The 57,671-nt window shown below is 36.0% G+C and carries 55 protein-coding genes, 2 pseudogenes, 2 riboswitches and 1 other annotated feature (1 of these 60 running past the window's edge); of the genes and pseudogenes, 44 read left to right on the top strand and 13 right to left on the bottom strand.

Going from position 1 to position 57,671, the window contains the following annotated elements; translation table 11 throughout:
* The first annotated feature begins 608 nt into the window (after window positions 1-608).
* The 12 genes from metK (at window position 609) to bioF (ending at window position 11,976) form a co-directional block, all read left to right on the top strand.
* The gene (gene metK / locus ACFCYJ_RS02045) at window positions 609-1,784 is read left to right on the top strand and encodes a methionine adenosyltransferase (RefSeq protein WP_376070025.1); all 1,176 of its coding nucleotides are present in this window, start codon (window positions 609-611) and stop codon (window positions 1,782-1,784) included.
* A complete protein-coding gene (locus ACFCYJ_RS02050) occupies window positions 1,784-3,280 on the top strand; it encodes an aminotransferase class I/II-fold pyridoxal phosphate-dependent enzyme (RefSeq protein ID WP_376070027.1) in 1,497 nt (498 codons plus the stop codon). Before metK ends, ACFCYJ_RS02050 begins: the two co-directional genes overlap by 1 nt.
* Window positions 3,277-3,711: an adenosylmethionine decarboxylase gene (gene speD, locus ACFCYJ_RS02055; RefSeq protein ID WP_082172725.1), complete on the top strand. Its 435-nt coding sequence runs from the start codon at window positions 3,277-3,279 to the stop codon at window positions 3,709-3,711. Before ACFCYJ_RS02050 ends, speD begins: the two co-directional genes overlap by 4 nt.
* Complete coding sequence (gene speE, locus ACFCYJ_RS02060) at window positions 3,711-4,565, top strand: polyamine aminopropyltransferase (protein WP_376070030.1); 855 nt, start codon at window positions 3,711-3,713, stop codon at window positions 4,563-4,565. The genes speD and speE overlap by 1 nt, the downstream gene beginning before the upstream one ends.
* A 227-nt stretch (window positions 4,566-4,792) precedes the next feature.
* A riboswitch (PreQ1 riboswitch) is annotated at window positions 4,793-4,839 on the top strand.
* Window positions 4,840-5,190: 351 nt separating this feature from the next.
* Window positions 5,191-5,850, top strand: coding sequence for a 7-cyano-7-deazaguanine synthase QueC (gene queC / locus ACFCYJ_RS02065; RefSeq protein ID WP_376070032.1), 660 nt, complete (start codon window positions 5,191-5,193; stop codon window positions 5,848-5,850).
* Between the two features lie 3 nt (window positions 5,851-5,853).
* Complete coding sequence (gene queD / locus ACFCYJ_RS02070) at window positions 5,854-6,327, top strand: 6-carboxytetrahydropterin synthase QueD (protein WP_376070035.1); 474 nt, start codon at window positions 5,854-5,856, stop codon at window positions 6,325-6,327.
* On the top strand, window positions 6,320-7,048 hold the full coding sequence (queE, locus tag ACFCYJ_RS02075) for a 7-carboxy-7-deazaguanine synthase QueE (RefSeq protein WP_376070038.1): 729 nt from the start codon (window positions 6,320-6,322) through the stop codon (window positions 7,046-7,048). The genes queD and queE overlap by 8 nt, the downstream gene beginning before the upstream one ends.
* Window positions 7,049-7,573: 525 nt before the next feature.
* The gene (locus ACFCYJ_RS02080; RefSeq protein ID WP_376070041.1) at window positions 7,574-8,362 is read left to right on the top strand and encodes a helix-turn-helix domain-containing protein; all 789 of its coding nucleotides are present in this window, start codon (window positions 7,574-7,576) and stop codon (window positions 8,360-8,362) included.
* Window positions 8,355-9,389, top strand: coding sequence for a C45 family autoproteolytic acyltransferase/hydrolase (locus ACFCYJ_RS02085; RefSeq protein WP_376070044.1), 1,035 nt, complete (start codon window positions 8,355-8,357; stop codon window positions 9,387-9,389). Before ACFCYJ_RS02080 ends, ACFCYJ_RS02085 begins: the two co-directional genes overlap by 8 nt.
* A 198-nt stretch (window positions 9,390-9,587) precedes the next feature.
* On the top strand, window positions 9,588-10,091 hold the full coding sequence (locus ACFCYJ_RS02090; RefSeq protein WP_376070047.1) for a hypothetical protein: 504 nt from the start codon (window positions 9,588-9,590) through the stop codon (window positions 10,089-10,091).
* Entirely contained in the window at window positions 10,072-10,803 is a 732-nt protein-coding gene (gene bioW, locus ACFCYJ_RS02095; protein WP_376070050.1) for a 6-carboxyhexanoate--CoA ligase, read from the top strand. The genes ACFCYJ_RS02090 and bioW overlap by 20 nt, the downstream gene beginning before the upstream one ends.
* 3 nt (window positions 10,804-10,806) lie before the next feature.
* Entirely contained in the window at window positions 10,807-11,976 is a 1,170-nt protein-coding gene (gene bioF / locus ACFCYJ_RS02100; protein ID WP_376070052.1) for an 8-amino-7-oxononanoate synthase, read from the top strand.
* 165 nt (window positions 11,977-12,141) lie between these two features.
* Here the strand turns inward: bioF and ACFCYJ_RS02105 are convergent, their stop codons facing one another.
* The 3 genes from ACFCYJ_RS02105 to ACFCYJ_RS02115 form a co-directional block, all read right to left on the bottom strand.
* Window positions 12,142-12,996 carry a transglutaminase family protein gene (locus tag ACFCYJ_RS02105; protein WP_376070055.1) on the bottom strand — a complete coding sequence of 285 codons (855 nt, stop codon included), beginning with the start codon at window positions 12,994-12,996 and terminating at the stop codon, window positions 12,142-12,144.
* A 61-nt stretch (window positions 12,997-13,057) separates the two neighbouring features.
* Window positions 13,058-14,023 (bottom strand): alpha-E domain-containing protein, encoded by a 966-nt coding sequence (locus tag ACFCYJ_RS02110; protein WP_376070058.1) that lies wholly within the window; start codon window positions 14,021-14,023, stop codon window positions 13,058-13,060.
* Window positions 13,977-15,467 (bottom strand): circularly permuted type 2 ATP-grasp protein, encoded by a 1,491-nt coding sequence (locus tag ACFCYJ_RS02115; protein ID WP_376070061.1) that lies wholly within the window; start codon window positions 15,465-15,467, stop codon window positions 13,977-13,979. Before ACFCYJ_RS02115 ends, ACFCYJ_RS02110 begins: the two co-directional genes overlap by 47 nt.
* 76 nt (window positions 15,468-15,543) lie before the next feature.
* On the opposite strand from ACFCYJ_RS02115, the gene ACFCYJ_RS02120 reads away from it, so the two are divergent.
* The 3 genes from ACFCYJ_RS02120 to ACFCYJ_RS02130 all read left to right on the top strand — a co-directional run bounded on the left by ACFCYJ_RS02120 (window position 15,544) and on the right by ACFCYJ_RS02130 (window position 17,937).
* Window positions 15,544-15,957, top strand: coding sequence for a hypothetical protein (locus ACFCYJ_RS02120; RefSeq protein ID WP_376070064.1), 414 nt, complete (start codon window positions 15,544-15,546; stop codon window positions 15,955-15,957).
* A 399-nt stretch (window positions 15,958-16,356) separates the two neighbouring features.
* A complete protein-coding gene (locus tag ACFCYJ_RS02125; protein ID WP_376070066.1) occupies window positions 16,357-17,319 on the top strand; it encodes a tyrosine recombinase XerC in 963 nt (320 codons plus the stop codon).
* Window positions 17,320-17,424: 105 nt separating this feature from the next.
* Entirely contained in the window at window positions 17,425-17,937 is a 513-nt protein-coding gene (locus ACFCYJ_RS02130; protein WP_376070069.1) for a DinB family protein, read from the top strand.
* 407 nt (window positions 17,938-18,344) lie between these two features.
* Here the strand turns inward: ACFCYJ_RS02130 and ACFCYJ_RS02135 are convergent, their stop codons facing one another.
* Complete coding sequence (locus ACFCYJ_RS02135) at window positions 18,345-18,608, bottom strand: hypothetical protein (RefSeq protein WP_376070072.1); 264 nt, start codon at window positions 18,606-18,608, stop codon at window positions 18,345-18,347.
* Window positions 18,609-19,090: 482 nt separating this feature from the next.
* On the opposite strand from ACFCYJ_RS02135, the gene ACFCYJ_RS02140 reads away from it, so the two are divergent.
* From ACFCYJ_RS02140 to ACFCYJ_RS02150, 3 genes are all read left to right on the top strand, one after another.
* A complete protein-coding gene (locus ACFCYJ_RS02140; protein WP_036126419.1) occupies window positions 19,091-19,240 on the top strand; it encodes a hypothetical protein in 150 nt (49 codons plus the stop codon).
* 287 nt (window positions 19,241-19,527) lie between these two features.
* On the top strand, window positions 19,528-19,698 hold the full coding sequence (locus ACFCYJ_RS02145) for a transcriptional regulator (RefSeq protein ID WP_376070075.1): 171 nt from the start codon (window positions 19,528-19,530) through the stop codon (window positions 19,696-19,698).
* Between the two features lie 385 nt (window positions 19,699-20,083).
* Window positions 20,084-21,787 carry a putative bifunctional diguanylate cyclase/phosphodiesterase gene (locus tag ACFCYJ_RS02150; RefSeq protein ID WP_376070078.1) on the top strand — a complete coding sequence of 568 codons (1,704 nt, stop codon included), beginning with the start codon at window positions 20,084-20,086 and terminating at the stop codon, window positions 21,785-21,787.
* A 141-nt stretch (window positions 21,788-21,928) separates the two neighbouring features.
* Here ACFCYJ_RS02150 and ACFCYJ_RS02155 read toward each other — a convergent pair whose 3' ends face one another.
* Complete coding sequence (locus tag ACFCYJ_RS02155) at window positions 21,929-22,354, bottom strand: DUF3997 domain-containing protein (RefSeq protein WP_376070081.1); 426 nt, start codon at window positions 22,352-22,354, stop codon at window positions 21,929-21,931.
* Window positions 22,355-22,557: 203 nt separating this feature from the next.
* Window positions 22,558-22,781, top strand: a binding site (T-box leader).
* A gap of 73 nt (window positions 22,782-22,854) precedes the next feature.
* Between ACFCYJ_RS02155 and proS the strand changes: the two genes are divergently transcribed.
* Entirely contained in the window at window positions 22,855-24,291 is a 1,437-nt protein-coding gene (gene proS / locus ACFCYJ_RS02160) for a proline--tRNA ligase (protein WP_376070084.1), read from the top strand.
* A 90-nt stretch (window positions 24,292-24,381) separates the two neighbouring features.
* Here proS and ACFCYJ_RS02165 read toward each other — a convergent pair whose 3' ends face one another.
* Window positions 24,382-24,681 (bottom strand): recombinase zinc ribbon domain-containing protein, encoded by a 300-nt coding sequence (locus ACFCYJ_RS02165; RefSeq protein WP_376070087.1) that lies wholly within the window; start codon window positions 24,679-24,681, stop codon window positions 24,382-24,384.
* A 124-nt stretch (window positions 24,682-24,805) separates the two neighbouring features.
* On the opposite strand from ACFCYJ_RS02165, the gene ACFCYJ_RS02170 reads away from it, so the two are divergent.
* From ACFCYJ_RS02170 to ACFCYJ_RS02220, 11 genes are all read left to right on the top strand, one after another.
* Window positions 24,806-25,189 (top strand): hypothetical protein, encoded by a 384-nt coding sequence (locus ACFCYJ_RS02170; protein ID WP_376070090.1) that lies wholly within the window; start codon window positions 24,806-24,808, stop codon window positions 25,187-25,189.
* Window positions 25,190-25,223: 34 nt separating this feature from the next.
* A complete protein-coding gene (locus ACFCYJ_RS02175) occupies window positions 25,224-26,060 on the top strand; it encodes a CbrC family protein (protein WP_376070093.1) in 837 nt (278 codons plus the stop codon).
* A gap of 483 nt (window positions 26,061-26,543) precedes the next feature.
* Entirely contained in the window at window positions 26,544-27,038 is a 495-nt protein-coding gene (locus ACFCYJ_RS02180; protein ID WP_376070096.1) for a DUF4303 domain-containing protein, read from the top strand.
* 364 nt (window positions 27,039-27,402) lie between these two features.
* Window positions 27,403-28,248 (top strand): YwqG family protein, encoded by an 846-nt coding sequence (locus ACFCYJ_RS02185; RefSeq protein WP_376070098.1) that lies wholly within the window; start codon window positions 27,403-27,405, stop codon window positions 28,246-28,248.
* A gap of 19 nt (window positions 28,249-28,267) precedes the next feature.
* A complete protein-coding gene (locus ACFCYJ_RS02190) occupies window positions 28,268-28,393 on the top strand; it encodes a hypothetical protein (RefSeq protein WP_376070101.1) in 126 nt (41 codons plus the stop codon).
* 14 nt (window positions 28,394-28,407) lie between these two features.
* Window positions 28,408-29,424, top strand: coding sequence for a DUF6138 family protein (locus ACFCYJ_RS02195; RefSeq protein WP_376070104.1), 1,017 nt, complete (start codon window positions 28,408-28,410; stop codon window positions 29,422-29,424).
* Between the two features lie 12 nt (window positions 29,425-29,436).
* Complete coding sequence (locus ACFCYJ_RS02200) at window positions 29,437-29,646, top strand: hypothetical protein (protein ID WP_376070107.1); 210 nt, start codon at window positions 29,437-29,439, stop codon at window positions 29,644-29,646.
* Between the two features lie 348 nt (window positions 29,647-29,994).
* Window positions 29,995-31,677: a DUF6138 family protein gene (locus ACFCYJ_RS02205; protein ID WP_376070110.1), complete on the top strand. Its 1,683-nt coding sequence runs from the start codon at window positions 29,995-29,997 to the stop codon at window positions 31,675-31,677.
* 363 nt (window positions 31,678-32,040) lie between these two features.
* A complete protein-coding gene (locus ACFCYJ_RS02210) occupies window positions 32,041-32,355 on the top strand; it encodes a DUF5713 family protein (protein WP_376070113.1) in 315 nt (104 codons plus the stop codon).
* Between the two features lie 111 nt (window positions 32,356-32,466).
* Window positions 32,467-32,877: a hypothetical protein gene (locus ACFCYJ_RS02215; protein WP_376070115.1), complete on the top strand. Its 411-nt coding sequence runs from the start codon at window positions 32,467-32,469 to the stop codon at window positions 32,875-32,877.
* A gap of 82 nt (window positions 32,878-32,959) precedes the next feature.
* The gene (locus tag ACFCYJ_RS02220) at window positions 32,960-33,133 is read left to right on the top strand and encodes a hypothetical protein (protein WP_376070117.1); all 174 of its coding nucleotides are present in this window, start codon (window positions 32,960-32,962) and stop codon (window positions 33,131-33,133) included.
* A gap of 260 nt (window positions 33,134-33,393) precedes the next feature.
* On the opposite strand, the pseudogene ACFCYJ_RS02225 reads toward ACFCYJ_RS02220, so the two are convergent.
* Window positions 33,394-33,729 (bottom strand): annotated as a pseudogene (locus tag ACFCYJ_RS02225) (SDR family NAD(P)-dependent oxidoreductase); the annotation flags it as partial.
* Between the two features lie 174 nt (window positions 33,730-33,903).
* Here ACFCYJ_RS02225 and ACFCYJ_RS02230 point away from each other — a divergent pair.
* From ACFCYJ_RS02230 to ACFCYJ_RS02240, 3 genes are read left to right on the top strand one after another with little or no spacing between them, the layout of a single operon-like run.
* The gene (locus tag ACFCYJ_RS02230; RefSeq protein ID WP_376070120.1) at window positions 33,904-35,331 is read left to right on the top strand and encodes an ABC transporter permease; all 1,428 of its coding nucleotides are present in this window, start codon (window positions 33,904-33,906) and stop codon (window positions 35,329-35,331) included.
* A 10-nt stretch (window positions 35,332-35,341) separates the two neighbouring features.
* Window positions 35,342-36,034, top strand: a complete 693-nt coding sequence (locus ACFCYJ_RS02235) for an ABC transporter ATP-binding protein (protein ID WP_376070123.1) — start codon at window positions 35,342-35,344, stop codon at window positions 36,032-36,034.
* A gap of 48 nt (window positions 36,035-36,082) precedes the next feature.
* Window positions 36,083-36,397 (top strand): hypothetical protein, encoded by a 315-nt coding sequence (locus ACFCYJ_RS02240; RefSeq protein ID WP_376070126.1) that lies wholly within the window; start codon window positions 36,083-36,085, stop codon window positions 36,395-36,397.
* Window positions 36,398-36,830: 433 nt separating this feature from the next.
* Here ACFCYJ_RS02240 and ACFCYJ_RS02245 read toward each other — a convergent pair whose 3' ends face one another.
* From ACFCYJ_RS02245 to ACFCYJ_RS02255, 3 genes are all read right to left on the bottom strand, one after another.
* On the bottom strand, window positions 36,831-37,463 hold the full coding sequence (locus ACFCYJ_RS02245; RefSeq protein WP_376070129.1) for a type 1 glutamine amidotransferase family protein: 633 nt from the start codon (window positions 37,461-37,463) through the stop codon (window positions 36,831-36,833).
* A gap of 74 nt (window positions 37,464-37,537) precedes the next feature.
* On the bottom strand, window positions 37,538-38,500 hold the full coding sequence (locus ACFCYJ_RS02250) for a helix-turn-helix transcriptional regulator (RefSeq protein ID WP_376070131.1): 963 nt from the start codon (window positions 38,498-38,500) through the stop codon (window positions 37,538-37,540).
* Between the two features lie 63 nt (window positions 38,501-38,563).
* Window positions 38,564-39,139 (bottom strand): recombinase family protein, encoded by a 576-nt coding sequence (locus tag ACFCYJ_RS02255; RefSeq protein WP_033728358.1) that lies wholly within the window; start codon window positions 39,137-39,139, stop codon window positions 38,564-38,566.
* An 83-nt stretch (window positions 39,140-39,222) separates the two neighbouring features.
* Here ACFCYJ_RS02255 and ACFCYJ_RS02260 point away from each other — a divergent pair.
* From ACFCYJ_RS02260 to ACFCYJ_RS02290, 7 genes and pseudogenes are all read left to right on the top strand, one after another.
* A pseudogene (locus ACFCYJ_RS02260) lies at window positions 39,223-40,669 on the top strand (Tn3 family transposase); the annotation flags it as partial.
* A gap of 734 nt (window positions 40,670-41,403) precedes the next feature.
* Entirely contained in the window at window positions 41,404-42,090 is a 687-nt protein-coding gene (locus tag ACFCYJ_RS02265) for a response regulator transcription factor (protein ID WP_376070134.1), read from the top strand.
* Window positions 42,083-43,537 (top strand): sensor histidine kinase, encoded by a 1,455-nt coding sequence (locus ACFCYJ_RS02270; RefSeq protein ID WP_376070598.1) that lies wholly within the window; start codon window positions 42,083-42,085, stop codon window positions 43,535-43,537. Before ACFCYJ_RS02265 ends, ACFCYJ_RS02270 begins: the two co-directional genes overlap by 8 nt.
* A 227-nt stretch (window positions 43,538-43,764) precedes the next feature.
* Window positions 43,765-44,091, top strand: coding sequence for an ArsR/SmtB family transcription factor (locus tag ACFCYJ_RS02275; RefSeq protein WP_376070137.1), 327 nt, complete (start codon window positions 43,765-43,767; stop codon window positions 44,089-44,091).
* Window positions 44,088-44,504 (top strand): SRPBCC family protein, encoded by a 417-nt coding sequence (locus ACFCYJ_RS02280; RefSeq protein ID WP_376070140.1) that lies wholly within the window; start codon window positions 44,088-44,090, stop codon window positions 44,502-44,504. The genes ACFCYJ_RS02275 and ACFCYJ_RS02280 overlap by 4 nt, the downstream gene beginning before the upstream one ends.
* A 319-nt stretch (window positions 44,505-44,823) precedes the next feature.
* Window positions 44,824-47,997, top strand: coding sequence for an ATP-binding cassette domain-containing protein (locus ACFCYJ_RS02285; RefSeq protein ID WP_376070142.1), 3,174 nt, complete (start codon window positions 44,824-44,826; stop codon window positions 47,995-47,997).
* Between the two features lie 110 nt (window positions 47,998-48,107).
* Window positions 48,108-48,818 carry a Dph6-related ATP pyrophosphatase gene (locus ACFCYJ_RS02290; protein WP_376070145.1) on the top strand — a complete coding sequence of 237 codons (711 nt, stop codon included), beginning with the start codon at window positions 48,108-48,110 and terminating at the stop codon, window positions 48,816-48,818.
* A gap of 347 nt (window positions 48,819-49,165) precedes the next feature.
* Here the strand turns inward: ACFCYJ_RS02290 and ACFCYJ_RS02295 are convergent, their stop codons facing one another.
* Window positions 49,166-49,270: a YjcZ family sporulation protein gene (locus ACFCYJ_RS02295; protein ID WP_376070147.1), complete on the bottom strand. Its 105-nt coding sequence runs from the start codon at window positions 49,268-49,270 to the stop codon at window positions 49,166-49,168.
* A 227-nt stretch (window positions 49,271-49,497) separates the two neighbouring features.
* Here ACFCYJ_RS02295 and ACFCYJ_RS02300 point away from each other — a divergent pair, with 227 nt between their 5' ends.
* Entirely contained in the window at window positions 49,498-49,797 is a 300-nt protein-coding gene (locus ACFCYJ_RS02300; RefSeq protein ID WP_376070150.1) for a hypothetical protein, read from the top strand.
* 111 nt (window positions 49,798-49,908) lie between these two features.
* Window positions 49,909-50,087: riboswitch (cobalamin riboswitch) on the top strand.
* Window positions 50,088-50,262: 175 nt separating this feature from the next.
* The gene (gene metE, locus ACFCYJ_RS02305; RefSeq protein WP_376070153.1) at window positions 50,263-52,560 is read left to right on the top strand and encodes a 5-methyltetrahydropteroyltriglutamate--homocysteine S-methyltransferase; all 2,298 of its coding nucleotides are present in this window, start codon (window positions 50,263-50,265) and stop codon (window positions 52,558-52,560) included.
* A 1,171-nt stretch (window positions 52,561-53,731) separates the two neighbouring features.
* Here the strand turns inward: metE and ACFCYJ_RS02310 are convergent.
* Window positions 53,732-54,637, bottom strand: a complete 906-nt coding sequence (locus tag ACFCYJ_RS02310; protein ID WP_376070156.1) for a C40 family peptidase — start codon at window positions 54,635-54,637, stop codon at window positions 53,732-53,734.
* Between the two features lie 605 nt (window positions 54,638-55,242).
* On the opposite strand from ACFCYJ_RS02310, the gene ACFCYJ_RS02315 reads away from it, so the two are divergent.
* Window positions 55,243-55,878 (top strand): HD domain-containing protein, encoded by a 636-nt coding sequence (locus tag ACFCYJ_RS02315; RefSeq protein WP_376070159.1) that lies wholly within the window; start codon window positions 55,243-55,245, stop codon window positions 55,876-55,878.
* A gap of 32 nt (window positions 55,879-55,910) precedes the next feature.
* Window positions 55,911-57,416 carry a succinyl-CoA:acetate CoA-transferase ScpC gene (scpC, locus tag ACFCYJ_RS02320; RefSeq protein WP_376070161.1) on the top strand — a complete coding sequence of 502 codons (1,506 nt, stop codon included), beginning with the start codon at window positions 55,911-55,913 and terminating at the stop codon, window positions 57,414-57,416.
* 93 nt (window positions 57,417-57,509) lie between these two features.
* Here scpC and ACFCYJ_RS02325 read toward each other — a convergent pair whose 3' ends face one another.
* Window positions 57,510-57,671: the final stretch of a LysR family transcriptional regulator gene (locus ACFCYJ_RS02325; protein WP_376070164.1), read on the bottom strand. It continues 789 nt past the right edge of the window; 162 of the gene's 951 nt are visible here — the last part of the coding sequence; its start codon lies beyond the right edge, outside the window; the stop codon is at window positions 57,510-57,512.

Raw genomic sequence — 57,671 nt, forward strand, 5'->3', positions numbered from 1 at the left:
TCATAAGAATGGATAAACTCCATAGAACTCTATAATTGACCGAAAATAATATTCTGAATTATAGAAATTTAAATAATTTCTATAGATAAAAGACTCTAAAAATTCCTATATCTTCTTTGCTAATCTATAATTTTTTATGCTTACAATATGTTATTGTGACGCATCTATTAACAAATTTAATAGGAGTTCATTCTATTATTAATATTAAAAACCTTTGGATGCATTATTATTCATTTTTTATAATAAATATTGATTGATTATAAATTGTTACACTTAGTATTTTTGTGTGCAAAAGGGTAAATGAATTATTTTTCATAGCGATTAATCATAAAAAAATAAATTGACACTCAAATGTTTATGACTTAATATGAGTCTCAGCATAATAATATAGCTCTTATTAATAACCGTTGAGACGAGGGGTCGAAGATACGGTGGCCAAACAATTTAGTTCATCATGAATTAAATCCAGTGGGCCGAACCTGAGCACAAAATTTACTTTTGTGAACAATAAGAGGAACAGCAGCTGATAGTATTCGAAGCTTTCCTTAAAATTGGGTGAGCTTTTTTTTATGCCCTAAAATCTATAATTTTGTTAGGAGCAGTGAAAATTGTCAGAAAAAGTATTATTCACATCGGAGTCTGTTTCGGAAGGACATCCAGATAAAATTGCAGACCAAATTTCAGATGCAGTATTAGACGCAGCATTATCACAAGATCCGCTATCACGTGTGGCATGTGAAGTATTCACAACTACAAACACAGTAATTGTTGGTGGAGAGATCACAACAAAAGCAGAACTAGATATCGAAAAAATTGCCCGTGATACCCTAATCGGCATTGGTTACACAGATGATCAGTTCGGTATTGATGGTCATAACTGCAATGTACAAGTATTAGTACACACGCAATCTCCTGATATCGCAATGGGTGTTGATTCTTCAAGCGATACAAAAGAAGTTGGTGCAGGTGACCAAGGTATTATGTTCGGTTTTGCGACGAATGAAACTGAGAACTATATGCCTCTAGCAATTGAAATGGCGCATATGCTTGTAAAACGTGCAACTGAGCAACGTAAAAATGGTCAATTCAAATGGGCTCGCCCAGATATGAAATCACAAGTAACTATTGATTATACAGATAGTAAGCAACCTAAAATTGATACTGTTTTAATGTCAATACAACATGATGATGATTTTGACCAAGTAGCATTCATTGATTACGTTACAGAAAACGTAATTAAAGCTGTTGCGAAGCAATTTGGTATGAATGAAGACTTCCGCATTTTAATTAATCCTACTGGTCGTTTCGTAGTAGGCGGACCACACGGAGATGCAGGTTTAACAGGACGTAAGATTATTGTTGATACTTATGGCGGCGCAGCTCGTCATGGTGGTGGCGCATTCTCTGGTAAAGACTGTACAAAAGTTGACCGTTCAGCGGCATACGCAGCGCGTTACGTTGCGAAAAATATTGTTGCAGCAGGCTTGGCAGATAAATGTGAAATCCAATTATCATATGCAATTGGTGTAAGTGAACCAATTAGTATCGCTTTAGAAACATTTGGTACAGAAAAAGTAGCGAAAGAAGACATTTTAATAGCGATTCGTCAATTATTCGACTTAACGCCAACTGGCATTATTAACATGCTAAATCTACGTAAACCACAATATCAACAAGTTGCAGCTTATGGTCACTTTGGACGTAGTGATGTAAACGTAACTTGGGAAAATACAGACAAAGTTTCGGAATTACAGCAACTCTTAACAGTTGCTATGGGACAATAATGCAAAGCGTGCAAGATCGAGTGGCTACAGAGGAGTTTTTAGTCACTCAAGACCGCATGCCATTATTTGAAGCTTTGGTCAATTACGCTAAACAAGAAGTTACGCCGTTTGATGTACCTGGACATAAAATGGGGCTACATGAAAACCCATTAAAATGGACGCTTGGAGAAATGACATTAAGAATGGACGTAAACTCGATGAAAGAGCTTGATTTATTAAGTCATCCGGAATCGGTTATTAAAGAAGCTCAGCAATTAGCTGCACAAGCATTTAATGTAGACTACGCTTACTTTTTAGTAAATGGAACTACTGTAGGCATTCTGGCGATGATTTTAGCGACATGTAAACAAGGAGATACATTGATCGTTCCTCGTAACTGCCATAAATCAGTTATGAACGGCATTATATTAAGTGGAGCAAAACCAGTATTTATTCAACCTGAAGTGGATCAACATTTTGGTATTGCACACGGAATTTCAGTTGAAAATGTAAAATCGGCGCTTGCAGAAAATCCACAAGCGAAAACTTTACTTGTGACATATCCAACCTATTTTGGTTCGATGAATCAACTGCAAGAAATTTGTAAACTCGCACATGAACAAAATGTAACAGTTATTGTTGATAGTGCACACGGAGCGCATTTAACATTTTTACCTAATGCAAACGATGCGATTAGTGCTGGTGCAGATGCAGTAACGATGAGTATGCATAAAACTGGGGGTTCATTAACGCAAAGTTCGCTTCTTTTACTACAAGAAAAACGAATCGATTCGAAGCACTTGCAAAAAGTATTAAATATGCTTCAAACGACGAGTGCAAATTATTTATTAATGAGTTCGTTAGATGTAGCACGAAGGGAATTAGCGGTGTATGGACAGCAACGTTATAGCCATTTAAAGTCAATTGTTGATGCGGCAATTGAAGAAATAGAAAATAATTCACGCTATGAAGTACTAGTAGCTGAATACGTACAACAAAATTTCAATCAATCCTATGATTGGACGAAACTTGTTATTCGTGTGAACGATATCGGTTTAACTGGTTTCGAAGTTTACACAATATTGAAACAACAGTATGGAATTCAACTAGAACTTGCCGAAGGATATGTCATAATGGCAGTCATTAGTCATGTTGATACGAAAGAAACAATCGGTAAATTAGTACATGCGTTAAAAGATATAGAACTTAATCACGCTAAAAAAGATGCGATTCGGTCAGCTTATGTGACAGCGAATCAAATAAATAGATTAGCAATGACACCGCAACAGGCGTGTAATGCAGAAACAGAAACAATTTTAATTTATGATGCGGTAGGTCGAATTAGTGCAGATTCATTAATGATTTATCCACCGGGAATACCACTAGTGATCCCAGGAGAAGTTATTTCAGAGGAAGTAGTAGAATTATATAACTTCTATTTTCTTAATTTTGGGAATGTTCTAATTGAAACTAAAGAAGAAAATTATATAACAGTCGTAAGGGAGATAGATAAATGAGCATTGAATTATCAACATTAGGTAGACACGTATTAATCGAATTTTATGGTTGCCCAAGTGAAATTATTGAGCAAAACGCTTTAATCGAGCAGTTTATGAATGAAGCCGCAGACTATTCTGGGGCAACAATTGTAGAATCTTGCTTCCATCATTTCAACCCATATGGTGTTTCGGGTGCAGTCATTATTGCTGAATCACATTTAACGATTCATACTTGGCCAGAATACGGATTTGCTTCTGTTGATGTTTACACTTGTGGCGACTCAGTAAGTCCTTGGAAAGCAGCAGAATATTTAGAGCAAAAACTGCAAGCGAAAAAGACAGAATCATTTGAAGTACCTCGTGGAATGGCAGATAAAATTCGCCAATTCGCAGAACAAGAAATTGATACAATTCTAGTGAAACAAGAAGTATTAGAGGACGTGATTTAATGAAATGGTATACAGAACAATGGAGCAATCACTGTAAATTTTCAATCGGTTACAATGAAGAAATTCATAGTGAGCAATCTCCGTTCCAAAAAATCGATTTTTATAAAAGTGAAGAGTTTGGTACTTTCTTCACTTTAGATGGATTGATGATGGTCAATGAAAAAGATGAGTTCGTTTATCACGATATGATTACGCACCCAGCATTCGCTACTAACCCAGATATAAAAAAGGTATTAATTATTGGTGGTGGTGATGGTGGTACGGCTCGTGAAGTACTACGTTACAAATCAGTAGAAAAAGTAGTAATGGTTGAAATCGATGAGTTAGTATTCCGTTTAAGCCAGAAATACCTTCCAATTACAGCTGCTGGTGTCGAAGAGGATCCACGTATGGAAATGATTTTCGATGATGGCTTAGCTTACGTTCAAAACGCAGTTGATCAATCATTCGATTTAATATTAGTAGATTCTACTGATCCAATTTCAGTCGGTGAAGGTTTATTTACAACAGCTTTCTATAAAGAATGTTACCGTGTATTAAACGAAAAAGGGATTTTAATTAACCAACACGAATCACCATACTTCGTGGAGTATGCAGAAAACATGCGTAAAGCACATAAAAAAATTAAAGGTATTTTCCCAATCGCAAGCGTATATCAATTCCATATGCCAACATATCCATCGGGACACTGGCTATTCGGATTTGCTTCAAAAGTATTACATCCAATTAAAGATATTCAAGTAGATGCTTGGGACAAATTTGCTCTAAAAACGAACTATTACAATACAGATTTACACGTTGGTGCATTCGCACTTCCTACATTTGTGAAAGAGGCACTTGATCGTGATGAATAAACCAATAAATGTTGGTTATTAAAGTTGACTTTGCGTTATTCCTTTCGACGGAACAACTAGTTTTCGACCAAGAACTCGCTTTGCAATGCAAGTAATTCGTCCGGATTGGGCAGTATAACAGTGGTTTTTCCAGAGAAGCATTTATGGGAAGATTTTATAAAAAAAATCAATTTGACGTTTTGTACTATTTTTTGTATTATATTGAAGAAAAGAGTGCCCGGACTAGAACGGGAGAGGTTCATAGCTGATACCCTCTATAAAAAACTATGGAAACATGACAATATGCCATGTCCATATCGGACGTGGCTTTTTTTTATGTTTTTACTTATGTTTTAATAGAACGATTGGTGATGCCTCTCTTGAAAAGTGTTGGGAAACATTTTACAAGGAGGTTTTTTTATGTCTTGCCGAAGCCATGAAGAAGGACTGACGCATTAAAGTACACAATATTCATATGTCGTTTAATGAACCACGATCTTAATCCAGAAAAAATTGATTATCGATCAATGAGGAATTGAATAGTTCAATCAAGAAAGAGGTATTTAGCTACCCTCTAAAAAAAACTAAGAAGAAGCAGCACTTTTTCTTAGAGTGCTGTTTTTTCGATAAAAGGGAGTTTTTATAGATGAAGCAGGGAAAAGCAATTGTTGTATTTAGTGGAGGTCAGGACAGTACAACCTGTTTGTTCTGGGCAAAAGAACGTTTTAAAGAAGTTGAGGCAGTAACTTTTGATTATGGTCAAAGGCATCGTTTTGAAATTGAATGTGCGAAGATGATAGCAGAGGAGCTCGGTGTCAAGCATCACATTCTTGATATGTCACTCCTGAATCAGCTTGCTCCGAATGCATTGACACGACAAGACATAAAGGTAGAAGACGGAGAAAATGGTGAGCTTCCATCGACTTTTGTACCTGGCCGAAATCTTCTCTTTCTTTCATTTGCGGGCGTTTTAGCGAGCCAAGTAGGAGCTAAGCATATTGTAACTGGCGTTTGTGAAACAGATTTTAGCGGATATCCGGATTGCCGAGATGTTTTTATTAAATCCTTAAATGTAACGTTAAATTTATCGATGGATGATTCCTTTGTGATTGATACACCGTTGATGTGGCTGAATAAGGCACAGACATGGGAGCTTGCTGATCAGTTTGGGGCACTTGAATTTATTCGAGAAAGAACGCTGACTTGCTATAACGGTGTAATAGCAGATGGCTGTGGTGAATGCCCGGCATGTCATCTTCGAAAAAAAGGGCTTGATGAGTATTTGAGTTACAGGAAGGAGTCTTAAGGCATGTCAGATTTTAGAATCGTCGATAAGCTCCAAAAAATAGATGTAGATATTCAAAGAAATCAATTGAACTATCATGCAAAACGTGTTCTCGTAAGCAAAGAATTTACCTTCGATGCTGCTCATCATTTACATAATTATGAGGGGAAATGTAAAAACTTGCATGGTCATACGTATCGCGTAGTTTTAGCATTAAGTGGATACACAGATGAACGCGGTTTGATGATTGATTTTGGCGATATAAAAGGAATTTGGAAAGAAAAAATAGAGATTCATTTGGATCACCGTTATTTAAATGAAACGCTCCCACCCATGAATACGACGGCAGAGAACATTGTTGTTTGGATTTACGAAAAGATGGCTGCGGCCTTGCTTGATGAACAAAGATATAACGGTGCGCGTGTAGAGTTTATCCGGCTATATGAAACTCCGACAAGCTATGCAGAAGCGAGACGGGAGTGGATAGAAGTTGAGTAAGATACCTGTTATCGAGATTTTTGGACCGACGATTCAAGGTGAGGGAATGGTAGTTGGCCAAAAGACCATGTTTGTGAGAACTGCTGGCTGTGATTATTCCTGTTCTTGGTGTGATTCATCGTTTACGTGGGATGGCAGCGGAAAGCATCTTATTGTCCAAATGACAGCGGAAGAGATTTGGTCGGAGTTGAAACGTCTTGGAGGCAGTGGCTTTTCATTTGTCACGATTTCAGGTGGCAATCCTGCACTTATCCGAAATTTGGAGGAGTTCATTGCAATTTTAAAAGAAAATGACATAAAGGTCGGGGTGGAAACACAAGGAAGTAGGTGGCAAAAATGGATGTATGAGATAGATGAACTGACAATCTCACCAAAGCCACCTAGCTCTGGTATGACAACAGACTATTCGGTGCTCTCTGATATCTTCGAAAAACTTAAAAATCGAAACAGTAATCACCATATATCCCTCAAAATAGTCGTTTTTAATCAAGCGGATTACGAGTATGCTAAACAAATTCACCATCGGTATCCAAAGATTCCTTTTTATCTCCAAGTCGGTAATGATGATCTTACGACGATTGACAATTCACGTTTAATACTACATTTATTAGATAAATATCATGCGCTGATTGATAAAGTGATGAAGGATGAGGAATTCAGAGATGTCAAAGTACTGCCACAGGTGCATGCTCTTGTTTGGGGGAATAAAAGAGGTGTATAGTGTGCCATTACAGGAAAAATTGTATGGTTTTATCATTATTTATTAGGCTTCCATCAGATATGTGCTGTAAAACCTTCAAATCGAAAGGGAAAAGTTCTTAACTTAGGAAGGTGTGAAAGTATAGGCTAATTTGGCCTATACTTTTTTGATGCGCGCAGCATGAATGTAATCTATAGAATATATAGCTGAACCGCGAAGATAGAAGTAGTGACTAGCCAAGTGCAAGGGTGCTCGTAGCGATGCGGAATCTGCAAACAACTGAGTGACCAACATCGTGTTGTTGCCGCTACCGCTTCGCTTTCACGCAGATAAAACCCTTTTGCTGACGCTTCGCTTTCGCACAAAAAACATCTGCTACTGCCGCTTCGCTTTCGTGCAAAAGACATTTGTTAGCCTAAAGTTTCCGGCGGATGTCATAAATTTGAGATGAGGCTTGTATGAATAGCAAGCTAATTATTTTTGAATTTCCCTCTTGACCTTAAAGTAACTTTAAGATGTATCATTGAATTAAAGGAGGCGTAATGGTTGAGTAAGTTGATGACAATACAGGATTTCGCCGAAAGAACTGGTATTTCCAAAAGCGCATTAAGATATTATGAGTCACAAAATTTACTTCGTTCAGTCAGTAGAGACATTAGTGGGTATCGAGTTTATTCTGAAGATCAAGTTGAAGTAGCTAAATTAATCTCAAGTTTACGTTTGGCAGATATACCAATAAAAAATATTCAAGCGTATTTAGAGGAAAGCGATGAAATAACAAGACAAAAGATGATGGATAATTGGATTCAGATGATAAAGGGAAGGCTAGATATTTTAAATGTAAGTTTACGCTACTTAGAAAGTGAAAATACTAGCAAAAATATCTATCTATTAGAGAAAAGCGCAGAAAAAATTATTTGGTTTTTTGCTGAATCCGAAATTGGTGAATTCAGAGAAATTGTTAATAAGAAAGCTAAAGAACTTGAGCAATTAAATATTCAAATAAAAAATTGCTATTTAAAATATATATCTGGAAAAGACGTGATTAAAGTCCAATTTGGCTTCGGAATACCTTTAGACATACACCCAAACAAGCAAATTGAAACAGATTTTTTAGAACATATGCCAGCTTGTATATACATTGCTATGTCCTTTAATGATTCAATCACAAAAATTCAAGATGGTTATTGCAAATTAATAAACTATGCAAATGAAAATAACTGGGTTCCTACAGGTTCCATACTAGAATGGTATCGAGGGAATGATTTTACTAATCTCGACTTATTATTGCCGGTCACACAATTTGGGAAGAGGGGGGAAATGAAAAATGTATAAAAATGATGAAGAGTTAGTTGTAAGAATAGTAGAATTGAAAGGAAATTATTATCAATTTGGCTTGGAGCAAGGTAGAGAATTAAGGTCATTACCGATCTTTGAACAATTGGAACAGCTAGGGAAATTGAATGTTAACTCAAATGTACAAAAGGCGAAGGAAATAGTAAAAAATGTTTCACCGAATCTTTTTCAAGAATTAATCGGCTTGGCAGAAGGATTAGATATGGAAATAGATAATACTATTAAACTTTTTAGTGGATATGATGTAGCATTTCCACAAATGGGGTGTACTACATTAGTAAATGATGGCTATTATGTACGCAATTATGATTTTAGTCCGGAAATGTACGATGCAAGGCTTGTATGGATGAATCCTACAGATGGCTATGTTAGCGTAGGCTTTAGTCAGCAAATAATTGGAAGACTTGATGGAATGAATGAAAAGGGGCTCGTTGTAGGGTTACATTTTGTGAATAACGAATACAAGGAAGAGGGATTTATAGCAACGACTATTGTTAGAATGCTATTAGAACAATGTGCAAATATTGAAGAGGCACTAAATTTCATCACAAATATACCTCATGGTTATTGCTACAATTACTCCATTACAGATCAAAGTGGAACAAGTGTAATAGTAGAAGCTTCCCCGCAACAACAGATCATCAATTTCACGAATCCTCTTATTTGTACCAATCACTTTGAGTCAGAAATATTGAGAGAGAAAAACAGAATAGGAATACAAGGATCAATAAAAAGTAAGGACTATGTGAGTTCCTTATTATCGGAAAGTTTATCACCCATGTCTACATACCATCACTTTAATGATGAAAGTTCCCCGATATTTTTTAAACACTATAAAGAGTACTTTGGTACGTTGCATACAGTTGTCTATTGCCCAAAAGATTTAAGCATCATAATTGGAGTTGGTGGGAATTGTGAACCAATGATGTTTTCTCTAAAAGAATATATGGAGGGGACATTCATTCTACCTGAATATATGAAAGGGACAATTAATCAATCTAAATAAAAAGGACCTGTGGTTGCAATATCACCGATTTAGTGATAAGTAACAAAATCGTATTTTCACAAATAATAAAAAATCCTACCATTTTATCTACTTTCCAATCTACATTTGTGTTAACTTATTATTAATTGAGGTTAACTCAAATTAAGGAGAATAGGAGAAAACAACAACAAGTATTTAAGAGTAAGATGGAGGAATAAAATGATCCGAAAGTTTTCTACTTATGATCTTGCCCAGATTTCATTGCTAGCTTGTCTTATTATCGTTTCAGGCATATTTAAAATTCCAACAGGTATTCCTGGGTCAGAATTTCAATTATCAGCACCTATTGCAGTTGCGATTGCAGCGGTGTTTGGATTTAAGCGATATTTTCTAGCGGGGATCATTGCAAGTTTAATCTTATTTTTACTAGGTATACACTCGATCTTAAATGTGGAGATCGCATTCATTTTTCGATTGACTGTAGGCCTACTCATTGTTTTATTTGGGCCTTCAATTCCGGTACTTGTTTTGGCAGGCCCAATTGGAACAACGATTGCTAGATTTGGTTTAGCTTTTACGTTAGGGACTCCATTTTTACCGATATTAGTTTTGGCTATTCCAGGTATGGTAATCACAGCTGTTAGTGTTTATCCTATAACGAAAATGTTACATACAATTAATAGGAAAGTAGCAGGTAATAATCATGTTAAAAGCGTGTTATAGCATTCGAATGCGTGCGGCTGAAAGAAGTCTTGAACTAGGGGAAAAGCATATATCTGGTGGTGAACGGATAGGTAGTAAATCTCAGATAGAGCCAATCGTAAAACAGTTATTGAGCAAAGCAAGTAATCATTCACGTGGAGATGCTGACTTTATTCAAATTACCGTTGAAAAAATTGCACATGATCAGATACAGTATATGCCACCTTTAGAAATTACGACAGTTGAGGCTGCTTCAATCGAAAAGGCCCATAATGAAGCAAGAAAGATACTAACCTCCTTAGGTGTTTCGGAACATGCACTGAATGTTGCTTTTCATCAACTTAGTAGTAATCAAAATCTCCGAGGGGCAATCATCCTAAATAGTAAAACCGGCTTACGGCTTGACGATCGGGGGCAAAAGGGTGTTCGTGTATCACGAATCGATTGGCAAGACGCTAATGGGGACCTTAATGAACGTGTACGTGAAGCGTTGGCTCTGGCGTCGAAAGTGGCAAATTCTCCATTTACAATTGCAGAATTATGTTGGTCTGATGATCCAGATTACGTGACTGGATATGTAAGTAATCGTGCCATTGGTTATGTCAGAATTACACCGTTAAAAAGGGTAGGCTGTGAGAGCGGAGGGCGTATTTTTTTTGTGTCAGATGAAGTTGAACTAGAATCTTATATAGACTATTTAGAAAACGTACCGGTTCTCATTAGGAGGGATTAAAAAATGGATCATTGGTTTCAACGGGAATTACAATTAATAGAAGAGAATGGATTGACAAGGAAGTTACGCTCGTTTTCAAATGGAAATGAGAGCGAGGTAATCATGAATGATAAGAGATTCTTGCTTTTTTCATCTAATAACTATTTAGGTCTTGCAACAGATTTTCGGTTGAGAAAGAAAGCATCTGAAGGTATTAGTAAATACGGTACAGGAGCTGGCGGTTCGAGATTAACAACTGGAAATTTCGTTATTCATGAACAGCTTGAATCAGAAATTGCGGATTTGAAAAAAACGGAAGCAGCCATTGTTTTCAGCAGTGGTTATTTAGCGAACATTGGCGTGATTTCGAGTGTGATGAAGGCAGGGGATATTATATTTTCTGATGCCTGGAATCATGCGAGTATTATAGATGGTTGTCGCCTTAGTCAAGCAAAAACAATTGTGTATGAACATGCGGATATGGTGGATTTAGAGCATAAATTGAGACAATCACATGGAGATGGAAAGAAGTTAATTGTAACGGATGGCGTCTTTAGTATGGATGGTGATATTGCTCCACTTCCTGAAATAGTTGCGCTAGCAAAGGAATACAATGCTTACATAATGATTGATGATGCGCATGTGACAGGTATTTTAGGAAGTGATGGTTGTGGTACTGCTGATTATTTTGGGTTGAAAGATGAGATTGATTTTACAGTGGGCACGTTGAGTAAAGCGATTGGTGCAGAGGGTGGTTTTGTGGCGACATCGTCAATTGCAAAGAACTATTTACTAAATAACGCTAGATCATTTATTTTCCAAACAGGTTTATCTCCAAGTGCGATTGAAGCAGCGCGAGAAGGAATATCCATTATTCAAAATGAGCCCGAACGAAGGGAACAATTGCTGAATAATGCTAAGTATTTACGTTTAAAATTGGAGGAATCCGGTTTTGTAGTTAGGGAAGGGGAAACTCCCATTATATCTCTTCTTATTGGTGATTCCCGTGAAGCTATGCAATTTTCTGAGAAACTTATGGATGAAGGTGTCTTTATTCCAGCGATTCGACCACCAACTGTGCCAAAAGGGTCAAGCCGGTTGCGGATTACAGTGATGGCTACACATACAATGGATCAGCTCAATACAGTCATCAATAAAATTAAGAAAATAGGAAAAGAAATGGGTCTTGTATAAAAAGTCTTATAGAACTTAATAATATTGAAAAGATGTTTAATGACTAAATCGTTGTTGAACAGCGAGAGCTTTAGTTTAAGATTGCATAATCCTAATAAAACCCCTGATACTTCTGCTTAGCGTAGAAAAATCAGGGGTTTTCATTTAAACCATTGCACATTTTTGTTACAAATGATTCAATGCTTTGACACTCACTTTTACTGTTAAATCATGCTTTCCACCTGAATAAACACCTTCAACAGGGCTTATATCGGAATAATCACGGCCAATGCATAAAATAATGTGATTTTCTAATACTTCTACATTATTAGTTGGATCGAGACCAATCCAGCCAATTCCCGGTATCATGACTTCTACCCAAGCATGGGTTGCACTATCACCGATCAAGGCGGAGTTTTCGTCGACATATAAATAACCGCTCACATAGCGCGCTGGAATTCCTTTAGCTCTTAGCACCGCAAGCATGACATGTGTAAAATCCTGACAAACACCTCGCTTAAGGGCGAAAGCTTCACTTGCCGTCGTCGTCACATCGGTTGCACCCGGATCATATTCAAAAGTCGAGTATAAATATTGCATTAAATTTAATGAAAATAGCACAGGATTTTCAGCATGACCAATGGCATGATAAACTTCCTCTAACTGATTTTCTGTCATATACGTAAATTGTGTAAATTTTAAATAGGGTAAATAATGCTCATAAAATAATTGCGAGTGAAAAATGGTCTGCATTTCTGGTGAATATTGAATACGATGAATAAATGGTGCGCGTTGAATGCTGACAATAGAGGTCGTTTGGATTTCTAGTTCTTGATGCTGCTCTGGTATATAAAAAGTGCCAACCGTATTGCCCCATATATCTGTATGCTCACGCGTTAAAGATGAAGGTGTAATGGCAATTCGATAGGATAATAAGCGCTGACGCTCATCGCCTCTTGGCTTTAAGCGGATTGTATTTAAGCTTTGATCGACTTCAGACTCATATTGAAAAATATTAGTATGTTGAATTTCAAATTTCATTGTGTCCGCTTCCTTTGAATTACTGACTTGCTTGTTGATAGGGAGCTGTCGTTGATTCCTTTCAAGGTTGTACGCTGGGCTCATATAGATGATAAATTGTGGAAAATGTATTGCCAAAATCAATACATTGACACAATCTTTCCTCCATTAATAAAATCGTTTCTTCTAAGGTACTATTCCATAAATCTACATTCAATATAGCAAATAATAAACTTTTTAATGGGGCATGAAGCTCTATAAAACTTGCTGAAAGAGGATCGTTTTCTAAACAAATAAATGTTTCTTCTAACTTTTGTAAGCAAAACATCACTGAACGCGGGAAATGCTTATCCTGTAATAAATATTGAAGTACACACAGTAAATTGGTTTGGCGATGCTTTTGTAAATAAGACTCCGTCGCCTCTGATAAATCGAGTAAAAACGAACCGTCCGCTTCTAGTAACGAGAAGGTTATTTCCTTATGTTGCTCCAGTATAATTAAAGTCATACGAATCGTTTTTTCTGTACGCTCTAACCATTTCCCAACTTGCATGAAATAAAAGGGTACATCTCGATCCATCGAGCCTTCGATAAGCCCGGTAACCGTCAAAGAAGTTTTACGAACATTTTGTAAAAAAGAGTTAAGAACGATAAGTGGAATGGGTCTTTCACGTTCCAATATTTCTTGCTGTAAGGATAAATAAAAGGCATTTTGCAATTCCCAAAGTTCAATGGGGATGCTATCTCGAGTTACGCGCGCATTTTCTCTAACTGCACGTAAAGTAGCATGAAGAGCGTTACAGTTATTATTTGAAAAGAGTAGATATTCGATAAGTGGATTGACTCGAATCGACTCATATAAGCTCAAGTACTCTTCCTTCGAGGCACAAATATTCAACACCGCTTCCCAATGATCGATGTATTCATTTTCTTTGCCAGATTGCTCCAACATATTCAACAGCTGTACTTGTAATATATGTGCATTTGATTGTGATCGTTCACTATATCGTGCCATCCAGTATAGTGCATCGGCTACTCGACTTAGCATACTGCAATTCCTCCTTTAATATCCAAGTATCTTTTGCTCCTCCACCTTGTGAAGAATTCACGACTAAAGATCCTTCTTTTAATGCTACACGGGATAACCCGCCAGGAAGCACATAAATATCCTTACCCTTCATCACATAAACACGCAAATCGACATGACAAGGATAAAATCGCCCATCCTGGAAAGCTGGTGCTCTTGACAGACTAATCGTTGGTTGTGCAATGTATTGATGCGGGTTTTCCATAATTTTTTCTTTATAAATAGCGATTTCTTCATCAGTCGCATGCGGACCAATCAGCATATCATAGCCACCAGAGGCACTAACATTTTTTATGACAAGCTCTCTCATATGCTCAAGAACCCAATCTAGCTGACGATCATCAGCTAGATGATAAGTCTTCACATTACGTAAAATAGGTTCCTCTTTCAAATAGTAGCGAATCATATCCGGTACATAGGCATACATCGCTTTATCATCAGCCACACCGTTACCAACTGCATTTAAAATGGCAATATTTCCAGCTTTATAAGCAGCCATAATATGAGGAACTCCGAGTAAAGAATCTTCACGAAAAACAGCAGGGTCTAAGAAATCATCATCAATTCGACGATAAATAATATCAATTTGCTCAAGACCGTAGATGGTCTTCATATATACCTTATTGTCTTGGACAACTAAATCATGCCCTTCGACAAGTTGAATATTGAGCTGCTGTGCTAAAAAAACATGATCGTAATAGGCTGAATTATACATGCCAGCTGTTAAGAGGACAGCTTTAGGTTCTCTATCTGGCTCCATGCAAGGTGGCCGATGAGCAAGGAGTGCCGTCTTCATAAAGGCCATTTGTTTGTCGAGTGACTGAATCGAATGTTTAGAGAAAAATTCAGGATACACTTCCTTCATCACAGATCGATTTTGGAAAACATAGGAAATACCAGAAGGATTGCGTAAATTATCTTCTAACACGTAGTAAACACCATTCTCATCACGAATTAAATCGATACCAGCTAAAAAAATATGATTATCGATAGGTACTTTAACACCAAGCATTTCTTTATAATAATAAGGATTGTTTTCAATGAGCTGTTTTGGAATAAGCCCATCCTCAAAAATAGATTGTTCATGGTAGACATCATATAGAAAGCAATTTAAGGCTTTCATACGTTGCTTCATCCCAGCTTCAATTTCTTTCCACTGTTCATGTGGAATAATAATAGGTATAAAATCAAAGGGCATTGTCCGCTCTGTTCCACCTTGTGCTCCATATACGGTAAATGTAATGCCTTGTTTAAGGAATCTAGATTGTGCTTGCTGATATTTTTCCTCTAATTGGTCCTTTGTGAAAGCATTGAGCTTATGGTGGAAAGACCGATAATGAGGCTTCGGTTGATTGCCATCTAACATTTCATCAAAAAACAAACCAGATTCATAGAAATTCATCATATGGATCGCCCTCCGAATTTAAGTAGTAGAGAAAACGTGTTACACTAAAAATGAATACATAGAAGGAGCTAATAAAATGACAATCATTAATTTAATGCAAGCCTATGAGCTAGACAAGCTTTCAAAATTAGATTTTACTAATGAGGAAATTGTGCGCACATTGCAAACAGGGGATTTATCAGTTTGGCAGGAAAAAGTACCAAACTATGAATTTTCCGAAACAATGGCACTTTATCAAGAAGGGAAACAATTATTCTTAGACGCTCTGCATGGTAACTACCGTATCAAATATGTAACTTTGCCAGGCATTCAACGTTTACTGTATCTTCGTTTCCAATTAGAAGAAGGTAAGGATTATCAATTATTAGAAACAGGAATCCAGCATCTAACTTGTAATGAGGAAACTATCGAAAAGCTTCAACTTATGCTATCAACTAACTGGTCTGTAGCTAAACAAGTAGATGGGACGTATAGTATTTTTGTAAAGTAACAGGTTTCGTACAGAAAACATTTATTGCAGTCGCTTCGCTTTTGCATCGGTAAATAATGCGTCTGAAATCGACAAAAACCAAATAATCCCATGCGTGTTGTGAGAAGAATCGACATATACAGTTACCCATCTTTTCATTTTTCGATTCGTCTCATAGCATTTATCTCACTAGATTTAAATATTCATTTTTTTCGCGTTTTATACCTAAATAGTGAAATTTCCAAAAAAAACTTTAAAAAAGGTGATTTTCTTTCTAAAAGAGAATCATCTTTTTTGTTACCTAAAAGGGAACGTACGTTCAGTTAAGTGGAAAAAGTTCATTTATTTCACCATAAAGTTCCCAAATTTATATTTGGGAACGTTTTTTCGTGGTAAAATAGAGCAAATAGAGGTGATTTTATGGAAAAGCCGAAGCTACCAAAAATAATGAGAGATTTCCTTGTTTATTTAACGACGATTAAAGGGAAGTCTCACCGCACACGAAAAGAATACGAATATGATTTGACATTATTCTTCCGTTTTTACATAGCCATTCAGAATGATCAAGATAGTTCAGAATTAACGAAAATAGATATTTCTACTATTTCAATAGAAGATATTCGTGAAATGACACTAGAAGATCTTTATTTATTTATGGAATATTGCGAGGTGCAGCGTGGCAATTCTGCATCTGCGAGAGCACGTAAAGTAGCAACGTTAAAATCATTTTTTAAATACTTGAAAGGGAAACGTCGTCTTATTGAGGAAAATCCTGCAGATGAACTAGAGACCCCTAAAATAGGACGGAAAAGACCTATCTATATGAATATCGAGGAAGCGACACAATTTATCGATGGCATCCAGCCAAATCGCGCTTCACCGAGAAATTATTGTATGATGATGTTTTTCTTGAATTTAGGGATTCGTGTGACGGAGCTTTGTCAGTTAAATAGGTCGTCTATACAAGGACGCTACTTAACGGTTGTTGGTAAAGGGAATAAAGAACGGACCGTTTATTTGAACGATAGCTGTATACAGGCACTTGCAGACTATGAAAATAACGGAAAGACAACATATAAAGGTGAGGGAGACGAGCCCCTTTTCATCTCACAAAAGGGAACACGCTTTACCCGTCAAACCGTTGCAAAAATCGTTAAACAAATTAATCAGCAATCTGGACTCCAAAAAGAACGACTGACGCCACATAAGTTACGTCATACATCCGCAACAATGATGTATAAATCAGGGGCAGATATTCGAAGTCTCCAGCATATATTGGGCCATTCAAGTGTGGCAACAACGCAAATCTATACCCATATTGAAAATGAAGAGCTGCAACATGTACTCGAAAATAATCCATTTAATATTGTTCGGGCAAGATAATTTCCAAAATTTCAAAGGGAATTTACTTAATCTAAAGAATACTTTATATTGTATAGAACATATACAGAATAGGAATCAAAAATCGTTTGGTAAGGGGAGTAGCTTATGAATCAATTAATTAACGATCATCTATGTGAAACAAGAAATAACTTAGTTGAGGAGATTAAAGTATTAAGTAATACTCAGTTTAATGCTAAGCCTGATGCAAACAATTGGAGTATAGCGCAGATTTGCCATCACTTAATCTTAGTGGAGGAGTCTACAGTAAAGGTGATTGCATGGGGAATAAAACAAGTAGATAATAAGCAAACGGAACGAAAAAATTTTGACATTATCGTAGACAGAACAAAGAAATTTACAGCACCCAAAATTGTTGAACCAGCTGAAGACTTCTTTACAGTACAGCAAATCATTGAGTTGCTGGAGGATTCGAGAAAAAAATTAACAACTTACCTTGATACTATTGAAGACAAATCATTATTAGCAGAGAAATCCGTGAAGCATCCTGTTCTTGGAGAATTACCCCTCGATCAATGGGTGGAACAAATTTATTTTCATGAACAACGACATATTGGACAAATCAAAGAAATCAAAGCATTCATCAAAGTTGAACACTAATGAACTTCCTGGAGACATAGTACAAAGAATGAAAAAAAAGAAAAGACCGACATTATGTTAAAGAAATTATCATAGACATTAAAAATTCAATCGCATTAGAAATAATCTGGAACATTTTAATATTTATCCCTAAAATGATCTTCCGATTATTGAAAAATTTATGAAGAGTCTAATTTCTCGCAAACAGCATAAAGAGGTCGAGAAATAGACACACAGTAAGAAGGAAAGGACAATGAGCCTCTCCTTCTTTTTTTGCGCTTTGTGGTATGATTATCATTATTTACTATTTTTAGTTAGGAGAAGTAATGAGAAATTATAAGTTAACTATTATATGCACTTCTATTATACTCTTATCGGGGTGTAATACATTTTCATCTAAAACAGAAGTAACCTCTAAAAATGCAGCGTCAGAGGCTGTAAAAAATGAGCCTGTTGTTTTGGAGAGCACTCATATAAGGAAGTAACTCGACCTTTACCTTTAGATTTATATCTACTGGATGCTTTTCGTCTTGTACACGGTAAGTTATGACATAAGCTCCTTTGGGAAATCCTTTAAATAACTTTTCAAAACTTTCGTTACCGTTTAAAATACCATTTGCAATTTTTGCTTCTTTATCTACATGTTGAATTTTGTAATAAAATTCTTTTGTTCCAGTATTTGTTATGGACACTTTAAATGGAAAATCTCCCTCATAAGTAAAATATGATTTACTTTCACCTATAGGAGACGATATCTCTTCATTAATCTCAATAGGATGAGAACTTCCTATTGATTCATCGCCTTTCTCCGTATTTTCAAACTCAATGAATACGAAGGGCTCTTATGGAACCTGCAATTATTAGATGTGTTGAAAAAGAGGTGAAGGAATATTCTTTAAAAATGCGGCAAAATCTAGGAATCGTCATTAGCCTCCTAAATAGTCTGCGCTTAGGTAAAGGTAGAATTGCTTTCCTGAAGTATTATGTTCTATTCGAAATTTTCTAGAGCCATTGTTTTGATCAATCTTTTTCAAAACAATGGTTTTTGTTATGTCGTGGAATTAAGTTTTCAAGGTTATTTTATTGTAAAGCTTGACTAAATAAATCATCTGTTATATATTAAATAGAAATAAAAACAACTGTTATAAAACAGTTTGTTCTAGGAGGAATTCTTATGACAAAGTATCGTGATGGCTATGAGTTTTATTGTGAGATGTGTGAGCGTTATGGTTTAGAGCCAATTTCATTCCGCTATTATGTGTTACAGTTATCACAGCAGCAACTTTCAGCTTATAATATGCAAGCAAAACAATTAGGCATTTAAAAGGTTTAAGATTAAAGGATGTGGTTATAACGGACGCCGACGTGAATATTTTATGAAAAGCCCAGCCATACTAATTAAAATGGACTGGGCTTTCGACTGTTTGAAAGAAATATCAGAAAATTCATTGACATAGCTGCCTAGCTGTTATATATTATTAAAAAATAATAAAACTGTTATATAACAACGAAAGGAGAATACCACCAATTTCTATTATTATGACAATCAATTATCACAAGAACAATTGGACTATTTTAACAAAGTTGCAAAAACGAAAGGAAGTTATTAGTATGACAGAATATCGAGAAGGTTATGATTTTTATCGACACGTATGCGAGAAACATGGTTTAGAGCCCATAAATTTTCACTATTATATGTTGAACTTATCTCAGGAGCAACTAGATGCCTACAATGAACGAGCCAAAACATTCGGAGGTCCAATAGAATATGAAGTCTCTTAGCTTTTAAAATACCTTACTGCCTAGTTCTGACAGTGAGGTATTTTTGCTTTATATCATAAATGAAGAAAGTATTCAAGTATTTATAAATAAAAGACAATTCATACATTCCAGAGATAAATAGGCTAAATATAACACATTAATAGTCTAAGGTAATTAAAGTATTCCAAATCAAGCGTTATAAGTAAGTTAAAAGACCTTGTTTCCGAGGATCTGTTCTATGAAAAATCATCAAATATAGACTTGAATGTTTTAATATTTGGGTTGAATTAACTGCTTTTCTAATACTATAATGTAATTACATAATAAAGGGCGATATCCCATAACTTTATACCTCACTTTTTTTAAAGCAAAAGTACCAAACCCTTCTAATGAACGGAGAATGTATATGATGAATATCACGCCTAGTAGTATTAATCAAGTTAACTATAGCTTGAAAGAATTACAAGATATTTTTTCAGCAATGAATAGTTCAATCATTGTAGCAATTACAGACCGAACTGGGAAAATTACGTTTGTTAATGATCATTTTTGCAAAATTTCTAAATATACTCGTGAAGAATTAGTAGGGCAAGATCACCGTTTACTGAATTCAGGTTACCATCCAAGGTCTTTCTTTAGAGAGATGTGGAAAACGATAGGTAAGGGTGACATGTGGAATGGCGAGGTGTGTAATCGCGCGAAGGATGGTAGTCTTTACTGGGTGAAGACGACGATTATTCCTTTTCTTGATGACAATGGTAAACCGTATCAATATATTGCTATACGAGTTGATATTACCGCACAAAAAGATATAAAAAAGATTACCCATATTGCTTATCACGATGAATTAACAGGGCTACCAAATCGTCGTAAGTTAGAGCAACGTTTAGAAAACGAATTCCATCAATCTCGACGTACAGGTGAGAAGTTTGCGTTATTTTTCATTGATGTCAATCGTTTCAAAAACATTAATGATGGTCTTGGCCATATCATCGGGGATATGTTCTTAGTGGAAATGGCGCATCGTCTACGCAACGTTGATTACACATCGAATTCTATCTACCGCCACAATAGTGATGAATTTGTGATTATATTAAACGATGTTGACCGTGTTGAGGAGAAGGCTGAGGAAATAATCGGCGTCTTTAATGAGAGTTTTATTGTGAATACGTATGAATTTTACGCAAGTATTAGCATTGGAATCAGTATATTCCCAGATCATGCAAACTCTGCGGAGGAATTATTGAAAAATGCAGATATCGCTATGTATGCTGCGAAATCTTCACGTGGTAATCAATATCGCTTATATCGTCCAAATATGGAGGAAGTCAATGATAAATGGCTATTACTTGAAACAAAATTACATCAAGCGTTAAAAAAAGATATTTTAGAATTACATTATCAACCAAAAATTGATTTAAAAACGAATACAGTGATTGGCATGGAGGCATTACTTCGCTGGCATGATCCTGTACTTGGTTATATACCACCGGATCACTTTATTCCATTTGCTGAGGAATGTGGGCTTATTAATGATATAGGGGTATGGGTGTTAAGAAAAGCATCTGCCCAGGCACGCGCTTGGAACGAGGTACATAATTTAAACTTACGTGTTGCCGTAAACATTTCTCCGATTCATATTAGTACGACAGGCTTTGTCGAAATGGTACGCGACATTATTACAGAAACAAAAATTGATCCGCACTCATTAGAAATAGAAATTACAGAGATGAGTATGTTGGATTATACGGAAGACTTGATCGATACTATTAACCAATTAAGAGCACTTGGTATTACGATTTCCTTAGATGATTTCGGAACGGGTTACTCGTCGCTCAATTACTTAAAAACATTCCCCGTAGATGTTTTAAAAATAGATCGCGCATTCGTCCGTGATATTGTGCCCGAAAAATCAGGCATTGCCATGATTTCAGCCATGATCTCTCTAGCGCATGCCCTCAATCTTCAAGTAGTAGCTGAAGGCGTCGAGGAAGAAGCAGAATTACAAGTGCTGCGCGAGCATGGCTGCGAGTACGTACAGGGCTATTACTTCAGTAAGCCACTATCGGTAGATGACTTTACGCGGCTGATAGTAGATAGTAATATGTAGACAATATAGAGGATCTTGACCTTAATTTAGGCCAAGATCCTCTAAGTGTTTATGGGGTTATTTTAGTACGAAATGCGATTTTACAACGAATAAAGAAAGAACAAAGGAGTAGCGAATTTCGCTCTTTTTTTAAGGGATTATTTAAAAGAATTTAGATACTTTTTTTAACTCAAGTTCCAAAAATAATTCCTCTTTTTTCTTAAAGAAATCTTTTTTATTCATCGGTCCATATAGTTGATTTGTTTTAACATCTATAATCCAGTATTCACTTTTTTTATCTTCAGATACATGTAACTCATCTGTTGTACAAGCTATAATATATTTCTTATCATAATTAAATTCTTCTATAGTTGGTTTTAAAACAAAATTCGATGCTTCTGTACTAGTTAGATTATAGGAATGAGCACTGGTTCTATTCAATAAATATGTATCATTTATTTCCACCTCACCATCCGTAGAAGCATGTGTTCCTAAATTGTGTACTACAGTGTCCCATAACACATAAAAACCAACGATAAACCCAATTATTACAACTATAAAAAGAGCCATTTTATACTTCTGTACCATTTAACTTAAACCTCTTTCTGTAACTAATAACGGTTTAATAATAGCAAAAAAAGGAAGATTATTCATTAGGAATAGAAATATTAATACATTGGCTAGTTAGAAGCATCTGGTCTATAAGAAACAAAGTCAATTTTCTGATATTTCCCGAAAAATAATTGTTAATATTTGAAATTATTTAACTGTTTTGCTAAAGTTATATAAAATATTAATTGATGATGTGGTTAAGTAAGATAGAATTGTGAAACAGAGAATATAGCAACTGTTGAGAGCTATATCACCGCTTCTTATCTGAAACCTACCACGGAGATGTTATGCAAACATAACCGAGTCGTTTTTCGTTACAAAACGTTAGAGGGTTTTAAGAAGATGTTCTTAAAACTAAATTCAAGGTGGTACCACGTTTATTCAGCACAAAGACGTCCTTATTGTAGGGACAGCTTTGTGCTTTTTTATTTTTATTCAACGGGTGGCAAACACCTTATAGAAATGGAGGAAAGAACATGACAACACAACAAAATGATTTTTCAAAATGGTACATTGAGACAATCCAAAAGGCAGACTTAATGGATTATACACCGGTTCGCGGCTGTATCGCATTTAAACCAGACGGCTATGAAATTTGGGAACATATTCAAGAGGAAATGGACCGTCGTTTTAAAGAGACAGGTCATCGAAACGCTTATTTCCCTATGTTAATCCCTGAATCCTTCTTCCAAAAAGAAAAAGATCATATCGAAGGTTTCTCACCAGAACTTCCTTGGGTAACAGAGGCAGCGGGCGAAAAATTAGAAGAACGTTTAGCACTTCGTCCAACCTCAGAAACGATGATTGGCCATCTCTATTCTAATTGGATTAAAAGTTATCGTGATTTGCCGGTCTTGATTAATCAATGGGCAAATGTTTTTCGTTGGGAGAAGAAAACACTTCCGTTCATTCGAACATCTGAATTTTTGTGGCAGGAGGGCCATACAGCACATATTGATGAAGAAGATGCACGTAAAGAAACAATGCAAATGTTAACGATCTATAAAGAGGTAGTTGAGGATTTACTTGCAATCCCTGTCTATGATGGACAAAAAACACCTTCCGAACGTTTTGCAGGCGCAGTAGATACATTTTCTATCGAAGCAATGATGAAAAATGGAAAGGCCGTACAAGCTGGTACCTCTCACTATTTAGGGACAAAGTTCGCTGAAGCCTTTGATATTAAGTATTTAAACAAAGCCAATCAGCATGAACATGTACACACAACATCTTGGGGGACTTCCACACGCTTAATCGGTTCTGTCATTATGGTTCACGGTGATGAGCAGGGTCTAATTTTACCGCCACGAATTGCACCAACCCAAGTTGTCTTAATCCCTGTAGGTCCATGGAAAAAGAACCCTGAAATTATGGAGAAATTAGATGACATCTTCGCAGTCCTTAAGAAGAAGGGAATTCGAGTTCGTCTAGATGATTCGGACCAATCACCAGGCTACAAATTTAATGAATGGGAATTAAAAGGTGTGCCAATTCGTATTGAATTAGGACCTCGCGATTTAGAGAAAAACCAGGCATTGTTAAAAGCACGAGATGAAGATGACAAGCAATCCATTGACCTGAACGACATTGTTGCAGCAATTGAAGTGGAACTAACAACAATGCAAACTCGATTATTCGATAAAGCACGTAAATTCCGTGATGAAAACGCTCATACAAATTTCGATACGTTGAAGGATTTACAGCAGCATATTAACATTTCCAAGGAAAAAGGATCTATTCCTGGCTGGATTCTTGCTGGATGGTGTGGAGATGATGCCTGCGAGGAAAAAGTGAAAGAAGAGACAAAATATACTTCTCGTAACATTCCATTTAACCCACCAACTACGAAAACTACTTGTATTTGCTGTGGAAATGAAGCGAAACATACAGTTTGGTTTGCTCAGGCATACTAAAAAGAGAAGTGTATAAAGTTGTCAAACTATGCTTTCATACGCAAGTATTCAGCTTTTGTAATATCTCCATATTTCCAATCCATATACAGATTATCTGTGACGGTTGTCATTTTTTCTAACTCTTGGTTTAGTCTTGTATAATTGTTCTAATTGTTTCGATTTCGTCTGAACGACAGGCTGTTTATTAATTTCCTTGATGATAGTGGTCATATCATCGATAAGTGCTATTTGCGCTTGAATGGCTCGTAATACAACTTCTGTGATGTCCTCTATACTCATACTGTGTCGTGTGCATTTCCCTATATGTTTGACTACATGAGTAGAACAAACGTAGTAGGTATATACCTTCAATCCTATTTTTGTTTGTTTACGACTCGTTTTCCCCTGCATTTCTAGCTGAAAATGCAGGGTTTTTATCTTGATTCAGCAATATTTTTTTCTGTGTTTTCAAAAAAATACTAGTATGCTAGAATAAAAACAGAACATACATTCTTTTTTGTGGAGGGTGAAAACAATGAGTTATGATTTAATGGTCTTTGATAAAGAGCAAGCTCCAAACAATAAAGAAACATTTTTGCAATGGTATGATGAACAAACAAAATGGACTGAACCACATAATTACGCAACAATAACAGTTACAACACCAGCATTACAAAAATGGTATCAGGATATGGTGGAACAATTCCCTAATATGAATCTGGCGGATGAGGAATTATTGGATGAAGATGAAGATGACGAGTTAGAGAGTCGTTTGACTGAATATAGTATTGGTTATGTCATGATTTACACAGCTTTTGCCTGGTCTGTAGCGGATGAAGCATATCATACGATGAAGGAGCTTGCAAAAAAGCATGGAGTCGGTTTTTTTGATGTGAGTGGTGAGGGGGAGATTTTCTAAATCATTAAATCGTATGTCGAGAGGTGGATAAGAAATGACAGAAAATCTTATTGCGCAATGGCAAGAGCAAAGAAAGTCGTTTGACGCAAAGAATGCCAAAGCAATTAACGCCATGCATAAGCTAAGGGAGCAAGTTCAAAAAGCGGAGCCAACAGAGGTAAATTTGCGCATGCTCGTCGAAATTTTCTGCATGTTGCAAATGTATGACGAGGCATACAAAATTTTTACATCCGTCATGGATTTACGCAATAAAAAAGATCAGAGAAAATACGGCGCGATTAAATATTGGATTGATAATCCACAAAATGTAAAGTCATTATTGCCACGTGTCGTTCAGGAGGAAGCGGAAATGAAAACACCATTTCCAACATTTAAATATATGCCGAATCCAATACAAGCGAATATTTTCAAAACGGGTGAATTAGTTGTTTGCGGCTGCTGTGAGCAAGAAGTGGACATTTATTGTACAAAAGGCATTTATGCGATTGAAGAGGTTGAATATCTTTGTCCAAACTGTATTCATAGTGGGCTAGCTGCGCAAAAATTTGATGGTCAATTTCAACAGGATTTATTAAATTCCGAGCTTGTGAAGAATGATGACTATACAGATGAAGTGTTGCATCACACACCCGGATATATTAGTTGGCAAGGAAATGATTGGGTAGCCCATTGCACGGATTATTGCGCATTTATTGGCTATGTTGGCTGGCAAGAGCTAGTGGAGATGGGCATTACGGAGGAGTTTGAACATTTTAATGGTCATACCAAAGAAGAGCTAGCCGCTACTTTGCGTAATAATGGCTCGCATCAAGGTTATCTATTTCAATGCTTAGAATGTCAGCAATACATTCTGTATTCCGACTTTGATTAAATCTAGGTTACATTAGTGAAATATAGGGAAGTTGACCATGGCTCTGGAGAAAATGTAGCAGAGCTAGCTACTACACTAGTTAGTGCGGAGAAATGACTAAGAAATAATAGATGAATTCCATGGAGAAAATTTGTTTCATTTTAGCGAAATACGCTTGTTTTATAGATTGGAAGGAGACATTTTCAAGCATCTGGATAATCCTTGTTAATTGGCTGTTCAGGACGGACTAGTGTAATTGCTCTATCTATAAGAATGGTGAGTAAAAGTACAATGATTTCTTTTTGGTACAAGTTTATTTCGAGTAAGTACGCTAGTAATTGGAGGTACAAGGCTTGTCAATTCCTTTTCATTGGTATATGTTGTGTCGTAATTTCATTCAATACCAAAATAAGAGGAGGGCAAGTTTTTTTGCTCAAACACTTAGACTTCTATGATGGTTTATATATTTTTTGACAGTACGAGTGGATAAAGAGTGGTGTATAGATGAAACAGAAAATCAAATTAGCCGTACATGAAGCCTATACAGCTATGTACGAGACTCTAGAGGGCGAACAGATATATGCAGTTGTACTAGTGACAGACGGTGATTGTGGTAGCCTCTATTTAACAATGGGAACGGAAAAATCACTTCTTCAAATCGGAGAAAGTTATGAGGACAACCCAGAAAATTATCGCTTTTTGAAAGATGAATTTTTGCATGAAGATGATACGGACTTGTTACAAAAAGTGAGCCGTGAGCTGTTAGATAGAGCATTAAATGCTGGTGAGCAATTTGCAGCACATAAAGTGGAAATTCATGAAGCAATGAGTGATACAATGTATGAATTTAAACAAGAGGGCGTTCTTGATAAAAGTATTTTTGCATTTATTTCGGTAACGGATGATGATGACGAGGAAAGGTTGGAAATAACATCAGCCAAACGCTGTAATCCGAACCACCCATCACTCCCTGCCTTTTTGCATAACTGGCAGCAATAATTCAACAAGATCGCCCAAAGCCATTTTGGGACTCCCCTTTTGCGACGAATAACCGCAGGAACAATGGTTTTAGTAAATATTTAATAGATAAGCTAGGGCTGTTAGAAAAGGTATTACTTTTTTAAATGGGTGACAATACTGTGTTACGAAGCTTAGATTGTTTGTGCTTCTTACTTTAACGCTACACAATTTGGCGTAAGGTACTCAATCATTAGAAGATATTCAATGTGCACGATAATGAACTTGAAACGGTCGCAAGAGATAGTAATGCTGAAACGGTTATGGATATATTGCAAGTATAATTTAGTTGGATAAAAGACGCATTAAGAGAGCATGAATGGTAATAGAGAAAGGAGCTACGAATATGGATAAATTACGCACAGCATTACATGATTTTGAGCTTGAAGAAGCTGCTGAGCAAATTTTACAATTCGCTAAAAATTCTATTCGCGCTATAGCGACACCAACTGCGGATGAAGAAATTCGAATGGGTCATTCTAAAATAGGGGGAGCACCTGATACACCGACAGATTTTGTGTGGCCACAAACAAAGGATGGGCAACCGCTCTATTTTCTTTGCCAGTTAAATTTAGCGGAGGTAAAGCCTTTTGATTCGAATCATTTACTGCCTACAGAGGGGCTATTATCCTTTTTCTATGATGCAGTGGAACAACCATGGGGTTATGATCCAAATGATGAAGATGGCTTTCATGTTTTCTACTTTACGCAAGCGAATTTTCAGCGAACGGAACAACCTACAACTTTAAAGGAGTCTATTAATAGCGCGGTGCTATCCTTTAAAAACGAATGGACATTGCCGTCATGGGAATCGCCTGATGGTCAAAAACTAACAGTTCTTTTAACAGAAGAACAGGCAGATACTTACGATGACTTCTTATGGAGAGATGAATCAGAACGTACGGCACATCGCATTGATGGATATCCTAATACGATTCAAGGGGATATGTACTTACAATGCGAGTTAGTGACGAACGGTTTGTATTGTGGCGATTCCACAGGCTACGAGCATCCTTTGCGCAAGGAGCTAGAACCTAACGTAAAAGATTGGCAACTGCTATTACAGCTTGATTCTGAAGATGATCTCGGCTATATGTGGGGCGACAGTGGTAGACTATATTTCTGGATTCGCGAGCAAGATTGTAAAAATAAAGCCTTTGATAAAGTATGGGCCATTTTGCAATGTTATTGAAACTACTAGAATTGTAGAAATGGAAGAGGATAGAGTGTTATTTATGGTGTCGAAAGTGCATGTTTGGCTAGGCATTAGTCATGTAGATGATGAAATTGCAGATCCATATGACCATCAATATAAAATATGTAAATTTTGCCGATAATAGGAGGCGATCGGATGAAAGTAAAACAATTTACAGAAAACGAAGCGTTATGGCTACAGCTTGAACAAGAGCTACTAGCAAAGCAACATAAACTTGACGAAGGGAGCTATCCTGCTAGTATTATTACGCCTTCTTTTTCACTAGATGCCTTCGCATTAACGGAGGTGCTTTGCCACTATCAACAACTTACATTATTAGATGATTTTCGCCAAGAGCTTGGCTTTGAAACACAGCGCTACTGCCTTTCTCGCTTCACACAAAAACAACAATCTTTGAGCTATTTGCCATTACTACGCTACTACGCTATCACTATAAGAAAATACGGTGCAAACTTTGAATCGTTAACGGTTGAGGAATTATTGCGAACGATTAAGGGATTAGATGTGGAAACGTATAACAATCTACTCACAATTGGTTCTGGCGATTTGCCAATTAATAAGCAACGAGCTGAATCTGATCTTATTTTTTGCTCTGCAAATGATGTGCTGGCTACCATCTTGATTCATATTAAAGAAGAAACAGAGGAAGCGTATCGTGAAGCCATACTCTATTTAAATGCTTTATTGGAGGAGGATTTCCCGAAAAGCTACAGCATTTTCTATGAAGGGGAAAGTGATTTAGTGCGGCCAATTGAGCGTTTACCTGTCACAACTTCCCATCATTTTTTTGCAAAGGTATTGAGCTATCCAAGCCTACATGCCGCGTTAGTGGAATATAGCTACAAAGCGATGGCTGAGTATCATTTTTACGAGGATGTTGCGGATGAGGAAGCGGCAATGCCAAGCACGTTTGCCGTTTTTGGCCTTGGTTTATACAATAAAAGTTATAGCAAGCTCATTATCGACTATATGGAAATATGCGATGCTGATCATTCACCACCGACTGAATATTTTGCGAAAGCCTATGTGGAAAGGTGGGGGTTAACACCTGAAACATTGCCAATCTTTGCTTACATTGTCGCAACTGTGCCAACTGTTCCATACGAACCTTTCTTTGAACAGGCGATGAATACGGATGAAAATTTACAATAGCTTGAAAAATATATGACAACGCCCTTTATCGAGCTTTGTCCCGTGATTTCACCTGAACAAAATGAACGTATGGAAGAATACAAAGATCTAGATGTAGGATCATTACTGTATACATGTTTTGCGATTGTCCATTTGAATGACTTCACCAACCCGAAATTTATGCGGATTTTATCGCCATATCGCGAACGTTTTGAGGAAATATTGAAGGAGCTCGTGTCATGACAATAGAAGAAAAAATCATACACCGAACGAAAGAAATACTCGTTGATTTAGTTCATCAACGTTACAAGTAATTGACAGAAAAGAATATCCTTAATGATGGAACGGTTGGCATTTGTAAAAGAAGTCATAGCGATCCAAGGGGGCACTATCTTTGCCGTCTAGTGATGAATGGATGGATATTGAAATGTACGAATACAAGGATGATAGTCGTGGTTTTGGTGCAAAAATTAGGTACTAGTTTGATAATTAAGAAATCACGATTGTCCTTTTTGTGACGCGAAATCAACTACTGATAAAACATATTTACGGAATTCTATTTCAAAACAATCAAATGGGGGGAAATGAAATTTGTCACAGTGTATAGAACAGTTTTTGGCGGATGTATGGCAACAGTTAGAGCGATTTTATCAGCAGGAAAACGACCGAATTAGTAATACGAAGGACTGGAGCCGACTCCATATAGGGGTGAATCATTATGTAAAGGTGAAATGGACATCAGAAAAATTGAATAAATTACAATGGGGAACCCCTCATTATGGAACGATTTCTATTTATACATACGAGCCATTTAGTTGGCATGATGATGCTTATAAGGTAGCGGCGGGCGATTACATGCAAGAGATCACGGACATCAACCAAATAGAAGAATTATTTTCCGCTTTATGTGCCAAAATGGATACGGTTTTCCAATCCGATGAATATCATGCGAAGCTTTTTGATTATCGCCTTCAACTTATTTTGGAATTTGAGCATGATGGACGTGAGATATGCTATCAAAAAGAGCTACTAAATAACGACAAATTTACATTAGCGAAACAAACGTTAGCTACTTTTATTGACACAAAAGTGATGGCTGATTTACCTGTATGTCCTACTAAGAAAGATGGATTTTTCTTTGCTCGTTGCCTAGTCAATCCTCATTTTTTCCATCAGCGCGTAGCTGATATCGAACCAATAATGCAACGGTTATTGGAGAAGTATAGCGGGAATGAAGAACGCTTAAACCAGTGGATATATGATTATACATCGGCATTTAAAGATTGGGCAGAGGAGTATATTTTATCGGTTTATTTTGAGGAGACAGGAGAATATGAAACGAAATGGATACTAAACTCAGAGGCAAGACCTAAGCAGAAGGAGCTAGAGTTCTTTGTTTATATTGCCTTACAAATCGGATCTAAAGAACCTGATACACGTAAGCAATATTTTGAATTGGCGCAGCAACTTGGCTCACAAGAGGCGGAGGATTATTTACAAAATGGCAGTGATCATTTTGAACATAGAAGGAAAAGTGCGCGCTTTCAAGGAGCAGCCAATGATATTCGAAAATTCATTTCAATTCACATCATTGTTGAGGAAGAAGAAGCCTATCGTGAAGCGTTACATTACATCATCGATTTGTTACAAGCGGGCTTTGTCAAAGGCTATAGCTTACAGTTAGAGAGTCAGGAAGAAAACTATTTACCGATTCAAGGCCTTGCGAAAACTGAGCTGCATCATTTTTTTGCAAATTGCCTTACGTATCCAAACCTGTTCTCATTGATTGCCGACTATGCAAAAGTGGCAATGGAGGAATATGCATGGTACGAGGACGTGGAGCCTAGCGAGCTATCCGCTATGCCTGGAACATATGCTGTATTTGGTTTAGGGCTTTTTAGCGATGCTTATTTTTCCCTTGTGCAAAGCTATATGTCACTTGTTGATTCAGAGCACCAGCTTGTACAAAATAACTATGCAGAAGCTTTTCTTAACATGCACGATCTATCAGTGGAACGGATGCCTGTACTGATTGACATTTTACTTAGCGCAAATGAGGGGGAGCTCGAGCAGTTAAAAGGAATTCACGTTGATGAACTGGAATTGCTAGCTGAATTGATACATCAACTGGAGAACAAAGAAGATTACCAACGTAGCTATGTGTTATATCAAATTTTTGGTAGTATGGAGGATCTAGCACAGCGCATTGAAAAAGAATCAGCGCCAATCCAAGAAATGCTAGAAAAATTACTAGGTTGGATGGAAGATTACTAATTGCTTAGCTTTCCTTAGTTCTTTAAAAGGCAGGACTTCTCTGTAAAGTAGGAAGTGCAATGTTGAGGAGATGCTAGCTAATATGCATTTTTAGAGCTTTTCAGACATCTCCTTTGGAATTTTAGACTAGCTTAAATCAGAACGTTTGTTCTATAATAGACTTAACTTGAATCGAGGAGCTCGTTTTATGACATTTATGTCCCCCAAAAAATTCGAGAAATATCATTCAATTATTGAACCAACTATTCAACCTGTTATACACATTGACACGATTGAACTTTGAAAGCAAGTTCGAGGGCAACCACTATTTCCGAGGGGCATCTTTTATATGAAAATATTTCAAACGCTTATGCGGAGTTTAAGATGAAAGAAATCAATTATTTAAAGGGTATGTATCAAGATAGTTATTATCCTAAATTTTTAGTAGATAAAATTAAAGGTATATTAGAGCAAATTGTCCGCTATTTAGAGCAAGGTCCCCATTCATTAGAAGATATACAAGTAAAATTTGATGAAATTACACGTGCGATTAATGATTTAGAAGCAGAGTTCTTAGAACATGACAGTGAAATTGAAACGATTGCACGAGATAGTATTGCATTAACTGTTATTGATATATTGGATGTATACAACGTGAAGCTTGATATTGAAGACGCATTAAGAGAACGTGAATGGTAGTGAGTTATGTTTAAAATAACTGTTACGATGCTGGCCAATACTCTATATTATAAAGGCTTTCAAAGATGGTTTTTTTATTAATTAGAAACTCAAGATAAAGGGGAATGGCCTATGCAAGATATGCGACCAACGTCACGCTGGCGCAATGCTAAAAGAAAAGAAGAGGAAGAATTTACTGCTGGATTGGTTGAGAAAGATGACTGTATTTACGCAGAATTGTTTCCAGATAGTTTTATTCATCAGACGGAAATGGTGCTAGAGCAGTATGCAGCATCCATTGCGAAACTGCCAAATCATCCAGATAGCTATCCTGCAATTATGAAATCTATTGAAACGGCGGTGCTTGCCCTAAATGAGATTAATGAGGTAGGTGGAAGCGGATTGATTGAAACTGTAGAGCGAGGGGAGCTTTGCGACTATTTTGACCAAGTGCTGATTCATTGTGGACTTGATATTGATGACCTTACTAAAAGTCAGAATCTTGGACGTTATGAGTTAACAGATGATTGGCGTGAGTGGTAATTAGAGGGAGGTGTTCGTTTCGCTTGAATTGACGAGTGCGGTATGGAGAAATCTGACAGGACCATATGGCTCTTGAGAGAATGTGCCAGCGTTATTACAGCGATTGAAACAAGCATACAACCAAGAAACAGTTGATGCGCTTTTTGAAGACTATTTGTTTCATCAAAATACCATTTATACAGTTACCTATGCGGCTGTTCCTTATTTGATGCAGATAGCTTGTTCAACGAACTATCCCGAAGTGCAACATCATTAATAGTTTTAAATTAAACAAAAAGGAGTAGCATTCGCTACTCCTTTTCTCTTTATTCTACTTAGTCAGATTCCTCAATTTTCAACGCTCGTTCGTTATACTTCCCAAATTTTTCTCGCAACGTGCTTTCATATTATGCCAACAAGTAAACGAAAAAAGAGTTGATTAATCTCTAACCACAATACTTACATTCACTTAAACCCTCTTAGACTCCCTCTTTTATATTTCCGCATCTATTACTATTCTTTTAATTTGATTTTTTCCTCTGCAATATCATCTGGTATAGATATTCTTTTCAGTGGTAAGGTACCTGCAAGTTGATACATTTTTTCTTCATTCCCAGACCACCATCTTGTTTTAATCGCACCAGGAGATAAACAATTTACTCTAATATTAGGTGCTAATGAGATAGCGAATGATCTAGTCATTGTGTGAATGGCTGATTTTGTTGCTGCATAGGGGATAGATGAGCCTATTTAAGTCATTCCCGCTACGCTACCCATATTTACAATCACACCTGAATGTTGCTTCTTCATATAAGGAACAACTGCTTTTACACAATGAGACATTCCTTTCATATTTACGCTGATAAAGGAATCCTATACGGTGGGGGGAATTGCGTCTTTTTTATTATAAAATAATTGTTCATCCAAAAATAAAGTTCACAAATTGATCCACATAAACTCCTGTATATCTCTAGATAAACTCCGCAGTATCTCCATATAAACTACAGGTTACCCATATATATTATAGCTATCAAGGAGGTAATAAAAATGAATTTTATCAAACGAGCATTTTTAAGTGTTAAAGCAAGGAAGGGAAAATCGCTAATATTATTCACTGTATTTCTAGTAGTTTCCAATTTAGTATTAGCGGGTTTCGCAATTCAAAATGTCTCACAAAAGGCGAATGATCACGCTAGACAAACATTAGGTGTAGACGTAAGTCTTAGAATCGATGAAGAGAAGCTTATGGAAAATGTGGCGAAACAGCGAGAAGAGAATCCGAATGGAAAAATAAAGCATCCGGAACTTTTGGTAGAAGAAGCAGACCAATTAGCTAAATCACCTTATGTAATAGACTACAACTATCTTAAAAGTGAAATGCTTGTAGCAGATGATTTTGCACCTATTAATAGTGAAAAAGATGATGAAGGAGTAGTTGGAACAGTAGGTGGTAGTAACTCTGGAAATATGAAAATGCCTAATACATTTATCCAAGGTGTAAGAAGTTCTGATTTAATGCAAGATTTTACAGATGGAACGAATGAAATTATTGACGGTCGTCCAGTTACATCAGAGGATGCGAATAAGAAAGTAGCTCTGATTGAAAAACGGTTAGCTGAACAAAACGAGCTTCAAGTTGGTGATAAGTTAAAGATTAAATCAACTGATGAAACATCGGATGTTGAGTTAGAAATAATAGGGATATACAAAAACTCTGGAATAACTGACTTTGAGGAAAATTTACCAGCTATGATGCACCCATCTAACAAAGTATACACTACTTATGACGCGACGAAAGAAATGGATGAAGAAAATGATAAAAAGGATGTATCTATTAACGAAGCAATTTACTACTTAAATGATCCAGAAAATATTGAGGATTTTAAAGCAGACGCAAAGAAAACAAATATTGATTTCGATCTATTTAAGTTAGATGCGCATGATGCTTTATATCAAAAAATGGTAGGACCTATCGAGAATATTGCCGCTACTTCCAAAATGATTGTCTATTTAGTATCCATTGCAGGATCCATTATATTAGGTCTTATTATTATGTTGACCATAAAAGAGCGACGTAAGGAATTAGGTATTCTATTGGCTATCGGTGAAAAAAAGAGGAAATTAATAGGACAATTGTTAGTAGAAGTATTATGTATAGCTGTTCTAGCATTTGGCATTTCTATCATTACAGGTAAATCAGTGTCTCAAAAAATGGGAGACAGTTTATTACAGCAAGAAGTTATTGCTGCTGAAGATCAACAACAAGAATCAAATACTTTAGGATTCTCGTTTGGAAGTATGAATAAACAAGATAAGGATGTGGAACCTATCGACAATATTGATGTAAGTATATCATCACAAGATGTGCTGAATTTAGGCGGCCTAGGGCTATTAATTGCGATTTTATCAACGCTTTTACCAGCATTATCAATTCTTCGCTTAAATCCAAAAGAAATTCTATTAAAAGATGAGTAGGAGGAGTCATATGGACATCATATTACAATTTAAAAATTTAAATTACTATTATCAAAGTAATAATGGGAAGAATACTTTATTAGAGAATGTCAACTTTACCTTTGAAACAGGGTGTTTCTATAGTATTTTAGGTCCTTCAGGTTCAGGAAAAACTACGGCACTTAGTCTGGCAAGTGGATTAGACAATCCTAAAGAAGGACATGTGCTCTACAAAGGAAAAGATATACGGAAAATTGGTTTAGATAAATATAGAAATAAATATGTTTCGATAATTTTTCAATCTTATAATCTTATTACGTATATGACGGCTCTTCAAAATGTCGTCACGGCAATGGAAATTACAGGAGTTAAAATAAATGATAAAAAGAGAAGAGCTCTTGAGTTATTAGAAATGGTTGGCTTGTCGGAAATCGAAGCAAAAAGAAAAGTTTTACAGCTAAGTGGCGGTCAACAACAGCGTGTAGCCATAGCTCGTGCATTATCTTGTGAAGTAGATTTATTAATTGCGGATGAACCGACTGGTAATCTAGATGAGAAAACTTCAGATGAAATTGTCGAATTGTTCAAAGAACTTGCTCATAAAGAAAATAAATGTATCATCGTTGTTACGCATTCTCAGGAAGTCGCTAAGCAGTCTGATAGGGTAGTTTATCTTGAACAACGAAATTTGGTTTGTAAAAATTTGAAGAAGAAACGGGAATAAAATTTTATCGAAACTCTTTTATAAAAATGTAAAATTGGAGTGAAAAAGATGTGGACGAAAATAGCAGCATCCATTGGCTTAGTATCTATCGGAATAGCAATTGGTTTATTTGCGAATTTGATTAATTTAGGTGGAAACCTGGATCAAAGTGAAACCAATATGGACCAAGATAATAATACGTATTCAGAAGAAAAGATTCCCGATCAGCAGCAGCGGGAATCTCCAAATCCAAGAGGAGAAATGACGCCAGAGCAGTGGGAGGAATTCACATCAAATCCAGGTGAACGGACACCAGAACAGTGGGATCCTTACTCATCTAATTCAGAAGAAGATATGATACAAGGTTCTACATCTCCTAATTGAAATTCTTTCATGCATTAAATAAATTTTATGATACTATAGCTCGACAGATTTACAACCAGGCGTAAATAATCGGTTATGAATAGCATATGTTCCCCCTAGGATAAACAGGCGAAAATTAAAACATGTTTATCTTAGGGGGAACTTTGTATCTTTATCAATATTTTATGTAAAAATCTATCAGTAGACATTTGTAAAATCGAAAATATAACAAATAAAGCTTTAAACGGGGTACCGTCAGGAAAATGCAGATTTACAACGTTAAGGAATTTTCAATACTAAAAAGCCCAACTTCACCGTTAATTAATAGAGAAATTGGGCTTTTTCATTACTCCATAAGCATTTTTAAGTTATATTCAAAAACCATGCTTTGACATTGTCTAAAGCATGGTAATTATTTAAACTAATATAAATCTGCTAAGTTGCTTTTTTTAGCTCATCTATTTATTGAATCCATTAACTGGAAGAAGTATTCAGGTTTATGAGTCTTATTTAGGTTATACCATGAATGTAATGCATCTGGTGTAAATACATCTATTTTTTTCAGTACCTCCATTGCAAATTCCAGAGGAGCTATTCCTGATGCAGTAACTAAATTCGCATCAGATACCGCAGATCCCAACTCATAGAACTTTTCTCCTTTATAGTTAGGACATACCATTTTAGTATATTCTAAGTTATTACTTGTATGCTTTCTAGTATCTAAGTATCCCATATTCGCGAGGGCATCAGTTGCACCACAAATTGCAGCAACAATAGTGCCAATCTTTAAAGCTTGGCCAATTCTTTCCAAGATAGGTTGATGAATTTCTTCACTCCAAGTAGTCCCTCCTGGTAAAATTAAAAGATCTTTACTCTCAAGAGTACATTCATCAAGGGAAATATCTGGTTTTATGCTCAGTCCTCCCATAGTAGTAATCATTTCTTTATTAGCTCCTACTGTAATTACTTTTAAAGGTGCTAAATCTTTTTTGAAATATCTTCCTGAGTTTAGTTCAGCAATTAAATATCCATATTCCCAGTCCGACATTGTATTAAATACATATAGAAAAACTTTTTTTGTTTGCATCCAATAACACTCCAATCACAATTGATATAGCAATTATAATATAACTTCCCTGACAGTTAACGTCAGGGAAGTTATCATACTTGATGAAATTTTATTAATTCCGACAGAACTTCAATAAGTCTTTTCTTAAGACTTATTGGCTCAATAACTTTAATAGATTTATTGTACGGTAAAAGTAAATAAGGTACATATGTATGTATCATATCTTTTTCAAGAAGAAAAACTGCTTGATTTGAAGTCCGTTCTTGTAAATAATGTCCTAAAAACCAATGTTGGCAAATATCAGCCAATACACTTTTATCCCCATTAATAACCAAAGAAATAATCCCTTCCTTATCTTCTATAGTTGGAAGAAGATTTTTTATAAAAAAGTCACGTGCTGAAAAATTTTCTGGTCGGTTAAACTTATTTTCGGTTAGCATTAGACTTTCAATTCGATCTACTCTAAAACTACGGATATCATTCCTAAGATGACAAAATCCAATCACATACCACTTATTATTCCAATAGATAATTCTGTACGGATCGACCAATCTATAATTTAATTGCTTTTCGCCACTTTTATGGTAAAGAATTTTTACTGAGTACCCGTCAGCTACGGCCTGCTCCAACTCCTTCAAAAAAGGTTCCATAGAGGGTGAACTTAATCGACTTATTACTTCAAGACTAGTTAAATGTTGGTTTATTTTTGTTTCCTGCTCTTGATTTGAATATTTACTTAGCTTTGAAATAGCCCTATTTAGTGCTTCACCACCATAATATCCAGCTTCTTCTGCAAAAACAGCAGCATGATAAAGTGAAGTTTGCTCCTCAAAATCAAAAAATAGAGGAGCCTCAATAAAATTGTTCAATAAAGTGTATCCACCGTTATGTCCTGGTTCTGAAATTATAGGTACGCCACTTGTTGAAATTGTATCAATATAACGATACACAGTCCTTATATTCATCTCTAACTTTTCTGAAATTTGTTTTGCAGTAATTTTTTCACCTGAACGAAGCATCCATAGAATTGCTAACATGTTGTCAATTTTAGGCATATAATTCCACCTCTATATGAATTTTATTTTCTATTATACATTTCCGATTTTTGGTATAACTCATCAACTGTTCCTTTCCGATAGCTTTCTATATAATGAGGCCCTAGACACATTTGTAATTTCACAAATTTGATTTACAGTCATATCTCCCTCTTTATAAAGCTTTACTGCATAATTCATTCCTGCATGATTTTTATGGTACTTCTTTAACCGACCTTTAAACTTTCCTTCTTTCTTAGCCAGTTCAATCCCTTCACGCTGCCGCATACGGATAAGATCACGTTCTAATTGGTTTACACCCGCCATAACCGTAATTAAGAATTGGCTGTAGGGATTATCTTCTGATAAATCTAGCCATGTATCTTTTAAGGATTTTAAATTTGCCTTTTTACTCCGTATGTTATCGATTAATTCAAATAAATCTTGTGTACTACGAGTAATCCGAGTTAAGTCCGTAACATAAATGATGTCACCTTCTTGTATATCCTCTAACATTTTTTGAAGTTGCTCACGATCTTTTGTTGCTCCGGAAACTTTTTCTTCAAAAATAATATCCATTCCGATTTCGTTCAGTTGCTGAAATTGCCTTGAAGGATTCTGGCTAGTTGAACTGACACGTATATAACCGATTTTTCGCAAAATATCACCTCATTTTTGAGACAAGTCTAATGAGACGCTCTTAACTATGATTTTATCAGTCTCCTACACTTGTATCAATAGAGTACATTCTGGCTGTTTTAACAGAACTAAGGGAACATGTTCGTGCTGGTGATGTATCCATTGTGGGCAGTAGACAATATAGAGATTTTGAGGAATATTTGTTTTCGGAAGATACATGGAATCAAACGAAAGAGAATACGAGGTTATCAGTGAGTGAAGACTATTTGTCAGAGAGAACCAGCAGCCTTAGCGAAAGACTAAAGTGGTTGTCTGCCAATTTTAATAAATTAGATGGGGTTTCTCTTAAAAAAGGAAAACTGTCAATTTCACGCTTAGAAAAGAATGCTCCAGAAGAAGCAAAGAAATTTAGTGCAAGTCTTTATCAAATGCTACCAAGAATAAAATTAACTGATTTACTTATGGATGTTGCATATATAACCGGATTTCATGAGCAATTCACTCATGCTTCCAATAATCGAAAACCAGATAAAGAAGAAACAATTATTATCATGGCTGCAATTTTAGGAATGGGAATGAATATTGGATTGAGTAAGATAGGTGAAGCCACACCAGGACTTACATATAAGCAACTAGTCAATGTGTCTCAATGGCGCATGTATGAAGACGCAATGAATAAAGCCCAAGCCGTATTAGTAAATTTTCATCACAAATTACAATTGTCTTCCTATTGGGGAGACGGTACAACTTCTTCGTCAGACGGAATGAGAATGCAGCTAGGTGTTTCATCACTACATGCAGATGCAAACCCACATTACGGAACTGGAAAAGGAGCCACCATCTATCGATTTACGAGTGATCAATTCTCTTCTTACTACACAAAAATTATTCATACTAATTCAAGGGATGCAATTCATGTTTTGGATGGTTTATTACACCATGAGACAGATCTAAACATTGAGGAACATTATACAGACACAGCTGGTTACACAGACCAAATTTTCGGATTAACTCATTTATTAGGATTTAAATTTGCTCCAAGGATAAGAGATCTATCGGACTCAAAATTATTTACAATAGATAAAGCAAGTGAGTATCCAAAACTAGAAGCTATTTTACGTGGACAAATAAATACAAAGGTCATTGAAGAAAATTATGAAGATGTTTTGCGGTTAGCCCATTCAATAAGAGAAGGAACAGTCTCAGCATTCCTTATTATGGAGAAATTAGGTTCTTATTCAAGACAAAACAGCTTAGCTGGCAAGAGCTATTTTCTTTGGAAAACAAGGGGAGAGCTTAGGGGAACGAACCATACAGCATCAATTGCAAAGAGCCAGTGCTTTAAACATAATGAAATGCCATCAGTATTTGGAATACCTTACATCTAACAAAAGCAGTTGAATATCAAAAAGGTCAGATAGTTTTAATGAAGAATTATTGCACCATATGTCGCCTCTAGGTTGGGAACATATTAATTTACTTGGAGAATACAATTTTAATCCAGAAAAAATAATCTCGTTAGATTCTTTAAGACCATTGAAATTTTCTTAACGTTGTTAAAAATGGGCTTAGCGTTGTAAATCCGCATTTTCCTGACGGTACCCCTAAACGACAAAATAAGAATCCATCTTTTTCTAAATGGATTCTTATTATTATCATATTAAAAAATACTTTTAAGATATTTTAATCATGATCATATTAACAAGTGACTTCGTACACTTAAAGAAGATCTCTTCTGCTCCTAAAGCTTTAAGCGATACGTATGTCAAACACGAACACATTAATAACATAAATACGACCAAAAATAACCATGGGCGTAGATTGATTTTATTCATAAAAACTTCTCCTTAATTGAATACGTTGAAAGATAACTGCTGAATAGAAAGATAAATATTGATTCTGAACACTCCATTTGAAGTGCATATATAAAGGAGATTAAAATCAATTTTCTTCCTAACAATTAATGTACATGACCAATCTGGTATCTGTGTGGAGATGTTGAGGAGTTTATGTAGAGAAGTTGAAGCCAAAAGCTTTCTTTTCAGTCGATTGCGCGCTCAATGCGGTTACCAAAACAACGTCGCAAAGACCCCCACTTCGCAAATGAGATTATCGAGTAATGATATATATTTTGTTAACTATTTAAGGAAATGATAAAAGTTAGCGTCAGCAGCATTTATCGATTCCATGTCAGTATGAATATTTGTTTTATGAATGAGAGGATAGTAGAGGTTTTAAAGGGAACATGAGGTATCTTCACATAAACTACAGATTGAAAGGTTATAATGTGCTTCGAGGGGGATATATCGATGAACTATCATGTTCTTGTAGTAGAAGACGATTTAGAAATTCAAGAATTAGTTAAACAGTTTTTGATGACACAAAATTATACAATAGAGGTTGCTTCAGATGGGTTAGAGGGAATGAAACGTTTTAATACACAATCCTTTGATTTAATTCTTCTTGATGTAATGATGCCAAACCTTAATGGATTTGAAGTTGCCAAAATGATCCGTAGTCAGTCAAATATACCCATTATTATGTTGACGGCTTTAGAAGAAGAACAAGATCAAATGAAAGGCTTTGATATAGGGATTGATGATTATATAACAAAACCCTTTTCATTTCATGTGTTGATCAGACGAGTACAAGCGGTTCTAAGAAGAAGTTGTTATAAAAATAGAGATAATCATTTAAATTTTAATGAACTGAATGTCGATTGCGACGGATATAAAGCTTATGTTAATGAAGCCGAAATACCGTTAACAACTAAAGAATTCGAAATTTTACAACTACTACTTCATAATGAAAAGAAAGTGCTTACTAGAGAAATAATTGTAGAAAAAATTTGGGGATATGATTATGCAGGAGAAACACGGATGATTGATACACATATAAAAAATCTAAGAAAAAAATTAAATATACCGTATATTAAAACAGTAAAGGGTATTGGATACAAAATCGATGAATAGGATTGTCAACATCATGAAGATGAAACGAATAACCTATAAGCTCTTTATGATCACATCTCTCATATTGTTATCTTTTGCAGTCTTGATTTATTTAACTTTATACTTCTTCCTTCCAACATTTTATGAACAATATAAAACCAATCAACTCCAATCTGGAATAGAGGGAATAATTGGTGAATCTAAAAATTTAGCATTAAAAAATGCGATACCACTTTTGGATGAGTACACCAAAGAAAACAATGCTATCATTTACTTACAAACCAAAGAAGGAACTATTATATATTCGCCTTCTTTTTTTATTCAGGGGAATACGCAACCACCAATACTTACTGCAAAAACAGCACCAATACAGAATGCAGAAAACCTTAATAATGCATTTAATGTTACTTTGCCCATTCAATTCCTCGATGAAGATAATTTAATGGTTACTGTATTCGCGACATTTCAACCTATTGATGAAGCGTCGCAGGTCTTAGTACGTTTTCTACCTTTTATAAGTATCATTGTAGTGGTTATTGGATTGGGGAGTGCCTATTTATATTCAAGGTTCATTACAAAACCTCTCATCTATATTAATGAGGGTGCGCAAAAGATGGCAAACTTGGATTTTTCCGAAAACATCGTAGTTCGTTCAAATGATGAATTAGAGGAACTATCCAATAGCTTGAATGAGATGTCGAATAACTTGCAACAAACTATGCTCGATTTACAAAAAGCAAATGAGCAATTGAAAGATGATATTGAAAGAGAGAGAAAAATCGAAACAAAACGCCGAGAATTTTTCGCAACAGTTGCCCATGAATTAAAAACTCCGCTTACTGTTATGAAAGGATATTTAGAAGGAATGATTTATAATATCGGCCCTTATCAAAATCGTGACCTCTACTTAGAAAAAAACCACAAAATTATCGAAGGAATGGAACAATTAGTTCGAGAGATTTTGAGCATGTCTAAACTAGAACAAGATACCTTTAAACTGCAATTGGAAGAGGTCAACCTTTTAGAATTATTAGATTCAATAACGAAAGATCTCGGTTTTTTTGCTTCTCAAAAAGACATTCGAATTATAAAACAAATTTCTCCTAACATGAATGTACGCACAGATCGTGATTTATTAGAAAAAGCTTTCAAAAACATCATTCATAATGCGATTACGTATTCACCACACGGAGAAACGGTACTTATAGAGGTGACTGAGCTTCCAAAAGAAAATCAGATTCAAATACAAGTGATGAATACAGGAGTCATAATTAAAGAAGAGGAAATACAACAATTATTTGAGCCATTTTATAGAATCGAAAAATCGAGAAATAGAAATACTGGTGGCAGCGGACTAGGTCTTTATATTGTAAAACAAATATTTGAATCTCTTTCTATTACCTATTTAATGAATAATACCCAAAATGGTGTTCAATTTTTAGCTACTATTCCTAAAGGGAGATGGTAGTTAGCAATTTAAAAAAATTCTATTCCACATAAAAATATCAGTCAAAAGAGTGTCAAATTGTAAAGGTTGACACTCTTTTTTTATTGTTGTGGAATGTTTTCTATATAATTGATAAATAAAAGAATAAAAAGAATGCCATTGTCTCAAAATAAAAATTGACTGGACACTAAATGGTGTCATATAATTAAGACACCATTTAGTGTCCAATTCATAAGGGAGAGGGGATTTTGAGCGAGAAAAATCTAGAGCGTGATGTTTATGCTGCGATTGCTGACCCAACAAGACGTCAATTAATACGTTTACTAGCAGACGTAGAAGAATTACCTCTTCACGAATTAACGTCTCAATTTCAAATGGGTCGCACAGCAGTTTCTAAGCATTTGGCTATCCTTAAAAATGCTGATCTCGTAATTGCTCGAAGGGTTGGTAGAGAAACGAGGTATCGTTTGAATGCCGGTCCGTTAAAGGAAATTCAAGATTGGGTATCGTATTACGAAGGATTCTGGAAAGAAAGAATGGCTATATTAAATCTTTTATTGGAGGAAGAAAAATGAAAGCAGATGTATCTTTAGATTATCAATTTACAAGTTCAATTGAGAAAGTTTGGAACGCATTAACGGATTCAGACACTCTTGCAAAATGGATATGGAAAAATGACTTTAAACCAATCGTAGGACATAAATTCCAATTCCGAGCTGAGCCAAATGAATGGTGGGATGGAGTTGTCAATTGCGAGGTACTTATAGTGGAAGAACCTCATACATTATCTTACACTTGGGCAAGTGCCGGAGAAACTACTACTGTGACATGGACGTTGACAGAAGGCTCAGATGGAACTACACATTTACATCTTGATCAAAGCGGATTCAGTGAAGCAACGAAAGCTCGCCAAGGAGCAATCGAAGGCGCTAAATACGCTTGGATTAACAATGGTAATCAGCTCGAAAAAGTGTTAGCTGAGCTGTAAAAATGATTTCTTCATTTTCTAAGTTACCTACTTTTCAATATTAACCTTTTTAGCAGGTAACAAAGAATTCATATTAATCGTTGGACGCTTTTCGGAACACGAAAAGCGTCATTTTTTTAACTTCTTTCAGCAAAGGCTGAAAGAAGTTAAAGCCTCCGGCGAATGTCACGGAATCGGAAAGGAGTACTTTGTGCTTGCACAAAGCCGATTCCGGACGCAATTATGCCGAGGCATAATTGATTGGCATGTCATAAACACAACAAATCCAGTTGTAGTTGTGCTAACATGACAATACTAGATGGAATGGAGAGAATATCCGATGAAAATAAATCAATTAATTGCTAACAATATCAACCGTTTAGATGTCGGCTTACCGGAAGATCAATCTATAGGAATTGCTGGATTGTCCGGATCTGGTAAAACAACCTTTTGTCAAACAATTGGTGAAGAATCCAAGAAGCGGCTCGTTTCTTTATTGCCAAAGGCTGAATATCAGTATTTATTCCCCGATATTATGGAAACGAATTTCAGTGCCATCAAGATGGAAGAAATGCCTTTAGTCCTTTTTCTCGGGAAATCATCCATTTCTGCCAATCCACGTTCAACGGTTGGTACTCATACAGGTGTTTTTAAAGAGATTCGTGAAAAGCTGGCAAATAAGTTTGATCTTTCGCCTGAAGTTTTTTCCTTTAATAATGCATTAGGCTGGTGTCCTGCTTGTAAAGGGCGTGGTACGACTAAAAATGTCGAATGTAAAAAGTGTGAGGGTAAGCGCTATAATCCAGAAGTTGAACAATATAAGCTTGAATTATGGAATCAACCACATAGCATTTCCGATATTAACAATTTAAGTATGGAAGCGATTTACTCCCTTTCAGAGGAATTAAATATTAGCGAAGAAAGACAACGTATTCTTACAAATATTATCCAAATGAATATTGGTTACTTAACGTTAAATCGAATTATGGGGACTTTGTCTGGTGGGGAATTAACACGACTGTACTTGGCAGAATTTATGGCCGCTAGTGAAAATACGGTGATTATTATAGATGAAATTTCTGTTGGTCTTGATCACCAAACGCTGTTGAAAATTTTAGAGCAGATTAAACAATTGGGCTATAAAAACCAAATTTGGCTTATTGATCATTCTGATACAGTGTTAGATACAGCAGATGAGCAGCTGTTTTTTGGACCTGGCAGTGGGAAATACGGCGGTAAAATTGTCGAAGTATCACCACGTCCAGAACCAGTCTATTGGGAACGAAATCAGGCAATGCCTACAGACTATTATCAATTTCATGATCTTTACTGTCGTAATATTGAAATGGCTGACATTCAGATTCCTAAAAATAGACTCGTAACCGTTACAGGTGAGTCTGGTTGTGGGAAATCAACCCTTGTCAATGAGTGTATCTCTAAGGATTTTCAAAAACGCTATCCAAAAGATAAACTAGTTATGGTAGGACAAGACCGCAACCAATCGATTACTAGCCGATCAACGGTTGCAACGTTTCTTGATATTAAAAAGAAAATGACGAAATACAGCGACGAAATCGACGATATTTTCCAACGTTCCATTGAAGACATTATTGAGGAGCTTCCAAATGAAGACATCGCTCATAAACGCTTAAGTTTACTAATCAAACTTGGGCTCGGTTATTTAACGTTGGAAAGAAAAACACAAACCTTATCGACAGGTGAATTTCAATGTGTTCATTTAGTTTCTGAGCTGTTTTCGAACTCTAGAAACCCTCATACACTGTTCATTTTTGATGAACCTTCAAAAGGTTTATCGCAAAATATTTTAAACCAATTCATAGATAGTGTCAGGGACATTCTGCAAGATGAATCCGTCTCTATTATGATGATTGAACATAATGCTTATATGATAAATAGCTCTGATTTTATCGTTGATTTTGGGAAAAGACAGCAGGAACCAGTTCGACACCTTGATATTGTCGGCCATGATGATTATTTTAGTCAGCTTAACAGTACAAATAATGATGTTTCATTGCATATATCTTCAACACTAGCTTCAAAAAATGGCATTCATTACTTAGAGGGAAATCATATTAGCTATTTTAAAAATGCCGAAAACATCTATAAAGGTGGTATTTTAAAAAGCTTATCATCCATGGCTCGTTTAATTTATGGTGAATACGAATCCGCAACAATTGCACCTGTTGTCGCTATTGATTTAGAAAGACATTTGTATAGTCAGTATAGTTTTTTATACGAAATTGGTGGCCTCATCAACCATATGGTGGCGGCACATCCGACGAATAAAGATACAAGAAGCTTCGATTTCTTTAGTCAAGAAAATCATTGCCCAAGCTGTTCTGGCCGCCTGCAAATTGAAAAATTTGAATTTGATTTGGTCATTCAAGACAAAACAGTGCCATTCTGGGATGGCTTATTACATCCAGATGTGATGGAAGTCTTAAAATATTATCAATATCCAAAATTGCAATTCCTTTTTGATGAGATTAAAAATGAACTGGGTCAAGATATTAGTAAAAGCTACAATGACATGACAGAGGAAGAAAGACATACATTCCTATATGGTTTTTGGGAAAAATCATTTTATGATAAAGCAAGTAAGTCCTCAAAAAAATGGGAAGGTTTTAATTTTATCCTTGGACGTTATATCGTTATTTCGAAATCAATTATTAAAGAGCAAATGAAAGAATCAAAAGAAATGATTGCCTGTCCAATATGTCATGGAGCGGTGCTAAACCATAAGAAAAAACTAACGTTTGGAGACACTGATATTCGCGAAATTATTCATCAACCGATCGATCAGGTCATAAAAACGGTAGGGAACTTACCAGAGCTTGAAAAATTAAAAGCTATTGTAGGCGGCGATATGACTCTTACGGAAGATGTCTCCTTACTTCCTAGAGAAACACAAGTGTCGTTGAAAATGCTGGAATTAGAACTCGCAAGCTTTGCTGGATATGAAATCGTCCTACAAAATGTTTTACCATTCTGGGACAAAATAAAAGATAATATCGAAGCCATAAGCAGCAAAAATCTAATTACAATCTGTGATTTCGCCCATATTGACGAAACGAGAGAAGCCATTATTGATCAGTATTTCACGAATGGAAAATACAAAAAATTAACGTACGTTTATGAAGCATTTGGCTACAAAAAAATTGTTACACAAATTAATAAAATAAAAGCAAGTCATAAATGTCCATTCTGTAATGGGAAGAAAGTCATTTCAGAAGATAATCTCCATGATGGCGTCTATAAATTATCAGTACCATGTGTAAGTTGCTATGAAAGTGGCATCAATGATGAAGGGCGTAAGGAAATGGTCGATGGCGTAGATGTGCAAACATGGCTAACTGGCAACGTAAGTGATGTTGTGGCTGAAAGCTTGCGAACGGAGGCTGTGGCCGATATTCCCATTTTCAATCGAATTCGTGAGTTAAATAAACGAGAGATGATGGCGATATACCAATGTCTTGTGGCAAATAGTTATTAAAAGAAAGCTACCTCAAAAACTCATTTGCAAAAATAAATGCAAATGAGTTTTTATGTTATCCTGAGAAAGAGCTTGAAAAAAGTTAGTAGAATAAAAGGGGAAAGATAGGAATGACAGAATTAGTGGACTGGAAAAATAATGCTCAAGGGCATCCATTTATCGCTTCATTTAGCGGAGGAAAAGATAGTGTCTTAGCTTTATATAAAGCAATGCAGGTTGGAGAGGCGATAGGACTAATTGTCATGATGGAGGAAGAAGGGAATCGTTCCAGATCTCACGGAATGCCACCGGAACTCATACGTGCTCAAGCTAATTCTATAGGTTTACCAGTTTATACTGCAGCAGCAAGCTGGACAGATTATGAAAAAATATTTATGAGTCTTTTAGAAAAAGCTAAAAAACAAGGTGCAGAAGTTTTAGTAACAGGGGACTTAGATATGCCTGAACATGGCTGCTGGCACGACAAGGTTACGAAAAATGCTGGTTTAAATCTAGGCATGCCTTTATGGGAAATGAATCATCGTAAAGTTGTCGATGAATTCATAAACCTAGGATTTGTTACAATCATTGTTACTGTTAATTTATCTTTAGGTATGCGGGAGGACGATTTAGGGCGAACGTTAACCCACGAATACGTGCAAGAGCTTGAAGCCCGAGGGATTGACCCATGCGGAGAAGGTGGAGAATTCCATACTACAGTATTAGATGGACCCATCTTTAAACAACCTATTCCAGTTCGTAAATGTGATGTTATTAGAAGCGGAGAATATGCTTTTTTGCCTTTGGAACTAGATCAAAAGGTAAATCTTTCAGATAGTTAATCGATTCAATTCAATCGCTAAAGTGCAGACGATGATGAGATGAGCATGCATGTTCCTTTCATGCATAGAAAAACATGGGACATTGCCTATCTTTTTTTAGGCAGTGTTCCATGTTTTTAGTTTTTAAAGAAATCTTCATTGTTCTAAGTACTATCGACGAACATTTTAGTTGCCAGCCATCTCGTTTACCGACAGTATAAAATGCATTGTCTTACTGTCTGGAATAACGCAGAATAAGAAAATGATGAAAAGGGTCATCGGAGGAAAGTGACCCTTAACAATGGGAGGTGTATAGGATTAGTTTGTATGATCCTATACGTTATGAGCATGAAAGGTGGTATTTGGTATTAATAAAAACCTATAAAGCTAGTGCCGACAATAATTAATAGAATGAATAGAACAACGATTAACGCAAATGCTGAACCAGAACCACTGCCGTAATATTCAGACATAGTAATTTCCCTCCTTTCAATATCTATAATATGAATTGTTATTAAAAGGATTTGCGATATTTATCTACTAAAAAAATAAAAATAAAATTAAATATCCGGAGATTTAATAAAAGGGGTAACTTTGAAAAAGTTGTGGTAGGCAGTTATTCATTGAATACAAAAAGGTGCGCCGAAAGTCGACTGGATTGGAACTATAGTGTTTGCATCAGCGCTTTTAATCTCTTTATATGAACAAGAGGTGGATTCGTTTTCTATTTTTTTTGTATAATGACATTATTCAATCTTATTTTAAAGGGGGATACTATGATGCAAGGTTTTCTGCAGCAGTCTCAGAAATAGCTGAAGTTGAGTATGTACGTACAGCCCTTACTTTTCAAATATGTATTGGTTTCCTAGTTACTATAATTTCTATCAATCTCATCCCTATTATTCAGAGAATCATTGGTTGGGAATGGGTCTTTACCATATTAGCGATTGGACCGATTCTTGGAATACTATCTATGCTCAAATATAGAGGTACGAAGTAAATATCGAGAATGTATTGGACTTTTGATTAAAACATGACTAGTACAATCCTTTAAATTTTTAAGAAAAAATTTCTACTATTCTGAAATATATGTTATAGTAGGAGCATAATTGAATATTGTGTAAGAGTTGGTGCCAAATGATAGTTTGGCTTAAAAGGGAAGTCGGTGTAAATCCGACGCTGTCCCGCAACTGTAATTCGGAGCAAATCACAAATGCCACTGGGAAACTGGGAAGGCAGTGAGGCGTGTTGATGAAAAGCCAGGAGACCTGCCAATTTCTAGTACACACCAAATACCTACGTGGAAATAGGTGGTGAAAAGTGACCATTCAGGCACTGTGCGACAACGAATGACCTATGCGGAAGTATACACTTCTTCGTATTGTTTTTTCATTGACAAATTTAACATGCAGCCATTTTCCTAGAAGGAGAATGGCTTTTTATTATTTCTGAAAGGGTGATTGAAATGACTTATACAAGTACACTAATTGGCTACCCATACATTGGGGAAGATCGTGAATGGAAAAAAGCATTAGAAGCATTTTGGCGACATGAACTTTCTGAAGTAGATTTTCAAGTAAAAATAAAGAATATCCGATTATCTAGGATAGAAAAACAGCTTCAACTGGGCATAGATATGGTAACAGTTGGAGACTTCACTTATTACGATAGAATGTTAGATACAGCCGTGATGTTTGGTTTAGTACCTAAGCGTTTTAACTGGCAAGGTGGAAAGGTAGATTTACATACCTATTACAGCATAGCACGTGGGAACAAAACAGCAGTGGCCAGTGAAATGACAAAATGGTTTAATACAAACTATCATTATATTGTGCCAGAATTTGAAGAACAAACATTACAAATAACGGAAAACAAAGTTTTAGCAGATTTTTTAGAGGCTAAAGAAGCATACGGCATTATCGCAAAGCCGACATTAATTGGTCCTTATACATTTTGCAAACTAACGAAAGGTTATAACAAGGTAACACAAGTTGAATATTTACTGGCCATACTACCACTCTATGCCCAAGTGTTGAAAGAATTAGTGAATGCAGGTGCCAATTGGATTCAACTAGAAGAGCCATCCCTTGTAACTACATTAGATGAGACAGAAATAAAGCTTGTACAAGAAATATACGCACAACTAGCTGGAGCAGTGCCAGAGGCGAAAATAATGCTTCAAACATACTTTGAAGCATTAACCTCTTATGAAGCAATAATGGCACTCCCTGTTCAAGGTTTTGGTTTAGATTTCGTCCATGGCTATAAAGGGAATATGGAATCGCTTCGTCAATTTGGCTTTCCTAAAGATAAAGTATTAGCGATTGGTGTTGTTAATGGCCGTGATATTTGGCGTTCAAACCTAGCAGAGGTAAACTCTACGATTCAGGCAATTGAAACACTAAGTAATGCTGTAGCATTATGGATTCAACCATCTAGCAACCTACAACACGTACCAATAACGACCTCTCTTGAAAATAAGCTCGATCCTGTTCTAAAAAATGCACTTTCCTTCGCTGATGAAAAAATCGTAGAAATCGTTGAGGTAACTAAATTTAGACGAGACAAAGATGGTAGCACGATTCATAACTTATCAGAAAGTATGAAGGCGATTGAAGCCCTAAAAAATCATCCGATTCGTCAAAACCAGGTGATCCATCAGGCAGTTCAAACAGTGACAATTCAAGATTTTGAACGACATAGTGATTTTAGTCACCGCCAAAAGATTCAACAGCAAGCTTTAGGGTTACCGCTATTCCCAACGACAACAATAGGAAGTTTCCCTCAATCTGATGAGGTCAAAAGGAATCGAAATGCATGGAGAAAAAAACAATTATCGAACGAAGCATACGAAGCATTTATTGAACTAGAAACAAAACGCTGGATTGACATTCAAGAAGAACTAGATATTGATGTACTTGTCCATGGTGAATTTGAACGCACTGACATGGTAGAGTATTTCGGTGAAAAACTTACCGGTTTTGCATTTACGGAAAAAGCGTGGGTTGTATCCTATGGTTCACGTTGCGTGAAGCCTCCTATTATTTATGGAGATGTCGCTTGGGCAGCACCAATAACAGTGAAAGAGTCGGCTTATGCTCAAAGTTTAACAAAGCGTTTTGTGAAGGGAATGCTGACAGGCCCTGTGACCATTTTAAATTGGTCATTTGTGCGAGACGATCTTTCACGAAAAGATGTTGCTTATCAAATTGCACTAGCACTTCGCAAAGAGGTTGAAGCACTGGAAAACGCAGGTATTTCCATTGTTCAAGTGGATGAGCCAGCCCTGCGAGAAGGTTTACCGCTCCGAAAAGAAGACTGGGGGGCATACTTAGATTGGGCAGTAAATGCCTTTAAACTTGCCACATCTAGTGTGAAAAATGAAACACAAATCCATACACATATGTGTTACTGTGAATTTAACGATTTCATAGAACCAATTAGTGCACTAGATGCGGACGTTATTTCAATTGAAACATCTCGAAGCCATGGTGAGCTTATCTCTTCACTTCAAGTAAACCCTTATAAAAAAGGAATTGGATTAGGCGTATATGACATTCATAGTCCTCGTGTACCGGGTGAGGAAGAAATACTCGGTATTATGAGAGATAGTTTACAAGTTCTTGAAAGCAATCAATTTTGGGTAAATCCTGACTGCGGCTTAAAAACGAGAAAAGAAACTGAAACAATTGCCGCTTTGGCAAACATGGTGGAAGCAACTAAATCTTTGCGCCAGGAAGTTAAGCAATCAATAACAAGATAACGATAAATTATTTTGTACATTTACTACATCTTCTCTCCTGTAGATTTAAAATAAAGATTGATCATTTGTAATAAAGTCCGATAATTTGTAAAAAGGTTTTATACAATTGCATTGTCAAGATGGATTATGACAATTCAACAAACGGGCCATTTTGCGGAACAAGGATTAGAAATCACAGGGGAAATTCGATGTTGGCGATTAAAAATTAAGATGAGAAAATAACAGAATCCATAGTAGAATAGGATCTCTCTAAAAGAAATGTAAGCTTTCAACGTCTCGACCCATAATAAGCACAAATATCCAGAAGAAAAAACCGATTTTGTTAACTCTGTCTTAGCAAAAATATAATATTTATACCGCAATCGGGCGCGATTGTTTTAGAATTACTAGGTAGAAATGATCAAACTTTATTATAAAAATCGCATAGTATTTCACAAAGAATTAACCCGTTTTGATCAATCATTTTTCAAAACGAGTTCTTATCATTTAACTTTAAATATGGATTTTGGGGATATTTTAGATCAAACTTTATTCCAAACCAACATCTCAGAAAAATAAAAAAGAAAATCAATTATGCCTCGGATCGGCTTTGCGCTTGCATAAAGCCGATTCTTTGGCATCCACTGAAAGAAAGTAAACGAATGGCCAGGGCTATAGCTCCCTGGCCTTTTTATATTTATCATTATTTTACGTAACATTATTATATTCCAAAAATAAAACTGGCTTGATCAATTGAGCATGTTAATCTTAATCTATTTTCATAGCATTCTTTTCAAGTTTGAGTGAAAGGTCTTTCACTCAATTAAAAGGAAAATGGGGGTAGTTCCAAGCTGTCCCGTAGCCGTTGCGAGGAGTTTTGTTTCAAATACCATACTTGGGAAGGAGAGGGATGAATATTTATTATAAGTTTTCTTTCTTTATTCTTTTAGAATAAGATTTTCTTATGCTTTCATTCAATCTGTCTGTAGATTTTTTATTTTGTATCACATTTATCTTAACGCTATTTGTTCCATCTAAAAAAATGATCAAACAAACAGAATAGTTTTAAAGTCAGTACAAATTAGTACTGGCTTTTTTATACGTATAGTGATTGGAAGTAGGGAGTGTGAAATGATATTGCCTAGAAGCAAAAAAGGCATCTCATCCATAGATGAAATACCTTTTCTTGAAGTTATTGAGCTACTCGTTGGATAAAGGCCTCTAATTGTACTAGTGTGACATTGTCATTCACCCCGAAAGTATTGTCACCTTTACCAACCGTAATTTTATTGGAAGCGAGAATGGATACATAATTGTAAGCCCAATGTGTACCTGGAACATCAGCAAATTGTACAGTTGTTCCTTGTTGTTTTAAATGGAATGCTTCCACTAAAACTTTCGATAATTGACCACGTGTCATAGGAGAACCTGGATTGAATTTTCCGTTTTCATCACCCGTAAAAACGCCGATTTTTTTTAGTGCTTCCGCAGCACCCGCATATTTAGACGTTGGTGTTACATCAGGAAAACTTGAATTGGTGTTACTAGTATCTAAATTTAACTGCTTGGCCAGTTTAAGAGCTACCTCTCCACGCGATGCATAAACGCTAAAGTCGATTTCAGCATCTTTTACTTCTCCTTCAGTGAAGTTTGCAATGCGTTTTGCCCCTACGTAACGAGATCCCCAGTAATAAGGATCATCGAGTTTGTCGATTTTAACACCAGAACTTGTAGTAGCTGAAATAAAATTGCTGTCACCTATGTATATGCCAACATGGGAAACACCGCTTCCCGAAGTATTGAAAAATACAAGATCCCCAGTCTTCAACTGAGCTTTCGCAATCGAAGTACCTTGCTGATATTGAGCTGTAGATGTACGTTGTAGTGAAATCCCTAACTTAGAAAATACGATTTGTGTATATGCTGAGCAATCTATACCTGTCTTAATATCTGTCCCTCCATATTGATAAGGAACACCTATATATGCTTTTGCTGTATTTGTTATATCTGCTATTGTTGCCGCTTTCGCTTCATGAACACCCATACCTGTGAAGAACATAAACGATGCGAAAATGGGTAGTAACCATTTTTTCTTCATTAAACTTACTCCTTTCAAAAAGCTTTCGTCTTTTAATAAAGTAAGAATAGCATGAAACAGGCATGAGTTATTTTTCAATCATATTACCGACATATTACCGATTACCGTTAAACAGCAAAATTGAAACCTTAATTTTACCTGTGTAAAACTTCTGCAATAATCGTGGGCAATTTTACTAAAAAAAGTTTAAATAATTGGATAGAGAGGGTTTAAAGGGTTAATTTAGAGGTTTCATCCAATTGAAAAACCGTTATTTAAGTGATTCCTTGTTTTCCATATCCAATCCTACCTATCTCTTTATGCCATTCATAAAGCTGTTGGCCAAATTTTTTACTTGATGGTCATCTGTTTCAAACGTTTACTTTGAATTGTCCAGACCTTGAATATACACATAAATCATTAAAAAATAATGGTGTAGAAGTGATTGAAGTTTCACTTTTTCTCACGGTTTTCCTTACGGAGATGGTTAAAGTGAGTATAGATCGAAGGAGTGATCATAGAAAAAATCTATGGTTATTATAGAAATTATAGAATTGATATATAATAATTCGATTCTTATAATTCTTTATAAGCAATAGTTATTTTAATTAAGGGAGGTAATACTGATGACAAATATTGCTGGTATTAAGATACCTGATAGCCGTTTGGCATTAGAAGCTCAGGATATTTTAAAAGAGCATGGTTCTGAATTGCTTTGGAATCATTCAAATCGTGTTTATTTGTTTGGGGCTCTACAAGGTAAAAAAGCTCAGCGAAAATATGATGAAGAGCTCCTATATGTAAGTGCTTTGTTTCATGATTTAGGTTTAACAAAACAATTTAGTAGCATAGATAAACGCTTTGAGGTGGATGGTGCAAATGCAGCACGTCAATTTTTAGCACACCATCATATTGATGATGCCTCAATACAACTCGTATGGGATGCAATCGCACTACATACTACAATCGGCGTAGCAGAGCATAAAGAAAATGAAGTCGCATTGCTATATGCCGGCGTAGGTCTTGATGTAATGGGAGACGGTTATCATGATTTGACGAATGAAGAGCGAAATGAAATTATAAATGCATTCCCACGTAATCAATTTAAACAAAAAATTTTGCCAGCATTTTTTGAGGGATTCAAGCATAAACCCGAAACGACATTTGGCAATATAAAATCTGATGTTTGTGCATTGTTCATTCCAAATTATAAATCTAAAAACTTTTGTGATTGCGTCTTGCACTCACCTTGGTCTGAATAAAAATTAATTATAGGTAAGGGGATTCATATAATATGTTAAAACTAGCACATAAGAAAATTCGTCATGTTACATTACAAGATAAAATTGTATCTGCTCAAGAAGCAGCCTCTTGGATCAAAGATGGCATGTTATTAGGAATGAGTGGCTTTACAAGGGCTGGCGATGCAAAAATAGTACCACTAGCGCTTGTAGAAAAAGCAAAAGGGGAAAAATTCCAAGTTGATGTTTACACAGGAGCCTCACTTGGTCCAGAGGTAGATCAACAGATGGCTGAAGCTGGTATTATTCGGAAGCGAGCACCCTATCAAGGCGATCCAGCAATTCGTCGAATGATAAATAATGGAGAAGTACTGTACACGGATGCGCATGTTTCACATAATGCAGAATTAATTCGACAAGGAATTGTAGGGCCTATTGACTTTACCATAATTGAAGCTACTGCAATTACCGAAGATGGTTTGTTGATACCTACAACCTCTGTAGGAAACTCTCCAATTATTATGCAAATGGCAAATGAAATTATTATTGAACTAAATGTTTCGCATCCTGACTCTCTAGAGGGGATCCATGATATTTATATTCCAGATGTACAAGGGAAGAGAAGTCCTATTCCTTTAAATAGTGCAGGGGAGCGAATTGGAACAGTTGGTATCCCATTAGATACTAGTAAGGTACGTGGCATAGTGCTATCTGAAAAAACAGATGCTCCATCAACAATTGTACAGCCAGATGAGGAAACCGCTAAAATGGCAGAGCATTTACTCAATTTTTTACGTGATGAAGTTAAAGCTGGTCGTTTAACAAAAACATTAGCACCTATTCAATCAGGCGTAGGATCCGTAGCTAATGCGGTTTTAAATGGTTTTTTAGAATCAGAGTTTGAGGATTTAGAAATTTATTCAGAGGTGTTACAGGACGCCGTATTTGAATTAATAGATGCAGGTAAAGTTAAATCCGCTTCCGGTACGTCCATTACATTATCACAGGAACGTGGTGAGCAGGTTTATAGTCAGCTTGAAAATTATAGAGATTGTTTAATTTTACGACCTCAAGAAATATCCAATCATCCTGAAATTATTCGACGTTTAGGATTAATTTCCGTTAATACAGCACTCGAGGTTGATATTTATGGAAATGTAAATTCAACACATGTTTCAGGTTCTAAAATGATGAATGGCATTGGAGGTTCAGGTGATTTCGCCCGTAATGCGCGTTTAGGAATATTCGTCACAAAATCCTATGCGAAGGGTGGTAATATCTCAAGTATCGTCCCTATGGTATCTCATGTGGACCATACAGAGCATGATGTGGACGTCATTGTTACAGAGTTTGGGGTAGCCGATTTACGTGGTTTAGCACCAAAAGAACGGGTGCCTCTATTAATTAATAATTGTGCACATCCTGATTACCGTCAGCAATTGTGGGCATATTATAATGCTGCGGTAGAGAAAACTGGTAATCATCACACACCTCATTTATTAGAAGAGGCGCTGTCTTGGCATGTTCATCTAGAGAAAGCTAAGACAATGAAAAAATAAGGCGATGTTGACTAGGCATCGTGTTTAGTCATTAGAAAATAGAATCCACTAATTACAGCAATAGTATTTCTGTGATTAGTGGATTTCTTATTGTTATTGAGATTTTATTAATGATTGAATCAATTGTCGACTCTTTTCTGAAATTGAAAAACCAACTTTTTCAAGTCCCTCAACCATTAAACGAATAAAAGCTTTCGCCGCAAAATTAATGAATTTATCTTTTCTATATAGAAGTACAATTTCTCGCGTTAATGG

Origin of the sequence: Lysinibacillus sp. NPDC056232 (assembly GCF_042267565.1) — a bacterium.
Taxonomy (GTDB): domain Bacteria; phylum Bacillota; class Bacilli; order Bacillales_A; family Planococcaceae; genus Lysinibacillus.

Excerpts from the sequence above, each read along its gene's own strand:
- ACFCYJ_RS02050 (WP_376070027.1), top strand. The coding sequence starts at position 1,784 with ATGCAAAGCGTGCAAGATCGAGTGGCTACAGAGGAGTTTTTAGTCACT.
- speD (WP_082172725.1), top strand. The coding sequence starts at position 3,277 with ATGAGCATTGAATTATCAACATTAGGTAGACACGTATTAATCGAATTT.
- speE (WP_376070030.1), top strand. The coding sequence starts at position 3,711 with ATGAAATGGTATACAGAACAATGGAGCAATCACTGTAAATTTTCAATC.
- queC (WP_376070032.1), top strand. The coding sequence starts at position 5,191 with ATGAAGCAGGGAAAAGCAATTGTTGTATTTAGTGGAGGTCAGGACAGT.
- queD (WP_376070035.1), top strand. The coding sequence starts at position 5,854 with ATGTCAGATTTTAGAATCGTCGATAAGCTCCAAAAAATAGATGTAGAT.
- ACFCYJ_RS02085 (WP_376070044.1), top strand. The coding sequence starts at position 8,355 with ATGTATAAAAATGATGAAGAGTTAGTTGTAAGAATAGTAGAATTGAAA.
- ACFCYJ_RS02090 (WP_376070047.1), top strand. The coding sequence starts at position 9,588 with ATGATCCGAAAGTTTTCTACTTATGATCTTGCCCAGATTTCATTGCTA.
- bioW (WP_376070050.1), top strand. The coding sequence starts at position 10,072 with ATGTTAAAAGCGTGTTATAGCATTCGAATGCGTGCGGCTGAAAGAAGT.
- bioF (WP_376070052.1), top strand. The coding sequence starts at position 10,807 with ATGGATCATTGGTTTCAACGGGAATTACAATTAATAGAAGAGAATGGA.
- ACFCYJ_RS02105 (WP_376070055.1), bottom strand. The coding sequence starts at position 12,996 with ATGAAATTTGAAATTCAACATACTAATATTTTTCAATATGAGTCTGAA.
- ACFCYJ_RS02110 (WP_376070058.1), bottom strand. The coding sequence starts at position 14,023 with ATGCTAAGTCGAGTAGCCGATGCACTATACTGGATGGCACGATATAGT.
- ACFCYJ_RS02115 (WP_376070061.1), bottom strand. The coding sequence starts at position 15,467 with ATGATGAATTTCTATGAATCTGGTTTGTTTTTTGATGAAATGTTAGAT.
- ACFCYJ_RS02120 (WP_376070064.1), top strand. The coding sequence starts at position 15,544 with ATGACAATCATTAATTTAATGCAAGCCTATGAGCTAGACAAGCTTTCA.
- ACFCYJ_RS02125 (WP_376070066.1), top strand. The coding sequence starts at position 16,357 with ATGGAAAAGCCGAAGCTACCAAAAATAATGAGAGATTTCCTTGTTTAT.
- ACFCYJ_RS02130 (WP_376070069.1), top strand. The coding sequence starts at position 17,425 with ATGAATCAATTAATTAACGATCATCTATGTGAAACAAGAAATAACTTA.
- ACFCYJ_RS02140 (WP_036126419.1), top strand. The coding sequence starts at position 19,091 with ATGACAAAGTATCGTGATGGCTATGAGTTTTATTGTGAGATGTGTGAG.
- ACFCYJ_RS02145 (WP_376070075.1), top strand. The coding sequence starts at position 19,528 with ATGACAGAATATCGAGAAGGTTATGATTTTTATCGACACGTATGCGAG.
- ACFCYJ_RS02150 (WP_376070078.1), top strand. The coding sequence starts at position 20,084 with ATGATGAATATCACGCCTAGTAGTATTAATCAAGTTAACTATAGCTTG.
- ACFCYJ_RS02155 (WP_376070081.1), bottom strand. The coding sequence starts at position 22,354 with ATGGTACAGAAGTATAAAATGGCTCTTTTTATAGTTGTAATAATTGGG.
- proS (WP_376070084.1), top strand. The coding sequence starts at position 22,855 with ATGACAACACAACAAAATGATTTTTCAAAATGGTACATTGAGACAATC.
- ACFCYJ_RS02165 (WP_376070087.1), bottom strand. The coding sequence starts at position 24,681 with ATGCAGGGGAAAACGAGTCGTAAACAAACAAAAATAGGATTGAAGGTA.
- ACFCYJ_RS02170 (WP_376070090.1), top strand. The coding sequence starts at position 24,806 with ATGAGTTATGATTTAATGGTCTTTGATAAAGAGCAAGCTCCAAACAAT.
- ACFCYJ_RS02175 (WP_376070093.1), top strand. The coding sequence starts at position 25,224 with ATGACAGAAAATCTTATTGCGCAATGGCAAGAGCAAAGAAAGTCGTTT.
- ACFCYJ_RS02180 (WP_376070096.1), top strand. The coding sequence starts at position 26,544 with ATGAAACAGAAAATCAAATTAGCCGTACATGAAGCCTATACAGCTATG.
- ACFCYJ_RS02185 (WP_376070098.1), top strand. The coding sequence starts at position 27,403 with ATGGATAAATTACGCACAGCATTACATGATTTTGAGCTTGAAGAAGCT.
- ACFCYJ_RS02190 (WP_376070101.1), top strand. The coding sequence starts at position 28,268 with ATGGAAGAGGATAGAGTGTTATTTATGGTGTCGAAAGTGCATGTTTGG.
- ACFCYJ_RS02195 (WP_376070104.1), top strand. The coding sequence starts at position 28,408 with ATGAAAGTAAAACAATTTACAGAAAACGAAGCGTTATGGCTACAGCTT.
- ACFCYJ_RS02200 (WP_376070107.1), top strand. The coding sequence starts at position 29,437 with ATGACAACGCCCTTTATCGAGCTTTGTCCCGTGATTTCACCTGAACAA.
- ACFCYJ_RS02210 (WP_376070113.1), top strand. The coding sequence starts at position 32,041 with ATGAAAGAAATCAATTATTTAAAGGGTATGTATCAAGATAGTTATTAT.
- ACFCYJ_RS02215 (WP_376070115.1), top strand. The coding sequence starts at position 32,467 with ATGCAAGATATGCGACCAACGTCACGCTGGCGCAATGCTAAAAGAAAA.
- ACFCYJ_RS02230 (WP_376070120.1), top strand. The coding sequence starts at position 33,904 with ATGAATTTTATCAAACGAGCATTTTTAAGTGTTAAAGCAAGGAAGGGA.
- ACFCYJ_RS02235 (WP_376070123.1), top strand. The coding sequence starts at position 35,342 with ATGGACATCATATTACAATTTAAAAATTTAAATTACTATTATCAAAGT.
- ACFCYJ_RS02240 (WP_376070126.1), top strand. The coding sequence starts at position 36,083 with ATGTGGACGAAAATAGCAGCATCCATTGGCTTAGTATCTATCGGAATA.
- ACFCYJ_RS02245 (WP_376070129.1), bottom strand. The coding sequence starts at position 37,463 with ATGCAAACAAAAAAAGTTTTTCTATATGTATTTAATACAATGTCGGAC.
- ACFCYJ_RS02250 (WP_376070131.1), bottom strand. The coding sequence starts at position 38,500 with ATGCCTAAAATTGACAACATGTTAGCAATTCTATGGATGCTTCGTTCA.
- ACFCYJ_RS02265 (WP_376070134.1), top strand. The coding sequence starts at position 41,404 with ATGTGCTTCGAGGGGGATATATCGATGAACTATCATGTTCTTGTAGTA.
- ACFCYJ_RS02270 (WP_376070598.1), top strand. The coding sequence starts at position 42,083 with ATGAATAGGATTGTCAACATCATGAAGATGAAACGAATAACCTATAAG.
- ACFCYJ_RS02280 (WP_376070140.1), top strand. The coding sequence starts at position 44,088 with ATGAAAGCAGATGTATCTTTAGATTATCAATTTACAAGTTCAATTGAG.
- ACFCYJ_RS02285 (WP_376070142.1), top strand. The coding sequence starts at position 44,824 with ATGAAAATAAATCAATTAATTGCTAACAATATCAACCGTTTAGATGTC.
- ACFCYJ_RS02290 (WP_376070145.1), top strand. The coding sequence starts at position 48,108 with ATGACAGAATTAGTGGACTGGAAAAATAATGCTCAAGGGCATCCATTT.
- ACFCYJ_RS02295 (WP_376070147.1), bottom strand. The coding sequence starts at position 49,270 with ATGTCTGAATATTACGGCAGTGGTTCTGGTTCAGCATTTGCGTTAATC.
- ACFCYJ_RS02300 (WP_376070150.1), top strand. The coding sequence starts at position 49,498 with ATGAACAAGAGGTGGATTCGTTTTCTATTTTTTTTGTATAATGACATT.
- metE (WP_376070153.1), top strand. The coding sequence starts at position 50,263 with ATGACTTATACAAGTACACTAATTGGCTACCCATACATTGGGGAAGAT.
- ACFCYJ_RS02310 (WP_376070156.1), bottom strand. The coding sequence starts at position 54,637 with ATGAAGAAAAAATGGTTACTACCCATTTTCGCATCGTTTATGTTCTTC.
- ACFCYJ_RS02315 (WP_376070159.1), top strand. The coding sequence starts at position 55,243 with ATGACAAATATTGCTGGTATTAAGATACCTGATAGCCGTTTGGCATTA.
- scpC (WP_376070161.1), top strand. The coding sequence starts at position 55,911 with ATGTTAAAACTAGCACATAAGAAAATTCGTCATGTTACATTACAAGAT.